General features: G+C 71.5%; 55 protein-coding genes (1 of these 55 cut by a window edge). 28 read left to right on the top strand and 27 right to left on the bottom strand.

The features are described from left to right. Positions 1-843: the 5' portion of an inorganic phosphate transporter gene (locus SY2F82_RS35320; protein WP_200423188.1), read on the bottom strand. It extends 453 nt beyond the left edge of the window; only the first 843 of its 1,296 coding nucleotides appear in the window; it begins with the start codon at positions 841-843; its stop codon lies off the left edge, out of view. Positions 844-1,248: 405 nt separating this feature from the next. Between SY2F82_RS35320 and SY2F82_RS35315 the strand changes: the two genes are divergently transcribed. The 3 genes from SY2F82_RS35315 to SY2F82_RS35305 all read left to right on the top strand — a co-directional run bounded on the left by SY2F82_RS35315 (position 1,249) and on the right by SY2F82_RS35305 (position 4,815). Then, positions 1,249-1,986 carry a class II aldolase/adducin family protein gene (locus tag SY2F82_RS35315; protein ID WP_200423187.1) on the top strand — a complete coding sequence of 246 codons (738 nt, stop codon included), beginning with the start codon at positions 1,249-1,251 and terminating at the stop codon, positions 1,984-1,986. A 100-nt stretch (positions 1,987-2,086) separates the two neighbouring features. Next, the gene (locus tag SY2F82_RS35310) at positions 2,087-3,214 is read left to right on the top strand and encodes an alpha/beta hydrolase (protein ID WP_200423186.1); all 1,128 of its coding nucleotides are present in this window, start codon (positions 2,087-2,089) and stop codon (positions 3,212-3,214) included. Between the two features lie 191 nt (positions 3,215-3,405). Beyond that, entirely contained in the window at positions 3,406-4,815 is a 1,410-nt protein-coding gene (locus SY2F82_RS35305) for a hypothetical protein (RefSeq protein ID WP_200423185.1), read from the top strand. A 19-nt stretch (positions 4,816-4,834) separates the two neighbouring features. Here SY2F82_RS35305 and SY2F82_RS35300 read toward each other — a convergent pair whose 3' ends face one another. After that, positions 4,835-5,248: a VOC family protein gene (locus tag SY2F82_RS35300; protein ID WP_200423184.1), complete on the bottom strand. Its 414-nt coding sequence runs from the start codon at positions 5,246-5,248 to the stop codon at positions 4,835-4,837. Between the two features lie 451 nt (positions 5,249-5,699). On the opposite strand from SY2F82_RS35300, the gene abc-f reads away from it, so the two are divergent. The 3 genes from abc-f to SY2F82_RS35285 all read left to right on the top strand — a co-directional run bounded on the left by abc-f (position 5,700) and on the right by SY2F82_RS35285 (position 8,810). Next, complete coding sequence (gene abc-f, locus SY2F82_RS35295) at positions 5,700-7,298, top strand: ribosomal protection-like ABC-F family protein (RefSeq protein WP_200423183.1); 1,599 nt, start codon at positions 5,700-5,702, stop codon at positions 7,296-7,298. A gap of 367 nt (positions 7,299-7,665) precedes the next feature. Next, positions 7,666-7,887, top strand: a complete 222-nt coding sequence (locus SY2F82_RS35290; RefSeq protein ID WP_030578326.1) for a helix-turn-helix domain-containing protein — start codon at positions 7,666-7,668, stop codon at positions 7,885-7,887. Positions 7,888-8,018: 131 nt separating this feature from the next. Then, complete coding sequence (locus SY2F82_RS35285; RefSeq protein WP_200423182.1) at positions 8,019-8,810, top strand: enoyl-CoA hydratase/isomerase family protein; 792 nt, start codon at positions 8,019-8,021, stop codon at positions 8,808-8,810. A 195-nt stretch (positions 8,811-9,005) separates the two neighbouring features. On the opposite strand, the gene SY2F82_RS35280 is transcribed toward SY2F82_RS35285, so the two are convergent. Genes SY2F82_RS35280 through SY2F82_RS35260 form a run of 5 tightly spaced genes read right to left on the bottom strand, consistent with a single transcriptional unit; the run spans position 9,006 to position 13,945 of the window. Next, entirely contained in the window at positions 9,006-9,761 is a 756-nt protein-coding gene (locus tag SY2F82_RS35280) for an SDR family oxidoreductase (RefSeq protein WP_200423181.1), read from the bottom strand. Positions 9,762-9,766: 5 nt separating this feature from the next. Then, entirely contained in the window at positions 9,767-11,551 is a 1,785-nt protein-coding gene (locus tag SY2F82_RS35275) for a glycoside hydrolase family 15 protein (protein WP_200423180.1), read from the bottom strand. Between the two features lie 32 nt (positions 11,552-11,583). Further along, entirely contained in the window at positions 11,584-11,916 is a 333-nt protein-coding gene (locus tag SY2F82_RS35270; protein ID WP_200423179.1) for a hypothetical protein, read from the bottom strand. Then, positions 11,913-12,500 (bottom strand): sigma-70 family RNA polymerase sigma factor, encoded by a 588-nt coding sequence (locus SY2F82_RS35265; protein WP_374707232.1) that lies wholly within the window; start codon positions 12,498-12,500, stop codon positions 11,913-11,915. Before SY2F82_RS35265 ends, SY2F82_RS35270 begins: the two co-directional genes overlap by 4 nt. After that, on the bottom strand, positions 12,497-13,945 hold the full coding sequence (locus SY2F82_RS35260; protein ID WP_200423178.1) for a sodium:solute symporter: 1,449 nt from the start codon (positions 13,943-13,945) through the stop codon (positions 12,497-12,499). The genes SY2F82_RS35265 and SY2F82_RS35260 overlap by 4 nt, the downstream gene beginning before the upstream one ends. A 228-nt stretch (positions 13,946-14,173) precedes the next feature. On the opposite strand from SY2F82_RS35260, the gene SY2F82_RS35255 reads away from it, so the two are divergent. Together SY2F82_RS35255 and SY2F82_RS35250 are read left to right on the top strand one after the other, a co-directional pair. Further along, positions 14,174-16,327, top strand: a complete 2,154-nt coding sequence (locus SY2F82_RS35255; RefSeq protein WP_200423177.1) for a carbon starvation CstA family protein — start codon at positions 14,174-14,176, stop codon at positions 16,325-16,327. Beyond that, positions 16,324-16,512, top strand: coding sequence for a YbdD/YjiX family protein (locus tag SY2F82_RS35250; RefSeq protein WP_103845197.1), 189 nt, complete (start codon positions 16,324-16,326; stop codon positions 16,510-16,512). The genes SY2F82_RS35255 and SY2F82_RS35250 overlap by 4 nt, the downstream gene beginning before the upstream one ends. 126 nt (positions 16,513-16,638) lie before the next feature. On the opposite strand, the gene SY2F82_RS35245 is transcribed toward SY2F82_RS35250, so the two are convergent. From SY2F82_RS35245 to SY2F82_RS35235, 3 genes are all read right to left on the bottom strand, one after another. Continuing rightward, positions 16,639-17,463, bottom strand: a complete 825-nt coding sequence (locus tag SY2F82_RS35245) for an SURF1 family protein (protein WP_200423176.1) — start codon at positions 17,461-17,463, stop codon at positions 16,639-16,641. Between the two features lie 47 nt (positions 17,464-17,510). Further along, entirely contained in the window at positions 17,511-17,744 is a 234-nt protein-coding gene (locus SY2F82_RS35240) for a hypothetical protein (RefSeq protein WP_200423175.1), read from the bottom strand. Positions 17,745-17,845: 101 nt separating this feature from the next. Then, a complete protein-coding gene (locus SY2F82_RS35235) occupies positions 17,846-18,823 on the bottom strand; it encodes a DEDDh family exonuclease (RefSeq protein WP_200423174.1) in 978 nt (325 codons plus the stop codon). A gap of 192 nt (positions 18,824-19,015) precedes the next feature. Between SY2F82_RS35235 and SY2F82_RS35230 the strand changes: the two genes are divergently transcribed. Continuing rightward, positions 19,016-19,726 carry a VIT family protein gene (locus SY2F82_RS35230; RefSeq protein WP_200423173.1) on the top strand — a complete coding sequence of 237 codons (711 nt, stop codon included), beginning with the start codon at positions 19,016-19,018 and terminating at the stop codon, positions 19,724-19,726. 39 nt (positions 19,727-19,765) lie between these two features. Here SY2F82_RS35230 and SY2F82_RS35225 read toward each other — a convergent pair whose 3' ends face one another. The 3 genes from SY2F82_RS35225 to SY2F82_RS35215 form a co-directional block, all read right to left on the bottom strand. Further along, complete coding sequence (locus SY2F82_RS35225; RefSeq protein ID WP_200423172.1) at positions 19,766-20,833, bottom strand: CopD family protein; 1,068 nt, start codon at positions 20,831-20,833, stop codon at positions 19,766-19,768. 140 nt (positions 20,834-20,973) lie between these two features. Next, positions 20,974-22,371 carry a CoA transferase gene (locus SY2F82_RS35220; RefSeq protein ID WP_200423171.1) on the bottom strand — a complete coding sequence of 466 codons (1,398 nt, stop codon included), beginning with the start codon at positions 22,369-22,371 and terminating at the stop codon, positions 20,974-20,976. A gap of 68 nt (positions 22,372-22,439) precedes the next feature. After that, on the bottom strand, positions 22,440-23,969 hold the full coding sequence (locus SY2F82_RS35215) for a S8 family serine peptidase (RefSeq protein ID WP_200423170.1): 1,530 nt from the start codon (positions 23,967-23,969) through the stop codon (positions 22,440-22,442). A 288-nt stretch (positions 23,970-24,257) separates the two neighbouring features. Between SY2F82_RS35215 and SY2F82_RS35210 the strand changes: the two genes are divergently transcribed. The 3 genes from SY2F82_RS35210 (at position 24,258) to moaA (ending at position 27,391) form a co-directional block, all read left to right on the top strand. Next, on the top strand, positions 24,258-24,614 hold the full coding sequence (locus tag SY2F82_RS35210) for a DUF485 domain-containing protein (RefSeq protein ID WP_200423169.1): 357 nt from the start codon (positions 24,258-24,260) through the stop codon (positions 24,612-24,614). Further along, positions 24,611-26,230 (top strand): cation acetate symporter, encoded by a 1,620-nt coding sequence (locus tag SY2F82_RS35205; RefSeq protein WP_200423168.1) that lies wholly within the window; start codon positions 24,611-24,613, stop codon positions 26,228-26,230. The genes SY2F82_RS35210 and SY2F82_RS35205 overlap by 4 nt, the downstream gene beginning before the upstream one ends. Positions 26,231-26,401: 171 nt before the next feature. Then, complete coding sequence (moaA, locus tag SY2F82_RS35200) at positions 26,402-27,391, top strand: GTP 3',8-cyclase MoaA (RefSeq protein ID WP_200423167.1); 990 nt, start codon at positions 26,402-26,404, stop codon at positions 27,389-27,391. 14 nt (positions 27,392-27,405) lie between these two features. On the opposite strand, the gene SY2F82_RS35195 is transcribed toward moaA, so the two are convergent. Both SY2F82_RS35195 and SY2F82_RS35190 read right to left on the bottom strand, forming a co-directional pair. Then, positions 27,406-27,624, bottom strand: coding sequence for a hypothetical protein (locus SY2F82_RS35195; RefSeq protein WP_200423166.1), 219 nt, complete (start codon positions 27,622-27,624; stop codon positions 27,406-27,408). Positions 27,625-27,837: 213 nt separating this feature from the next. Continuing rightward, positions 27,838-28,236, bottom strand: a complete 399-nt coding sequence (locus SY2F82_RS35190; protein WP_200423165.1) for a DUF3099 domain-containing protein — start codon at positions 28,234-28,236, stop codon at positions 27,838-27,840. 265 nt (positions 28,237-28,501) lie between these two features. On the opposite strand from SY2F82_RS35190, the gene SY2F82_RS35185 reads away from it, so the two are divergent. Next, positions 28,502-28,777: a GlsB/YeaQ/YmgE family stress response membrane protein gene (locus SY2F82_RS35185; RefSeq protein WP_200423164.1), complete on the top strand. Its 276-nt coding sequence runs from the start codon at positions 28,502-28,504 to the stop codon at positions 28,775-28,777. 67 nt (positions 28,778-28,844) lie between these two features. Here SY2F82_RS35185 and SY2F82_RS35180 read toward each other — a convergent pair whose 3' ends face one another. Together SY2F82_RS35180 and SY2F82_RS35175 are read right to left on the bottom strand one after the other, a co-directional pair. Beyond that, positions 28,845-30,239, bottom strand: coding sequence for a TldD/PmbA family protein (locus tag SY2F82_RS35180; RefSeq protein WP_200423163.1), 1,395 nt, complete (start codon positions 30,237-30,239; stop codon positions 28,845-28,847). An 82-nt stretch (positions 30,240-30,321) separates the two neighbouring features. Beyond that, on the bottom strand, positions 30,322-31,845 hold the full coding sequence (locus SY2F82_RS35175; RefSeq protein WP_200423162.1) for a TldD/PmbA family protein: 1,524 nt from the start codon (positions 31,843-31,845) through the stop codon (positions 30,322-30,324). A 259-nt stretch (positions 31,846-32,104) separates the two neighbouring features. Here SY2F82_RS35175 and fabG point away from each other — a divergent pair, with 259 nt between their 5' ends. The 3 genes from fabG to SY2F82_RS35160 all read left to right on the top strand — a co-directional run bounded on the left by fabG (position 32,105) and on the right by SY2F82_RS35160 (position 34,208). Then, positions 32,105-32,824, top strand: coding sequence for a 3-oxoacyl-[acyl-carrier-protein] reductase (fabG, locus tag SY2F82_RS35170; RefSeq protein ID WP_200423161.1), 720 nt, complete (start codon positions 32,105-32,107; stop codon positions 32,822-32,824). 5 nt (positions 32,825-32,829) lie between these two features. Beyond that, positions 32,830-33,597 carry an enoyl-ACP reductase FabI gene (gene fabI, locus SY2F82_RS35165; RefSeq protein WP_200423160.1) on the top strand — a complete coding sequence of 256 codons (768 nt, stop codon included), beginning with the start codon at positions 32,830-32,832 and terminating at the stop codon, positions 33,595-33,597. A 242-nt stretch (positions 33,598-33,839) separates the two neighbouring features. After that, a complete protein-coding gene (locus tag SY2F82_RS35160; protein ID WP_200423159.1) occupies positions 33,840-34,208 on the top strand; it encodes a hypothetical protein in 369 nt (122 codons plus the stop codon). Positions 34,209-34,215: 7 nt separating this feature from the next. Here the strand turns inward: SY2F82_RS35160 and SY2F82_RS35155 are convergent, their stop codons facing one another. Next, the gene (locus SY2F82_RS35155; protein ID WP_200423158.1) at positions 34,216-34,905 is read right to left on the bottom strand and encodes a FadR/GntR family transcriptional regulator; all 690 of its coding nucleotides are present in this window, start codon (positions 34,903-34,905) and stop codon (positions 34,216-34,218) included. 88 nt (positions 34,906-34,993) lie between these two features. On the opposite strand from SY2F82_RS35155, the gene SY2F82_RS35150 reads away from it, so the two are divergent. The 4 genes from SY2F82_RS35150 to SY2F82_RS35140 all read left to right on the top strand — a co-directional run bounded on the left by SY2F82_RS35150 (position 34,994) and on the right by SY2F82_RS35140 (position 37,562). Continuing rightward, positions 34,994-36,328, top strand: a complete 1,335-nt coding sequence (locus SY2F82_RS35150) for a CynX/NimT family MFS transporter (RefSeq protein ID WP_200423157.1) — start codon at positions 34,994-34,996, stop codon at positions 36,326-36,328. A gap of 54 nt (positions 36,329-36,382) precedes the next feature. After that, entirely contained in the window at positions 36,383-36,499 is a 117-nt protein-coding gene (locus SY2F82_RS39595) for an SGM_5486 family transporter-associated protein (protein ID WP_263229199.1), read from the top strand. Positions 36,500-36,685: 186 nt separating this feature from the next. Further along, complete coding sequence (locus SY2F82_RS35145) at positions 36,686-36,898, top strand: hypothetical protein (protein ID WP_200423156.1); 213 nt, start codon at positions 36,686-36,688, stop codon at positions 36,896-36,898. Positions 36,899-37,043: 145 nt separating this feature from the next. After that, positions 37,044-37,562: a histidine phosphatase family protein gene (locus tag SY2F82_RS35140; protein ID WP_200423155.1), complete on the top strand. Its 519-nt coding sequence runs from the start codon at positions 37,044-37,046 to the stop codon at positions 37,560-37,562. An 85-nt stretch (positions 37,563-37,647) separates the two neighbouring features. On the opposite strand, the gene serB is transcribed toward SY2F82_RS35140, so the two are convergent. Continuing rightward, positions 37,648-38,859 (bottom strand): phosphoserine phosphatase SerB, encoded by a 1,212-nt coding sequence (serB, locus tag SY2F82_RS35135; protein ID WP_200423154.1) that lies wholly within the window; start codon positions 38,857-38,859, stop codon positions 37,648-37,650. A 154-nt stretch (positions 38,860-39,013) separates the two neighbouring features. Beyond that, positions 39,014-40,891: a streptophobe family protein gene (locus SY2F82_RS35130; protein ID WP_200423320.1), complete on the bottom strand. Its 1,878-nt coding sequence runs from the start codon at positions 40,889-40,891 to the stop codon at positions 39,014-39,016. 239 nt (positions 40,892-41,130) lie between these two features. Between SY2F82_RS35130 and SY2F82_RS35125 the strand changes: the two genes are divergently transcribed. Then, complete coding sequence (locus SY2F82_RS35125; RefSeq protein ID WP_200423153.1) at positions 41,131-43,644, top strand: FHA domain-containing protein; 2,514 nt, start codon at positions 41,131-41,133, stop codon at positions 43,642-43,644. 107 nt (positions 43,645-43,751) lie between these two features. Here SY2F82_RS35125 and SY2F82_RS35120 read toward each other — a convergent pair whose 3' ends face one another. From SY2F82_RS35120 to SY2F82_RS35110, 3 genes are all read right to left on the bottom strand, one after another. Next, entirely contained in the window at positions 43,752-44,483 is a 732-nt protein-coding gene (locus SY2F82_RS35120; protein ID WP_200423152.1) for a transglycosylase SLT domain-containing protein, read from the bottom strand. Between the two features lie 298 nt (positions 44,484-44,781). Next, a complete protein-coding gene (locus SY2F82_RS35115; protein ID WP_200423151.1) occupies positions 44,782-45,918 on the bottom strand; it encodes an S-adenosylmethionine:tRNA ribosyltransferase-isomerase in 1,137 nt (378 codons plus the stop codon). Further along, positions 45,915-46,610 (bottom strand): SDR family oxidoreductase, encoded by a 696-nt coding sequence (locus SY2F82_RS35110; RefSeq protein WP_200423150.1) that lies wholly within the window; start codon positions 46,608-46,610, stop codon positions 45,915-45,917. Before SY2F82_RS35110 ends, SY2F82_RS35115 begins: the two co-directional genes overlap by 4 nt. Before the next feature lie 187 nt (positions 46,611-46,797). Here SY2F82_RS35110 and SY2F82_RS35105 point away from each other — a divergent pair, with 187 nt between their 5' ends. The 3 genes from SY2F82_RS35105 (at position 46,798) to SY2F82_RS35095 (ending at position 48,936) form a co-directional block, all read left to right on the top strand. Beyond that, positions 46,798-47,943: a GAF domain-containing sensor histidine kinase gene (locus tag SY2F82_RS35105; RefSeq protein ID WP_200423149.1), complete on the top strand. Its 1,146-nt coding sequence runs from the start codon at positions 46,798-46,800 to the stop codon at positions 47,941-47,943. Then, complete coding sequence (locus SY2F82_RS35100) at positions 47,936-48,577, top strand: response regulator transcription factor (RefSeq protein WP_200423148.1); 642 nt, start codon at positions 47,936-47,938, stop codon at positions 48,575-48,577. Before SY2F82_RS35105 ends, SY2F82_RS35100 begins: the two co-directional genes overlap by 8 nt. Before the next feature lie 116 nt (positions 48,578-48,693). After that, positions 48,694-48,936 carry a chaplin gene (locus SY2F82_RS35095; RefSeq protein ID WP_103844364.1) on the top strand — a complete coding sequence of 81 codons (243 nt, stop codon included), beginning with the start codon at positions 48,694-48,696 and terminating at the stop codon, positions 48,934-48,936. Between the two features lie 248 nt (positions 48,937-49,184). Here the strand turns inward: SY2F82_RS35095 and SY2F82_RS35090 are convergent, their stop codons facing one another. Continuing rightward, entirely contained in the window at positions 49,185-49,967 is a 783-nt protein-coding gene (locus SY2F82_RS35090; protein WP_200423147.1) for a hypothetical protein, read from the bottom strand. A gap of 151 nt (positions 49,968-50,118) precedes the next feature. Here SY2F82_RS35090 and SY2F82_RS35085 point away from each other — a divergent pair, with 151 nt between their 5' ends. From SY2F82_RS35085 to SY2F82_RS35075, 3 genes are all read left to right on the top strand, one after another. Continuing rightward, complete coding sequence (locus SY2F82_RS35085) at positions 50,119-50,916, top strand: ABC transporter ATP-binding protein (RefSeq protein ID WP_200423146.1); 798 nt, start codon at positions 50,119-50,121, stop codon at positions 50,914-50,916. Between the two features lie 83 nt (positions 50,917-50,999). After that, positions 51,000-51,428 carry an NfeD family protein gene (locus SY2F82_RS35080; RefSeq protein ID WP_103844361.1) on the top strand — a complete coding sequence of 143 codons (429 nt, stop codon included), beginning with the start codon at positions 51,000-51,002 and terminating at the stop codon, positions 51,426-51,428. A gap of 129 nt (positions 51,429-51,557) precedes the next feature. After that, complete coding sequence (locus SY2F82_RS35075) at positions 51,558-52,532, top strand: SPFH domain-containing protein (RefSeq protein WP_103844360.1); 975 nt, start codon at positions 51,558-51,560, stop codon at positions 52,530-52,532. 81 nt (positions 52,533-52,613) lie between these two features. On the opposite strand, the gene SY2F82_RS35070 is transcribed toward SY2F82_RS35075, so the two are convergent. The 3 genes from SY2F82_RS35070 to SY2F82_RS35060 form a co-directional block, all read right to left on the bottom strand. Continuing rightward, entirely contained in the window at positions 52,614-53,120 is a 507-nt protein-coding gene (locus SY2F82_RS35070; RefSeq protein ID WP_200423145.1) for an HNH endonuclease, read from the bottom strand. Positions 53,121-53,284: 164 nt separating this feature from the next. Next, positions 53,285-53,824: a YbhB/YbcL family Raf kinase inhibitor-like protein gene (locus SY2F82_RS35065; RefSeq protein ID WP_200423144.1), complete on the bottom strand. Its 540-nt coding sequence runs from the start codon at positions 53,822-53,824 to the stop codon at positions 53,285-53,287. Positions 53,825-53,869: 45 nt separating this feature from the next. Next, a complete protein-coding gene (locus SY2F82_RS35060; protein ID WP_200423143.1) occupies positions 53,870-54,652 on the bottom strand; it encodes a sporulation protein in 783 nt (260 codons plus the stop codon). Between the two features lie 181 nt (positions 54,653-54,833). Here SY2F82_RS35060 and SY2F82_RS35055 point away from each other — a divergent pair, with 181 nt between their 5' ends. Next, positions 54,834-55,475 carry a DNA-3-methyladenine glycosylase gene (locus SY2F82_RS35055; protein WP_200423142.1) on the top strand — a complete coding sequence of 214 codons (642 nt, stop codon included), beginning with the start codon at positions 54,834-54,836 and terminating at the stop codon, positions 55,473-55,475. Positions 55,476-55,939: the final 464 nt, after the last annotated feature.

The raw sequence follows: 55,939 nt of genomic DNA, 5'->3' as shown, positions 1-55,939 counted from the left end.
GACCTGGGTGGTGGAGAGCGAGAAGCCGAGGTGCGAGGAGGCGAGGATCGCGGTCGCCGCGCTGGTCTGGGCGGCGAAGCCCTGCTGCGGCGCCAGGTCCGTCAGGCCCTTGCCGAGGGTGCGGATGATGCGCCAGCCGCCCAGGTAGGTGCCGAGCGCTATGGCCAGACCGGCCGAGACGATGACCCAGGTGGGAGGGTTCGAGCCGGGGGCGATGACACCGCCGGTGACCAGGGCCAGCGTGATGATGCCCATCGTCTTCTGCGCGTCGTTCGTGCCGTGGGCCAGGGAGACCAGGCCCGCCGAGGCGATCGAGCCGGCCCGGTAGCCCTTCGCGGTCGCCTTCTCGTCGGCGCGGCTGCCGATCACGTACGACAGGCGGGTGGCGAGCATCGAGGCGAGACCCGCCACGAGCGGCGCGGCCACCGCGGGGATCAGGACCTTGGTGACGATCGTCGAGCCGTTCACCGCGGACCAGCCGGCCGAGGTGACGGCCGCACCGATCAGACCGCCGAAGAGGGCGTGGGAGGAGCTGGACGGCAGACCCAGGAGCCAGGTCAGCAGGTTCCACAGGATGGCGCCCACCAGGGCGGCGAAGATCACTTCGACGCGTATGCCCTGTTCGTTGATGATGCCGCCGGAGATCGTCTTGGCGACCTCGACAGAGAGGAAGGCGCCGAGGAGGTTCAGCGCGGCGGACATCGCCACCGCCGTCTTGGGCCTCAGGGCGCCGGTCGAGATGGTCGTCGCCATCGCGTTGGCTGTGTCGTGGAAACCGTTCGTGAAATCGAACACGAGAGCGGTGACGATCACGATTCCGAGGAGGAGCGTGATGTGTTCCATTTACCCAGGCTTCTGTGGGGAAGGTCAGTGGCTGTTGGACCGTAGGCAACCTGGGTGAACGGAAGATGAACTGAGGCGGGCCGCAGGGTGTACCGATCGGCGTATCGGCGTTCCGTTTGTGGTCGGCCGACGAGGGTCGCACCTCGAACGAAGCCGCAATTCAGGCTTCCGGAAGCTCTGGTGCGTCTCGGGGGGTTGAGCCGGGCTCTCCGCCGGCGCGTCGTGAACCGGTTGAGCCGCTCCCGGGACCGGCTCAAGAGATTTCGGTCACCCTCCAGGCTTCCGTTGTTGTGTACCGCCTCCGGAGGGAGGTGTATCCCTATACGTACTCTTCCGGATCCGTGGCTTCCAGCCTGCCGTGCGCCGGGCCACCCCCGCGCGGACCCCGCCTGGCAGGATCGCGGCATGGCCGATCAGCGACATGACGCAGGGGACGCCCGGGAGGCCGTACGGCACGGGCGGGGGCCGGCTGCGCCGGCCGCGGCGGCGGAGGAGGTGGCGCGGGCCTGGGATCGGCTCGTCGCGACGGCCCGCCGCACGGTCGCCGACGGACTGGTCGTCGGTACCTCCGGCAACGTCTCCGTACGCGTCGGCGACACCGTGCTGGTCACCCCCACCGGGGTGCCGTACGAGCGGCTGACGCCGGGCGACGTGGTCGGAGTCGACCTGGACGGACACCAGGTGCTCGGCACGCTGCGCCCGACCAGCGAGCTGCCCATGCACCTGGCCGTCTACCGCACGACGGACGCCCGGGCCGTCGTGCACACCCACGCCCCCTACGCCACGGCCGTCTCCACGCTCGTACAGGAGCTGCCGCTCATCCACTACATGGCCGCCGCGCTGGGAGGTGCGGTGCGGGTCGCCCCCTACGCGGCCTACGGCACCCCCGAGTTGGCCGAGAACATGCTCCGCGCCCTGACCGACCGGAGCGCCTGCCTGCTGCAGAACCACGGCACGGTCGCCCACGGTGCCTCACTGGACCAGGCCTACGACCGCACGGCCCAGCTGGAGTGGATGTGCCGCGTGTGGCTGACGGCCTCGTCCGTGCCGGGCCTCACCCCGCACCTGCTCAGCCGGGAGCAGGTGGCGGAGGTAGGGGAGCGGTTGCGGGGGTACGGGCAGCATCAGGGGCCGAGACCCTAGGGGACCGGCCGGCCGGGGCCGCCTTGCGGCGCGCCCCGTGGGTCACACCGCGCCCTTCCCCCCACTGGCCGGGGGCGGGCTCCACCGGGAGACTGGATGGATGCGCACTGTCAAAGCGGCGGCCGCAGCCGTCACCGTAGCCATCGCCGCGGGCGCCGCCGGCGTCGCCGCGGGCCGCTTCGCCAGCGACGCCGCGCTGAAGGCGCCGCCGGGGCGTCCGCTGCCCACGGAACCCCGCCTCACCGTGCACTCCCTGGCGGCCGGCCGGATCGCCCTCACCCGCGACCTGGCCTCCCGGCGTCCCGGCACCTACGGGCTGGCCGGTGACGGCTCGCACGCGGTCGTCGGCCCGGTCCTGGACTCCGCCCCGCACACCGTCGACACGGTCGTACGCCGTCTGGAACGCGTCACGCACGGCACGCTCGAGCCCGGTGACAAGGTCTGGCTCACCCCCGCCCTGTACACCGGCGATCCCCGCACCGCCCTCGGCCTCGACCACACCGACGTGGAGGTGCCCGGCGAACTCGGGACCCTGCCCGCCTGGTTCCTGCCGGGCGCCCGTGACACCTGGGTGATCACCGTGCACGGGCTGGGCACCACCCGCGAACACCCCATGAACGTCATGGGATTCCTGCAGCGCCACCACTTCCCGGTCCTCGACATCGCCTACCGCGGCGACCCGGGGGCGCCCCGCTCCCCGGACGGCCTGAACCACCTCGGCGAGACCGAGTGGCGCGACGTGGACGCCGCGATCCGCCACGCGGTGCGGTCCGGGGCCGAACGGATCGTGCTGCACGGCTGGTCCACCGGCGCCGCCATGGCGCTGCACGCCGCCGCCCACTCGGCGGTGCGCGAGCGGGTCTCCGGGCTCGTCCTGGACTCACCCGTCCTCAGCTGGGAGGCCACGCTGCGCGCCCTGGCCGCCGCCCGCCGCACCCCCGGAGCCCTGCTGCCGCTGGCCGTCCGCGCCGCGCAGGGCCGCACCGGTGTGCACGGCGACCGCACCCAGAAGGCTGCGGACCCGCAGCACCTCAACGTGCCGGTGCTGATCTTCCACGGGCCCGACGACACGATCGCCCCCTGGGGCCTTTCACGCCGTCTCGCCGAGCGGCGCGCGAACCTGGTCACCCTGCACACGGTGGAGAACGCCCCGCACGGCGCCATGTGGAACGCCGACCCCGAGGCCTACGAGGAGGCCATGCGGCGCTTCCTCACGCCACTGATGTGACGGTGTCGAAGCAACGGCCCGCGTCGGCGGGCACACGCCGCGGCGCCCTTTCGCACCCGCTTCCGCTTGGCCCACCCGACCAGCACTGTCCCCTTTCCCCGGCCCTCTGAGGCACCTCTCGCCGGCTCCCGGCGGCGTCCCTCAAGGCATTCCGTTTGGGTTTTCGGACCGTCAACCGGAAGACTGCACCTGTGACGTCCCGTACTCCGCGCGACTCCAGGCTCCGACTCGTCCGACCGCGGCCGCTGGCCGCCGCCCCCCGAGCGGTGACCCAGCGCCGCACGCGCCGCCCCGCACCCAGGCCGCCGGAGGGCACGCCGCCGCCCGCGGAACTCGCCAAAATGGCCCGCGCCCGCCTGGCCGGAGCGGCCCGTGTCGCCCACTGGGCCGACGCCACGCTCGGCCCCGGCCGCGAGGGCGCGTCCCCCGACGGCAAGGGCGCCCTGTCCGACGCCACCGCGGAACGGGCGGCCGCCGACCTCGGCCTGACCGTCGATCAGGTGCGCGCCGACTGGGACACCGCGCGTCTGGCCGGTCTCGTCGAGGTGCACGGCGACAGCGCCCGCCCCGGCTGGCGGCTGCGCGCCTGGGACCGGGACGACTCCGCCGTACTGCGCGGCTGGGTCGCCCTCTTCGACGCCTGGTCGCTCGCCTGCCCCGAGCCGGCGGACCGAGAGCACGCCGCCGTCGCCGAGGTCGTCTCGGCCATGCCCCAGGTGCTCTCCTTCCTCCAGCTGTCCGCCGGGCCCGTGCCCGTCGAGCAGCTCCTCGACCTGCTCCAGCAGCGGGTCACCGAACTGCGCACCGAGCGCTGCGAGGTCCCCTACGGACCCCGGCCCGAGCCTGTCGTGCCGCCGGTCCCCGACTCCGCCGACGAGTCCGAGCTGGCCCCCCTGCTCGCCTGGGCCCTCGACGCGCTCGCCTACGTCGGCGCCCTCACCTGTGCCGACGGGCAGGCCACCCTCACCCCGCTCGGCAGCTGGGCGGTCTGGGTCAAGCTGGAGCAGATCTGCGTCGCCGCGCAGAGCCCCGCCGGGAACATCGAGCAGAACGCCGAGGACATGCTCCGCGGCTGCGCCCGGCTCCGCCCGAACGCGGCGCGCGCCGAGTACCGCGCCTGGCTGGCCGCCCGCCCCGTCGGCAGCGCCGTCACCGAACTCCTCGGCGCCGCCCGCGGCGAGGACGCCCTGCTGCGCGGTCTGGCCTTCGAGGCGCTGCGTGTGGTCGGCGCGCCCGCCGAGCCCGAGGTGCGCCGCGCCGCCGAGGAGACCACACTGCGCCCCTACGCCCTGCTCTGGCTCGCCGAGCACGACGGCGCCGACCCGGAGGACGCCCACGAGGTGCTCACCCGGGAGGAGGCCACCTGGCTGTGGGTCGACACCGCCGCCGCCGTCGCCGACCACGGTGAGGCCCCGCTCCTGGTCCGCCACCTGGAGTCCGCCGTGCAGGCCACCGTGCCCGCGCTGCTCGACGAGGTGCGCGCGGTCGGACACCCCCGTACCGTCCAGGTCCTGGTCGCGCTCGCCGCCGCCCACCCGGACCCGGCGCTCGCCAGGGCCGTGCGCCGCGCCGCCTTCCAGGTCCACACCGGAGGCAGCTGACCCCCTCGAACAGCGGTCGTCAGGCGGCTGTCTCGGGGGCGTAGGTGCCGAAACTCCAGATGTTGCCCTCGGCGTCCCGGGCCATGTAGTCACGCGACCCGTAGTCCTGGTCCGTCGGGGGCATCAGGATCTCCGCGCCGTGCTCCACGGCCCGCTGGTGGTGTGCGTCGACGTCGTCCACCACGACGTACACCCCGCAGGGACCCGCCCCTCTCATCGCCTCGTCGAAGGGGCCGCCACGGCCCTTCGAACCCAGCATCACCACGCCGTTGCCCTGCACCAGCTCGGCGTGCAGCACCGAGCCGTCCTCGCCCTCGTACACCGACAGCTCCGTGAAACCGAAGGCCTCCGTGAGCTGCCTGATCGCCGCCTTCGCGTCCGCGTACAGCAGCGTCGGGCAGATGCTCGGACGCCTGCCGTCCATGCCCGCCATCGCCGTCACTCCCTCCGGTGTCCGGCCCGAATCCCGGCCCGTCGCTCAGTCTGGCACCGGCCACTGACAACGCTGCTGACGACGGGAGTTCGACGACAGGGCCTGGCGCCGGGAGTGCCAGCCTGGCACCGCCCCACGGCACGACGCCGGGTCATGGCCCGAACGGGGGACGCACCGGCCGCGTCGCGCCCCGGTGTGCCGCGCCCGCGCGTATCCTCCGCTGCCGCGTAGTGAACGTCACACCACCGCCGTCACGCTGCCGCGAGGGACGGACGGCACAGCGCGGGACGCCGCGCACGGAAAAAGCGCTTGCACCGCCCCGTTAGACTGGGGCCCATGGCCATTCTCCTCTCGCATTAGACGGCGGGAACGTCCTCAGCCGCCCATCCCGCCACCCTCCCCGAGCTCTCGACTGCGTTCGAGCAGGGGTCCCCAGCCCAGGAGTCTGTCCGTGATCTCCGCCTCCGGCATCGAGCTGCGCGCCGGTGCCCGCATCCTCATCGAGAACGCCACCTTCCGCGTCACCAAGGGCGACCGCATCGGCCTCGTCGGCCGCAACGGCGCCGGGAAGACCACCCTCACCAAGGTCCTCGCCGGCGAGGGCATCCCCGCCGCGGGCACCGTCACGCGCTCCGGCGAGGTCGGCTACCTCCCACAGGACCCGCGCACCGGCGACCTCGACGTCCTCGCCCGCGACCGCATCCTCTCCGCGCGCGGCCTCGACGTCCTGATCCGCAAGATGCGCGAGAACGAGCAGCGCATCGCCACCGGCAAGGGGTCCACCCGCGAGAAGGCCCTTCGGCAGTACGAGCGCCAGGAGACCGAGTTCCTCACCAAGGGCGGGTACTCCGCCGAGGCCGAGGCCGCCACCATCGCGGCCGCGCTCAACCTGCCCGACCGGGTGCTCGGCCAGCCCCTGCACACGCTCTCCGGCGGTCAGCGCCGCCGTATCGAGCTGGCCCGCATCCTGTTCTCCGACGCGGACACCCTGCTGCTCGACGAGCCGACCAACCACCTCGACGCGGACTCGATCATCTGGCTGCGCGACTACCTGAAGAGCTACCGCGGCGGCTTCATCGTCATCTCGCACGACGTCGACCTGGTCGAGACGGTCGTCAACAAGGTGTTCTACCTGGATGCCAACCGCGCCCAGATCGACGTCTACAACATGGGCTGGAAGCTCTACCAGCAGCAGCGCGAGGCCGACGAGAAGCGCCGCAAGCGTGAGCGCGCCAACGCCGAGAAGAAGGCCGCCGCGCTCAACGCCCAGGCCGACAAGATGCGGGCCAAGGCCACCAAGACGGTCGCCGCGCAGAACATGGCCCGCCGCGCCGAGAAGCTGCTGGCCGGCCTGGACGAGGTCCGCCAGCAGGACAAGGTGGCCAAGCTCCGCTTCCCCGAGCCGGCCCCCTGCGGCAGGACCCCGCTGATGGCCGAGGGGCTGTCGAAGTCGTACGGCTCCCTGGAGATCTTCACCGACGTCGACCTGGCCATCGACAAGGGCTCCCGGGTCGTCATCCTGGGCCTCAACGGCGCGGGCAAGACCACCCTGCTGCGCCTGCTCGCGGGCGTCGAGCAGCCCGACACCGGCAAGGTCGTCCCCGGTCACGGCCTCAAGCTCGGCTACTACGCGCAGGAGCACGAGACCCTCGACCCGGACCGCACGGTGCTGGAGAACATGCGCTCCGCCGCGCCCGACATGGACCTGGTCGAGGTCCGCAAGGTGCTGGGGTCGTTCCTGTTCTCCGGCGACGACGTGGACAAGCCCGCCGCCGTTCTGTCCGGTGGTGAGAAGACCCGTCTCGCCCTCGCCACGCTCGTGGTGTCGTCCGCGAACGTGCTGCTGCTCGACGAGCCGACCAACAACCTCGACCCGGCCAGCCGCGAGGAGATCCTCGGCGCGCTGCGCACCTACAAGGGCGCGGTCGTGCTCGTCACCCACGACGAGGGCGCGGTCGAGGCGCTCCAGCCGGAGCGGATCATCCTGCTGCCGGACGGGGTCGAGGACCTGTGGGGCGCGGACTACGCCGACCTCGTCACGCTCGCCTGACCGCCCCGCGCCGGGCGGTCAGGGGCGCTTGATCGAACGGCTGATCCACTGCGTATGGATCATTCGGCCGATCCGTGATCCATCATCTGTGTGAGATCTCCTCGTACCCGGGTGTGTCCTGCATCGATTCGACGGCCGAGCCGCTCCGTGAGGCGGGCTCGGCCGTCGCGCGTCGCTGACCTGGTGATTCCCCGATGAACCCGTTCGGGTGTACGGACACGACCGGGCGGAATCCCGGATTCCATTCGTGGGGATGCGCTCCTGTCGTCACAACCTTGTCGCACGGACCTTGCCGAATGGGTGGCCATCCCGCCCCGGAGGGGTGATCATGAGGAGACCAGAGCGCACTTCCCATGAGGAGGCACGGGTGGCCGAGACTCTGAAGAAGGGCAGCCGGGTGACCGGCGCCGCGCGCGACAAGCTCGCGGCAGACCTGAAGAAGAAGTACGACTCCGGTGCGAGCATCCGGGCGCTGGCCGAGGAGACCGGCCGCTCGTATGGCTTCGTCCACCGGATGCTCAGCGAGTCGGGCGTCACGCTGCGAGGGCGTGGCGGGGCGACGCGGGGCAAAAAGGCCCAGTCGGCCTGACGCCGGGCGGCCCATCGGCTTCGGTGGTGGCCACCCGGTCGGTCAGGCGACCGTCCGGGTGGTTACTGTGCAGTCACTTAGGATGCCGTGCCACGGCATCCGCTGCTGACCGCACCCATCGGAGGCGCCTCATGGCTTCGCTCGACCCGGTACTCGACAAGGACGGCGTGCGGCTCACCGTCGACGAGGCGATCGCCACGGTGACGCTGACCAACCCGGCCAAGCGCAACGCGCAGAGCCCCGCTCTGTGGCGGGCGCTGACGGAGGCCGGGCGGGCGCTGCCCGGTTCGGTCCGCGTGGTCGTGCTGCGTGCCGAGGGTCAGTCGTTCTCGGCCGGGCTGGACCGTCAGATGTTCACGCCCGAGGGGATCGAGGGCGAACCGACCTTCATCGACCTCGCGCGCAGCGGAGACGCGGAGCTGGACGCCACCATCGCCGGGTACCAGGAGGCGTTCACCTGGTGGCGGCAGAGCGACATCGTGTCCATCGCCGCTGTACAGGGCCATGCGATCGGAGCGGGGTTCCAGCTGGCCCTCGCTTGTGACCTGCGCGTCGTCGCCGACGACGTGCAGTTCGCCATGCGCGAGACCAGCCTGGGCCTGGTACCGGACCTCACCGGCACGCATCCGCTGGTGGGCCTGGTCGGCTATGCCCGCGCGCTGGAGATCTGCGCGACGGGCCGCTTCGTCGGGGCCGAGGAAGCAGTGACCACCGGACTCGCGAACATCGCCGTATCGCCCGACCAGCTCGACGAGACGGTACGGGACCTGGCGACCGCCCTGCTCGCGGCGCCCCGCGACGCCGTGATCGAGACCAAGGCGCTGCTGCGCGGCGCGCAGGAGCGGACCTACGAGGCCCAGCGCGCGGCGGAACGGGCCGCCCAGGCCCGGCGGCTGCGGGATCTGGCGGGCGTCGGCGAATAGACGTGCCCCGCACCAGGCCCGCGACGCGGGCCTGGTGGCTCGGTCCGCCCGGGTACGCCTGCGGCGCGTTCGGCATCGACCGGGGCGCCGTCGGTCGGCTGCGCGCGGGGTCCGGGGCCGCCGGCCCCAGGTCCGTGGGCGGTTGTGTGGCGTCCGGCGCCGGCGCCCGAGCGTCGTGGGTCGGCCGCGCGCTGCTCAGAAGCCGTGGAGCGCCCCGCCGTCCACCGGGACCATGATGCCGGTCAGGTACGACGCAGCCGGGGACAGCAGGAACGCGGCCGTGCGGCCGAACTCGTCCGGGGTGCCGTAGCGGCGCAGCGGGATGCGGGACTCGTTGGCCGCGCGGGCCGCCTCCGGGTCGGGGGACAGGGCGTCCAGCTCGCGCACCCGGTCGGTGTCGATGCGGGCCGGGAGCAGGCCGACGACCCGGATGCCGCGCGGGCCCAGCTCGTCCGCGATGGACTTGGCGAAGCCCGCGAGCCCGGGGCGCAGCCCGTTGGAGATGGTCAGCCCCGGGATCGGCTCGTACACGGAACCGGACAGCACGAACCCGATGACGCCGCCCTCGGTCAGCTCCGCGGCGGCCCCGCGGGCCAGCCGCACCGCACCCAGGAACACCGACTCGAACGCCGCGGTCCACTGCTCGTCCGTGTTGTCGGCGACCCCTCCGGCCGGCGGCCCGCCGACGCTGATGAGGATGCCGTCGAAGCCGCCGAAGTGCTCACGGGCCGTCGCGATCAGCCGGGCCGCCGCCTGCGGGTCGGAGTTGTCGGCGGACACGCCCACGGCGTTCGCGCCCAGCTCCGCCGCCGCCTCCTCGGCCCGCTTCCCGTCGCGGCCGGTGATCACCACCTTCGCCCCGTCTGCGACGAGTTCCCGCGCGGCCGCGTTGCCCAGTCCGCGGGTCGCCCCGGTGACGACGTACACCCGGTCCTTCAGTCCAAGATCCATGGCCCCTATCCTGCCTTCTCGCCCCCGTCCAGGGCGAGGGCGGTCCCCACCAGGCCGAGATGGCTGAACGCCTGCGGAAAGTTGCCGAGCTGCCGGCCGGTCACCGGGTCGTACTCCTCGGCGAGCAGACCGACGTCGTTGCACAGCCCGACCAGCCGTTCGAACAACTCCCGGGCCTCGTCCGTGCGGCCGGTGAGGTGCAGGGCGTCCGCGAGCCAGAAAGAGCACGCGAGGAACGCGCCCTCCCCGCCCGGCAGCGGATCCACATCCGTGTGCCACAGGTCGTACCTGAGCAGGAGACCGTCCAAGGACAGCTCCGCGCGCACCGCGTCGATCGTTCCGGTCACCCGCGGGTCGTCCGGCGGCAGGAAGCCGACGAGCGGGATCTGCAGCAGCGAGGCGTCGAGCGCCCGTGAGCCGTAGTACTGGGTGAACGTGTTCCGGTCGGGGTCGTAGCCCCGCTCGCACACATCCCGGTGCACCTCCGCCCGCATGGCCCGCCAGCCGTCGAGGTCGCCGTCGAGGTGCGGATGCTCCTCCAGGGTGCGCACGCCGCGGTCGGCGGCCACCCACGCCATCACCTTCGAGTACACGAAGTGGCGGCGCCGCCCGCGCACCTCCCACAGTCCCGCGTCCGGTTGCCGCCAGGCCGTCCGCAGGAACTCCAGCAGCGCGCACTGCACCCGCCACATGTGCGGCCTCACCGGCAGCCCCGCGCTGCGGGCCACCGACAGGGAGTCGATGACCTCGCCGTACACGTCCAGCTGGAACTGCTTCACCGCGTCGTTGCCGACCCGGACCGGCGCCGAGCCGTGGAAACCGGGCAGCCAGGGCAGCTCGTACTCGGGCAGCCGCCGCTCGCCCGAGATGCCGTACATGATCTGCAGGTCCGCCGGTTTGCCGGCGACCGCACGCAGCAGCCAGTCGCGCCAGGCCTCGGCCTCCTCGTGGTAGCCGGCCGCCAGCAGGGCCTGGAGGGTGAGCGTGGAGTCGCGCAGCCAGCTGTAGCGGTAGTCCCAGTTGCGTACGCCGCCCAGGGACTCCGGCAGGGAGGTCGTGGGGGCCGCGACGATACCGCCGGTGGGCGCGTAGGTGAGCGCCTTCAGGGTGATCAGGGAGCGGACCACCACCTCCCGGTGCGGGCCGCGGTAACGGCACCGCGCCGCCCACGCGCGCCAGTCCTCGACACTGCTGTCCAGCGCCTCGAACGGGTCGACGAGGGCGGGGCGGGGCTCGTGCGAGGGGTGCCAGGTGAGGACGAAGGCGACCTTGTCCCCCTTGCCGACGGTGAACTCGGAGTGGGTGGCGAAGTCCTTGCCCCAGGTGCGCACGGGGGGCTCACTGCGCAACCACACCGAGTCCGGTCCTGCCACGGCCACCCGGTGACCGTCGCTCCGCCGCATCCACGGCACGATCGAGCCGTAGTCGAAGCGCAGCCGGAGCTCGCCGTGCACGGTGACCCGGCCGGCCAGGCCCTCGATGACGCGTACGACGTCGGGGGCGCGGTCGCGCTGGGGCATGAAGTCGGTGACGCGGACCGTGCCGTCCGGGGTGTCCCATTCGGAGTCGAGGACGAGGGTGTCGGGGCGGTAGGCCCGGCGCGTGCACAGGCGGGCCCCCCTGGGCGCGATCCTCCAGTGGCCGTGCTCCTCGGTGCCGAGCAGCTTGGCGAAGCAGGCGGGCGAGTCGAAGCGGGGCAGGCACAGCCAGTCGATGGACCCGTCCCGGCCGACCAGGGCGGCGGTCTGTTCGTCGCCGATGAGTGCGTAGTCCTCGATCCGCGGATGCACGGGAAGCGGGTTCCCGATGGGCCGACGGGCAATCAGGGGGTGGGCCGGGGGAGTGACGCCGCGTGGTGTGTGGCGCTGCCCGAGCTCGTGGCGCCCGCGCCGGAGAAGATCACCCCCGGGTGCGACGGGGTCTGGTTGAGGACCCACAGGCCGATCAGCGTGGCCAGGGTGAAGACGACCGCGACCAGCACGGTGAGGACGAGCCGGCGCCGGCGCTCGCGGCGCAGCCACGTGCCGCGCGCCGTCCGGTAGGCGTCGGGGGCGGCGTGCACCCCGTCCGCCAGCGCGGCGAGGGCCTCGCGCAGCTCCCGCTCCGTACGCTCCGGGGTGGTGCCACGCGACGGAGTCGCATCTCGATGCGTCATCGCCGGGCCTCCATCGCCTGGGTCAGGGCGGCGATGCCGCGCGCCGTGTGGGTCTTGACCGATCCGCAGGAGATCCCCATCGCCGCGGCGATCTCCTGCTCCTTCAGTCCGAGCCAGTGCCGCAGCACGAGCGCCTCCCGCTGCCGGGCGGGCAGCTGCTGGAGGGCGCGGATCAGCACCCGCTGGTCGTCGTGGAGGAGCGCGGTGCTCTCGGCGGAGGCGACGACCTCCTCCGTGGGCTTCTCCTCGTGCTTGCGGGCCACTTGGAGGTGGCGTATGCGCATCCGCGTCAGATTGCAGACGGTGGAGCGCAGATACGCCTCCGCCGCCTCGGTGTCCTTCAGACGCCGCCACTTCCGGTAGATCTGGTAGTAGGCCTCGGCCACCACGTTCTCCGGGTCGTCGGCGCCCAGCAGCACCGCCAGGCGCAGCATCGAGGCGTAGTGCCGCTCGAACAGGCGCGCCACACCGGCCTCGCGCTCCAGCTCCGCCGGGTCGCTCACCGCGGGGGCGAGGGGCTCGGGCGGCCCGGCGGGCTGTGGCACGGGGGCCAGCGTGACGGGGGTGTGCTGTCTGCGTCTCACGGGTTGTTCGCTCCCGTCTCGGGGCGCCGCCTGACGGTCAGGCGCGACGGCAGGTCGGTCGTGTCGGCGCCGCGCGGGACGCCGAGGCGTTCGAGGGCCGCGGTCCCCACCACGGCGACGATCAGGTTGAGGAGCAGGGCGGCGAGCCCCGCGTAGATCTCCAGCGGCGGTCGGCCGGTGGCGAAGGGCACGATCGAGGAGAACCCCTCCCGCACCACCAGGAAGGTGCCGGCCACCATGCCCGCGCCCCACCCGGCGAGCAGGGCCCGGGGGTGCAGCCGTCCGGTGACCAGGCCCACGGCCACCGCGGGGAAGATCTGCAGGATCCACACGCCGCCCAGCAGTTGGAGGTTGACGGCGTCCTGGTCGCGCAGCCCGAACACGAACGCCACCGCGCCCACTTTGGCGGTGAGCGACACCGCCCGGGCGATGCGCACCTGCCGCTTGGGCGTGGCCGTCGGGTGCACGTACTCGACGTACACGTTGCGTACGAAACTCGTGGCGGCCGCGATCGACATCACCGAGGCGGGGACCAGTGCGCCCACCGTGATCGCGCCGAACACCAGCCCGGCCAGCGGCCCCGGCATCAGCCGGTCCACCAGCATCGGCACGGCCGCCTCGGCGCCGCCCGCCGGCGCCCGCACCCCGGCCGCGAGGGCCGCGATGCCGAGGAAACCGAAGAGCGCGAGCAGCCCCGTCCAGGCGGGCAGCGCCACCGCGGTCTTGCGCAGGGTGCGCGGGCCGTCGGCGGCGAAACCGGCGGTGAGCACGTGCGGGTACATCAGCAGGGCCAGCGCGGAGCCCAGGGCGAGGGTGGCGTAGGCGGGCTGCTGGGCGGGGGTGAGCAACAGCGCGGAGTGCGCCGTGTCCGTGCCGCCGAGGCGCCGGGCCGCGCCGTCGAACACCGGGCCGGGGCCGCCGAGCCGGTCGAGGACGAGCCAGGTGACGGCGGTGAGCGAGACGAACACGGCCACCGCCTTGAGTGCGGCGATCACGGTCGGCGCCCGCAGCCCGTGCCGGTAGGTCGCCACGGCGAGCCCCGCGAAGAGCGCCACCATCACCAGGTCGCCCGTGGCGCCCCGCGAAGACACGCCCCCGGCCGTCAGCACGGCCCGTATGCCGAGCAGTTGCAGCGCGAGGTACGGCATCGTCGCCAGGATCCCGGTCAGCGCCACCACCAGGGCCAGCGGCGGCGAGCCGTACCGGCCGCGCACGAAGTCGGCTGCGGTGATGTAGCCGTGCCGACGGGCCACGGTCCACAGGCGGCTCAGCAGGACGAAGGCGAGCGGAGAGACGATCACCGTGTACGGCACCGCGAAGAAGGCGGGCGCGCCGTTGCCGTACGCCAGTCCGGGCACGGCGGTGAGTCGGCGCGCGGTGACGGCGAGCAGGGACGCTCCGCCGATCACGGCGAGGAACGTCGCGGTCATGGCGCCGTCGGCCATGGGTCACCGTCCTTGGTGTGCCTGTGCCCTCGCAGGAGAGTTGCGCGGACGGCCGGTTCGGAGGACAGGGAACCGAGAGGAAATCTTCCGGACATTCGCTGTCAACCGTTTCCGGCGGGTGGGCAACTCTTGCACGAACCGACAGCGAGCGGGAGAGCCGCGCGTACCGCGCACGTCCTGTCACGAGTGTCACGAATTCTCACACCACCCTTGAGGTGAGGAGCCGCCATGCCCGCATCACCCCTGGCCGAATCCGGACTCCAGGCGCCCGAAAAATCACGTGTATCCCCCCGGGTGGTTCTCGTCTGGACCGCCGTCTCACTGCTCGGTGCTGTCGCCTGGGGCGTCATCGCGCTGGCCCGCGGGGAGAAGATCTCGGCGGTCTGGCTGGTGGTGGCCGCGCTCGGCTCGTACGCCATCGCCTACCGCTTCTACGCCCGCTTCATCGCCCGCCGCGTACTGCGACCGGACGACCGCCGGGCCACCCCCGCCGAACGGTTGGAGGACGGCGTCGACTTCCACCCGACGGACCGCCGGGTGCTGCTCGGCCACCACTTCGCCGCCATCGCCGGCGCCGGGCCGCTGGTCGGGCCGGTGCTCGCGGCACAGATGGGATACCTGCCCGGAACCCTGTGGATCGTGGCCGGGGTGATCTTCGCCGGGGCGGTGCAGGACATGGTCGTGCTGTTCCTGTCCATGCGGCGGGACGGAAAGTCGCTCGGGCAGATGGCCCGTGACGAGATCGGCCGGGCGGGCGGGGCCGCAGCCCTGATCGCGGTCTTCGCCATCATGATCATTCTGTTGGGTGTGCTGGCCCTGGTCGTGGTCAACGCGCTCGCCCACTCCCCGTGGGGCACCTTCTCCGTCGCCATGACCGTCCCCATCGCCCTGTTCATGGGCTTCTGGCTGCACCGCATCCGCCCCGGCCGGGTCGTGGAGACCAGCCTCGTCGGCGTCGTGCTGCTGCTCCTGGCGATCGCCGGCGGCAGCTGGGTCCAGAACTCCTCTCTCGCCGGTGCCTTCACCCTGAGCCCGACGACCCTGGTCTTCTGCCTGATCGGCTACGGCTTCGTCGCCTCGGTACTGCCGGTGTGGATGCTGCTCGCGCCGCGCGACTACCTGTCCACCTTCATGAAGATCGGCACCATCGCGCTGCTCGCGGTCGGCGTCGTGGTCGCCGCGCCGGTGCTGCACGCGGACGCGGTCAGCAGGTTCGCGAGCTCCGGCGCGGGCCCGGTCTTCGCCGGCTCCCTGTTCCCGTTCCTGTTCATCACCATCGCCTGCGGCGCGCTGTCCGGTTTCCATGCGCTGGTCGCTTCCGGGACCACCCCGAAGCTGATCCGGAAGGAGTCCCAGGTCCGCATGATCGGCTACGGCGCCATGCTGATGGAGTCGTTCGTCGCGATCATGGCCCTGATCGCCGCCGCGACGCTGGAGCCGGGCCTGTACTACGCGATGAACGCGCCCGCGGGCCTCCTCGGCGCGACCGCCGAGTCGGCCTCCCACGCCGTGGCGGGCCTGGGCTTCACCATCAGCCCCGACCAGCTGACCCAGGCCGCCAAGGCCGTCGAGGAGCAGACGCTGATCGCCCGCTCGGGCGGGGCGCCGACCCTCGCCGTCGGCATGTCGGAGATCTTCTCCGGGGTCCTGGGCGGTACCGCGATGAAGGCCTTCTGGTACCACTTCGCGATCATGTTCGAGGCGTTGTTCATCCTGACGACGGTCGACGCCGGTACCCGCGTGGGGCGCTTCATGCTCCAGGACATGCTCGGCAATGTGTGGAAGCCCGTCGGCCGGATCACCTGGAAGCCGGGCAGCTGGCTGTGCAGCGGTCTCGTCGTGGCCGCCTGGGGCTACTTCCTCCACACCGGCGCCACCGACCCGCTGGGCGGGATCAACCAGCTCTTCCCGCTCTTCGGCATCGCGAACCAGCTGCTCGCCGCCATCGCCCTCGCCGTCTGCACCACGGTCCTGATCAAGTCCGGGCGGCTGCGCTGGGCCTGGGTCACCGGGATCCCGCTGGCCTGGGTGGTCGCCGTCACCTTCACCGCGAGCTGGCAGAAGATCTTCTCCGGTGACCCGCGCGTCGGGTTCTTCGCCCAGCGGACCAAGTACGCCGACGCCCTCGACGCCGGCCAGGTCCTGCCGCCCGCCAAGAACGCCCACGACATGCACACCGTGGTCACCAACTCGACGGTCGACGGGGTGCTGATCGCGCTGTTCCTGCTGCTGGTCGCGGTCGTGATCGTCAACGCCGCGGTGGTGTGCGTGCGGGCCGTCCGCTCTCCCGGGGCACTGCCGACCACCGAGGCGCCGTACGTGGAGTCCCGCCTCGACGTGCCCGAGCAGGCCGCCGACGCACTGGTGGGAGCCCGGTCATGAACGCCCGGCAGTGGGCGGGAGCCGTGCGCTGGTACCTGCGCGAGCTGACCGGGGAGGCGGAGTACGACCGCTACTGCGAGCGGCACCGCCGCCACCACCCCCTCGCTCCGGTGCCCACCCGCCGCGAGTACGAGGTGCTGCGCACACTGCACCGGGAGACCCACCCGCAGGGCCGCTGCTGCTGACACCGGCCGACGGACCGCGGGGCGGGCGCGCCGTCCCGCCCTGACGCCGCGCGCCCGCCCCGCACGTTCTCCACCGGCGGGACCGCCTGGCCGACCGCCTGCGGACCCGAGCGGACCCGGCCGCGGTCAGACCGTGGCCGGTGCCGGCTCCTCGCTCGTCTCCTGCGCCGCCTTCGCCCGCTCCCGGGCCTCTCGGCGGACCAGGATCACCCAGCCGAGGGGGACACCCGCCGCGAACAGCCACCACTGGACCGCGTACGGCAGGTTGATGTCGCCGAGCCCGATCCAGCTGCTGTCCTCCTTGGGCGACGGGATCAGCTCGGGGCTGCCGCCCTTCGGGGCGGGGGAGACCAGTTCGACGTAGCCGCCGAGCATCTCCTTGGCGGAGGTGTCGCCCGCGTCGCGCAGCAGAGCGCCGACCTGCTCGCTGTTGATCAGCATGATCTGGCGGTCGGGCAACCCCTTGAGGTTCTTGATGCCGCTCGCGGCCGTCGTCTCGTCCTGCATCAACCGGCCGGTGACCGTGATCTCGCCCCGGGCGGGTGCCGGGATGTCCGGGAAGGCGGTCTGCGAGGCGGGGGAGTCGATCCAGCCCCGGTTGACGAGGAGCGTCCTGCCGTCGTTCAGCACGAAAGGAGTCACCACGTGGTAGCCGACGTCACCATTGGCGTTCGTACGACGGCGCACCACCAGTTCGTGCGCCGTGTCGAAGTGGCCCTTGGCGGTCACCCGGCGGTAGAGGTCCTCGTGCCGGACGGTCCCGCCCACCGAGGTGAGCGACTCGGCGGGCACGGGCGGAGCCGCCAGCGATTCGTTGATCAGCTTGTTCAGCGCCTGCCTGTGGTCGTGACGGTGCAGCTGCCAGAAACCCAGCCTGATCATCGTGGGGATGAGCAGGAGAGCCACGAGGGTGAGGATCACCCACTGCCGGGACAACAGGAAGCGGTACACCCCACGACGGTACATCTCGGACCGTGCCGCGCCCGCACGGGGGTGCCTCAGACCCGGTCGACGATCCCCACCCGCCCCTCCGCGCGGGCGCAGTGCGCGCCGCAGTACCAGTGGCCGTCGACGTCGACGCCCTGGCCGATGATCTGGACGCGACAGTGTTCGCAGATGGGCGCCATACGGTGGATGGCGCAGGCGAAACAGTCGAAGACGTGCACCGCGCCCTGCGCGTGCACCTCGAACGTCATGCCGTAGTCGTTTCCGCAGACCTCGCAACGTGCCATGCGCCACAGCGTGAGCCGTCGCCGCTGCGCGGGCGAGCGGGCGCCGGGCGAGTCGCGTGGCAATCACCCGTCCGTACGGGTCACTCCGCCGACGGCACGGGTCACTCCGGCGACGCGGGTTCCACGTCCCGCAGCAGTTGCCCGAACGCGGCCTCGTCGATCACCGGTGTCCCGTACTGCCGCGCCTTCACCGTCTTGGACGTGCCCGAGTCCGGGTCGTTGGTGACGAGCAGGCTGGTGAGCCGGGACAGGCTCGTCGCCACGTGCAGCCCCGCCTCGACGGCACGGTCCTCCAGCAGTTCCCGGTCGACCGAGGTGTCCCCGGAGAACGCCACCCGCATGCCCTGCTTGAGTCGCTTGCCTTCCTCGTACCGCCCCGGGTTGGGGTAGGGGCAGGAGGGGCGCCTGCGGGAGGGGCGCCAACTGCTCGGGCGGTAGCCCCCGGAGGACTGGCGGGGCACCGTGGGGGCGGCGGACCACTCCGTCAGCGGGCGGCATTCCAGCAGCGGCAGCCGTACGCCGTTCCGGGCGGCGGCGTGCAGACTCGGCCGGAACGCCTCGGCCAGCACCCGAGCGTCGTCCAGCGCGTGGTGCGCCCGCTGCTGGACCACCCCGAAGTGCGCGGCCAGCGTCTCCAGCTTGTGGTTGGCCAGCGGCAGGCGCAGTTCCTTCGACAGCGCGATGGTGCACAGCCGCTGACGGACCGGCGCCTCGCGTTCCGCGCGCGCGTACTCCCGGGCGATCATCTGCCAGTCGAAGACCGCGTTGTGCGCGACGAGCACGCGGCCGTCGAGCCGGGCCGCGAACTCCTCGGCGATGTCCTGGAACAGGGGCGCCCCTTCGAGGGCCTCGCTCGTCAGACCGTGGATCCACACCGGGCCCGGGTCGCGCTCCGGATTGACCATCGTGTACCAGTGGTCCTCGACCTCACCGCGCGCGTCCAGCCGGTAGACGGCGGCCGAGATGATCCGGTCGTCCCGGGCCAGGCCGGTGGTCTCCACGTCGACGACCGCGTACCCCTCCGGATACGCGGCCGGCCAGGCGGCCGGGGACGCTGCGGTCGTACGGTCTTCGAGCATGGTCACTGAGGATACGGGCCGCGACTGACAGCCCCACGCCCCCACCCACTGCACGCGGTCCTCCTGCGCCGGGCGCACAACCCTCGGGCGTACCGGCAGCAGTTGACGGCACCGAAGCTGAGAACCCGTCAGAGGAGCTGGTGGCGGGCGCGCCCGGGTGCCGTCCACCTCATGAGGTGCCATCCTCCCCGTGTGATGGAACCCACGCACGACGAGGCACACGGCGGCGCCCTCGGCGCGCGGCTGAACTGGCTGCGCGCGGCGGTGCTCGGCGCCAACGACGGCATCGTGTCCACGGCGGGCCTGGTGGTCGGCGTCGCCGGGGCGACGACGGACCGCGGCACGCTGTTGACGGCCGGCCTCGCCGGGCTGCTGGCCGGCTCCATGTCGATGGCGGCGGGCGAGTACGTGTCCGTGTCGACCCAACGGGACTCGGAACAGGCGGCGCTGGCCATGGAGAGGCGGGAACTGAAGGAGCAACCGGAGGCCGAGCTCGCCGAACTGGCGGAGATACTGGAGCAGCGCGGCCTGTCCCCGGAGGTGGCCCGCGAGGCCGCGGTGCAGTTGACGGCACGCGACGCCCTGCGCGCCCACGCGCGCGTGGAACTCGGCATCGACCCCGACGAGCTGACGAACCCCTGGCACGCGGCGTGGGCGAGCTTCCTCGCGTTCACGGTGGGGGCACTGCTCCCCCTGCTGGCGATCGTGCTCCCACCGGCCGGCGTCCGCCTCCCGATCACGGTGGCGTCCGTCCTGGCGGCCCTCGTCGTCACCGGCTGGTCCAGCGCCCGCCTCGGCGCGGCGAAACCGGGCCGAGCCGTGGGGCGGAACGTGGTGGGCGGGGCGCTGGCTATGGGGGTCACCTATGCGGCGGGGGCGTTGCTGGGGGCGGCGGGTGTGTGACCGCGGGTGGTTCTGGGCACGCTCGCCGCGGCCGTCCGGTCATGACCAGCGGATCGGCACCGGCAGCGCCGTCAGCAGGCCCGACACCGCGACGACCAGGCCCAGCGCCACCACCTCCGCGCGGGCGGGGGCGCAGGCACCGAGCGGGTCGGCGGCGCGCCGCAGCCGCAGCCGGGCGACCAGGGCGAGCACGGCGACGACGGCCACGAGCAGCGCCTTGGCGAGCAGGGTCCGGCCGTAGGCGGTCGTGGTGAGCTGGTCGAGGATCGTGTCCGGCGGCATACGGCGCAGCGAACTCCACACCCCTGTCGCGGTGATCGCCGCCAGGAGGACGGCCGCCACGCGCGCGTAGAGCCCGAGCAGCGCGGTGCCGGCCCCGGGAGACGTACGCCAGCGCCGCAGCAGCCGCAGCGTGTGCAGCAGACCGCCCGCCCACAGTGCCGCGCAGGTGAGGTGAACGAGCGTCAGACCCGTGCCGGTCAGCGGGGAGTGCTCCGTGGTGGGGTGGGCGCGCAGTGCCTCGGCGACGGCCACCGCGGCCAGCGGGAACACCTGGAGGGACGGCCGGCGCGACAGGGCGCACAGCCCGGCCACGAGGAACGCGTCGACCTCCAGCAGGGCCAGTGCGCCGTCCCGGGTGCGGTACAGCCCGCCGACGTCGATCTGGGCCAGCCGGTCGGGGACCAGATTGCCGGTGGCGACGACCGAGGCGAGCCCCAGCGCCGCGACGAAACCCGCGCCCGCCGCGCACGGCGCCCAGCTGCGCGGCGACTCGGCCAGGGGCGCGCCCGGCACCCGGCGGGCCAGACGGGTGACGAGGAGCTCGCCGCCGGATACGCACAGGGCCGCGAACAGCGCCGTACGCAGCAGTCCGATACCGCCTACGCCGGGTGCGGCCGCCTCACCCGTGCCGTGCAGCGCGGCCGAGGGGCCGAGCAGCGGTATCAGGGCGGCGGCCGTCACGAGGGCGAGCACGGCGACGGCCCGGCGAACCGGGGGACGGACGACGGGGGCGGCGACCGCGACCGGGGCGGCGACCGCGACGGGCCTGGACGCCGTGTCGGCGTCCGTCCCGTCGGATTCGGCGCCTGGTCGTGTCGAGCTCACGTCACGATCTTCGCCAGTCGCCACAGAACCGGGCAACGGACGTCATTCAAGTGAGGGACCGGCATTCCGCCCAGGGACACGATTCCGGCCACCCGATGCCTCGGTCCCCGAGGGCGTGCCCTGCCCCACCGCCCGATGCCTCAGCCCCCGAGCGGCGCCTCGTCCCACCGCGCGGGATCCTCTCCCCACCGCCCGGGCGGGCGCGCCCAGTCGACCGGGCCGCCCGCGAAACGGACCGGTGGCAGGGCGTAGCGCAGCCGGCCCAGCGCGCTGTCGCTCTCCGCGAGCCAGGAGGCCGGGCCGTCGTACGCCGCCTGCGCCGACCCCGTGTCCCGGGCGGTGCCGTCCGTCAGCCAGGCCGCCGTGCGAGCCAGCGCCAGTCGTACGGCCCGGGTCCCGCCCTCCTCGGTCTGCTCGGTCAGGGACCTCAGGACCGCCCCGGCCAGCAGATACCCCGTGCCGTGATCGAGGGCCTGCGCGGGCAGCGCGCCCGGCCGCTCGGCCGAACCCTCGGTCGCCGCTATACCGGTTGCGACCTGGACCAGGCTGTCGAAGCCCCGCCGTTCGCCCCACGGCCCGTACGCGCCCCACGCCGACAACTGCGCCACGACCAGGCCGGGCCGGCGCTCGGCCAGTTGCTCGGCGGAGAGCCCCAACCGGTCGAGCGCGCCGGGCCGGTAGCCCGTGACGACCACGTCCGCCTCCGCCAGCAGTTCCTCGAAGGTCCGCCGGTCCCCGGCCGCCCGCAGGTCGAGCACCGCGGACCGCTTGCCGATGTCCATGTCGGCGTGCTGGTCGAGCAGTTCCGGCAGGTGCGGAGCGTCGATCCGCAGGACGTCCGCGCCGAGCAGCGCCAGGGTCCGGGTGGCCACCGGGCCCGCGATGACCCGGGTGAGGTCCAGGACGCGGAGGCCCGCGGCGGGCAGCAGCGGCTCGCCGTCGAGCGGCACGACCGGGCGTACGGGCGCCTCGTCGAGACGTTCACGGCCCACCAGCGGGTGTGCGGCGATCGCCCGCCCCTGTTCGTGCGCCGCCCACTCCCCGGGCGTGCGCAGCGCGACCGCGAGCCCCCCGGCCGCGTACACACTCTCCTCCACCTCGACGGAGGACCGCTCGGCGAGTACGGCGGCCACGGTCTCCGCGGACGCGTCCGCGGCCAGCCCCAGGGTGCCCAGCAGCCGCTTGCGGTGGTGCGGATAGTTGGCGTGCGTGCGCACCCAGCCGTCCGCCGTGCGCCAGAACCGCGAGAGCGGCGCGAAGTTGACCGGTTCACGGCCGTCGACCAGCAGATGCCGCTCGCTGTGGAAGGCGGTGGCCACGGCTCCGTCGTCGACCCGCACCTCGGGCACGGCCGGCAGCCCGGCCCGCCGGGCGCCCCACTCGGCGGCGGCCAGCGCGCACACCCCGACGCAGGCCCGCGCCACCTCCCGTACGGGAAGCCGCGAGGGCAGCGCGCCCTCCCGTACGACGGTCGAGATCCTCGGCAGCAGCGCGGGATCCCCGCCGAGTGCCGCCCATGCCACGTTCGTATCGGTCATGAGGGCACTATGCAGGGTGTACCGGATCAACAGGGGGAAGGGGCCGGGCAGGACCCGGCCCCTTCACGTCACTTCACCGCGCGCAGGGCGTTGACGACGCCGAAGCCGTAGAACCCGTTCACGCGCTTGCCGCCCACGCAGGTCGCGTCGACGACCCCGTCGCCGTCGCCGTCGTAGGGCGCGGTCGGGCAGCCCGGGTTGTCCGCCTGCGCCTTGAGGAGCGCCTGGAGCTGGGCCGGGGTCGCCCACGGGTGCGCGGACTTCAGCAGTGCGGCCACGCCCGCGACGTGCGGCGACGCCATCGACGTGCCCTGCAGGAAGCCGTACTGGTCGTTCGGCATCGTGGAGAGGATGCGCCCGTTCTTCGACGGCGTGTCCGGGATCTGGTACTTGTCTCCACCCGGGCCCGCCACGTCGATCACGCCGTCGCCGTAACTGGAGTAGTACGACTTGGCGTTGGTGACACCCGTGGCGCTGACCGTGACGACGCCCGGCAGCTGGGTCGGCACGTCGAAGCACTCGTGCGGGTCGACCGTGCGGGTCGCCGCGGTCGAGTCGTCGGGGCTGGAATCGTCGACCAGGGCGTGGGAGTCGAGGTCGTCGTTGGAGTTGCCCGCCGAGGCGACGTTGAGGGTGCCCTTGCGCTGGGCGTACAGCTGGGCCCGGTTGACCGCGTCGACGATGGCCCGCTGGTCCGGGTCGTCCATGCAGTTGTACAGCCACGGGTCCACGTAGTAGCTGTTGTTCGTGATCTCGACGCCGTGGTCGGCGGCGAACACGAACGCGCAGACGACGCTCTCGGGGTAGAAGAGCTCGTTGACCGGGTCGGCCACCTTGATGGCGGAGACCTTGACGTTCGGGGCGACACCGGCGACGCCGATGCCGTTGCGGGCCGCCGCGATCTCGCCGGCGACATGGGTGCCGTGGTAGTGCTCGGGCTTCGCCGGCCGCCAGGCGCCGTACGTGGTGTCCGCCTTGCCGCCGACGCAGTTCGCGGACTGCGCCGCGGAGAAGTTGGGAGCGAGGTCCGGATGCGTGTCGTCGACACCGGTGTCGATGACGGCGACCGTGACGTTGCGGCTGCCCGGGTTGATCTTTGCGGCCTTGTCGGCGCCTATCGCCCGCAGGTCCCACTGGTCGGCCTCGAGGGGCTCGCTGCCGTCCGCGGTCGCCGAGGACTTCGTGATCTTCGCCGCCTCCGCCTTCGTCAGGTACTGCGCGGCGCCCTCGTCCGTCGTGCCGGCGGCCGTCAGCGGGGCGGTCCGGGTGGCGCCCGCGGACTGCACTCCGCGGACGGCGCGGAGGGTGCGGGCGAAGTCCGGATTGGCGGAGTGCGCGACGATGACGCCGATCTTGTCGTAGGTCACCACGATCGTGCCGCCGGCCGCGGCTATCGCCTGCCGCACCGTCGACAGCGTGTGACGGTCCGTCCGGGTGTTGACGACGTAGGCGAGTTCCTGTCCCTCGGCGGCCTGCGCGCCGGCGGCGGTGCGCGGGGCGGCCGACGCGGCACCCGGCAGGAAGCCCAGCGAGGCGGTGAGCGACAGCACGACCGGTACGGCGAGGGCGAGGCGGCGTCTCGAACGGCGATGAACCATGGGATCTCCACATCATCCGGGAAAACGTGAACCTGCCGGACACGGATGACGTGACCGGCAGGTACATGACGAGTGGTGCAGGGTGAAGCTATCCGCCGCCCCGGCCGGGCAGCAACAAGTTCAAGCGAAAGAAAAAAAGCGAGTTGAACCGGCCCCCGCGCGGCGCCGTGACCCAGGGCAGGGAGCCCGAGCACGGCCGAGGGCCCCTGTCGGATCACATTCCGGAGCGCTACGGTCGCAACCGGTTACGTGATTGCCGTCACCCCACCCGCAACGCGAGGAGACACCGTGGCCACCGACGCACCTCCCCCCTCGAGGACAGAACACGTCCTGCCGTCCGCCGAGGAGTTCGGCGCGGTGCAGCAGAGCGCCGAATTCGCCGAACTGCGCCGCTCCCACCGCTCGTTCGCCTTCCCGCTGACTGTCGCGTTCATCGCCTGGTACCTGGCCTACGTCCTGCTGTCGAACTACGCAGGCGATTTCATGGGCACCAAGCTCTTCGGCAACGTCAACGTCGCCCTGGTGCTCGGCCTAGCCCAGTTCCTCACCACGTTCCTGATCGCCTGGTGGTACGCGCGGCACGCCGCCGCCAAGCTCGACCCCAAGGCCGAGGCCATCAAGTCCCGGATGGAGGGCCGCGCATGAGCCCCGCACTCGTCCTGGCCGCCGGTGAGGCGAGCAAGCACCGGCCGCTGATCATCACCCTGTTCGCGGTGTTCGTCGCCGCGACCCTCGTCATCACCGTCTGGGCGGGCCGTCAGACCAGGAACGCCGCCGACTTCTACGCGGGCGGACGGCAGTTCACCGCCTTCCAGAACGGCCTCGCCGTGTCCGGCGACTACATGTCCGCCGCGTCCTTCCTCGGCATCGCGGGCGCCATCGCCCTCTTCGGCTACGACGGCTTCCTGTACTCCATCGGCTTCCTGGTCGCCTGGCTGGTCGCCCTGCTCCTGGTCGCCGAACCACTGCGCAACTCCGGCCGCTACACCATGGGCGACGTCCTGGCCTACCGCATGCGCCAGCGCCCGGTGCGCACAGCCGCCGGCACCTCCACGATCGTCGTGTCGATCTTCTACCTGCTGGCACAGATGGCGGGCGCGGGCGTCCTCGTCTCACTGCTGCTTGGTATCACCAGCGACGGCGGCAAGATCGGCATCGTCGCCCTGGTCGGCCTGCTGATGATCGTGTACGTCACCATCGGCGGCATGAAGGGCACCACCTGGGTGCAGATGGTCAAGGCCGTGCTGCTGATCGCGGGCGCTCTGCTGCTGACCTTCCTGGTGCTGCTGAAGTTCCACTTCAACATCTCCGACCTGCTCGGCAAGGCCGCCGAGAACAGCGGCAAGGGTTCCGCCTTCCTGGAGCCCGGCCTGAAGTACGGCGCCACCGGCACCACCAAGCTGGACTTCCTCTCGCTCGGCATCGCCCTGGTCCTCGGCACCGCCGGCCTGCCGCACATCCTGATCCGCTTCTACACCGTGCCCACCGCCAAGGCCGCCCGGAAGTCCGTGAACTGGGCGATCGGCCTCATCGGCGCCTTCTACCTGATGACGCTCGCCCTCGGCTTCGGTGCCGCCGCCCTGATCAAACCGGACGAGATCATCGCCTCCAACAAGGCGGGCAACACCGCCGCACCCCTGCTCGCCCTGCACCTGGGCGGGGTGGACTCCAGCTGGGGCGCGATCCTGCTGGCCACCATCTCCGCGGTCGCCTTCGCCACCATCCTCGCGGTCGTGGCCGGACTGACCCTGGCCTCCTCCTCGTCGTTCGCGCACGACATCTACGCCAACGTCATCAAGAAGGGCACCGCCACCGAGAAGCAGGAGGTGGGCGCGGCCCGATGGGCGACGGTCGGCATCGGTGCCGTGTCCATCGTCCTCGGCGCCCTGGCCCGTGACCTGAACGTGGCCGGCCTGGTCGCCCTGGCCTTCGCGGTCGCCGCCTCCGCCAACCTGCCGACGATCCTCTACAGCCTGTTCTGGAAGCGGTTCACCACCTCCGGCGCCCTGTGGTCGATCTACGGCGGCCTGGTCACCGCCGTCGGCCTGGTGCTGTTCTCGCCGGTGGTCTCGGGCAAGCCGACGTCGATGTTCCCCAAAGTCGACTTTTACTGGTTCCCGCTGGACAACCCGGGCATCATCTCCATCCCGGTCGGCTTCCTGCTGGGCTGGCTCGGCACCCTGCTGTCGAAGGAGGAGCCCGACGCCGGCAAGTACGCCGAGCTGGAGGTGCGGTCACTGACCGGTGCCGGGGCGCACTGAGATCCGCTACTCGCCGACGGCCGCGTCGTCAGGATCGTAGGGTCCTACGACGCGGCCGCGTCGTCCCTCGTGGGAACGCGCCGCTGTCGTTGTCGGTGGCGTCACGTAGGCTCGCAGGTGATGGTGCGGGTGACGGAGAATGGGTGATCCGCGACGAGGGAGGGGGCCCACGTGCTCATCGACACCTACGGCCGGGTGGCCACCGACCTCAGGGTCTCGCTGACCGACCGGTGCAATCTGCGCTGCACGTACTGCATGCCCGAGGAGGGCCTGCAGTGGCTGGCCAAGCCCGACCTGCTCACGGACGACGAGATCGTCCGGCTGATCGACATCGCGGTCACCTCACTGGGCATCGAGGAGGTCCGCTTCACCGGCGGCGAGCCGCTGCTGCGCCCCGGTCTGGTCGGCATCGTGGAGCGGGTCGCGGCCCTTCGGCCCCGCCCCCAGATGTCCCTCACCACCAACGGCATCGGCCTCGGACGCACCGCGGCGGCCCTGAAGGCGGTGGGCCTGGACCGGGTGAACGTCTCGCTGGACACCCTGCGCCCGGACGTCTTCAAGACCCTCACCCGCAGGGACCGCCACAAGGACGTCCTCCACGGCCTGACGGCCGCCCGGGAGGCCGGCCTGACCCCGGTCAAGGTCAACGCGGTCCTCATGCCGGGGCTGAACGCCGACGAGGCCCCGGACCTGCTCGCCTGGGCGGTGGAGCACGACTACGAGCTGCGCTTCATCGAGCAGATGCCCCTGGACGCCCAGCACGGCTGGAAGCGCGAGGGCATGGTCACCGCCGGGGACATCCTCGCCTCGCTGCGGACCCGTTTCGAGCTGACCCCGGAGCGCGCCGAGGAGCGCGGCTCCGCCCCGGCCGAACGCTGGCTGGTCGACGGCGGTCCGCACCGCGTCGGCGTCATCGCCTCCGTCACCCGCCCGTTCTGCGCGGCCTGCGACCGCACCCGCCTGACGGCCGACGGACAGATACGCACCTGCCTGTTCGCCACCGAGGAGACCGACCTGCGCGGCGCGCTCCGCTCCGGCGCCCCGGACGAGGAGATCGCCCGCATCTGGCGGCTCGCGATGTGGGGCAAGAAGGCGGGCGCCGGCCTGGACGACCCGTCGTTCGTCCAGCCGGACCGGCCGATGTCGGCGATCGGGGGTTAGGGACTGCTGGGGCTTCAGGCGCCTTCGGGCGCTTCCCAGTCCTCCAGCTTGACGACGTCCTTCAGGAACCCCCGCACACCGAGGAACTGCGACAGATGCTCCCGGTGCTCCTCGCACGCCAGCCACGTCTTGCGGCGCTCCGGCGTGTGGATCTTCGGGTTGTTCCACGCCAGCACCCACACGGCGTCGGCGCGGCAGCCCTTGGCGGAGCAGATCGGGGTTTCGTCAGTCACAGCTTCGTCTCACAGCCACGGCAAACAAGGCGACGCCGAGCAGCCACGGGGGGAGCTGCCCGGCGTCGGTCTGTCGCTCCGACGGGGGATGCGGAGCGCGTACGAAGTATGTCATGGGTAACCCAGTACCTGGCACCGGAACAACATGATTGATCTGAGCTTTTCCTGAGCTTGGTGCAGGGTGCGATTCCGCTTGCCCGGCATCCGTCGTCGTCAGGTCCGCTCCCGTGGTTCGCTCGGGACTCCCGCCGCGGGCTCCGCCGTGGCGTCGTCCTGACCGGATTCCTTCGAGGCGTCCGCCGCCGGCGGCGCGATCATCGGACGCACCGGGACGTTGATGAACGTCGACGGCAGTGACGGCGCGTTCTCACGCCCGGCGTTCGCGATGACCACGGCGATGTAGGGCAGCACGGCGCCGAGCACCAGCGCGATGATCGCGACGGGCCGCTCCACGTTCCACAGGGTGGCCGCGAGGATCACCGACACCGTGCGGATGCTCATCGACACGACATAACGGCGCTGCCGGCCACGCACGTCCGCCTCGAGCCCCTGCCGGGCGCCCGTGATCCGGAACACCTGGGCGTTGCTGCCACCGCCGCTCCGCTTCCGCATCACACTGCACCACCCGCCTGTCCCGGACTCTCCCCGGCCCGTACCTGCCCCGTAGCCGGTCAGGACCGAGCCCGAACACTGACCACGTTACGCCGCGCCCCGGCCGCCATCGAGACCGGGGCGCCTCCTGCCTGCGTGAACGCGCAGCGCACCCCGCGTACGGGTGATCCCGGCATGCGCCGTACGGCGGGCGGTCCGAGACTGGGCGTACTGCTCACGTCTCACGTCGAGCCGTACAACCGTGCGAGGAGCCGAGGAGGCAGCCATGGGCTGGTTGTGGGCGATCATCGTCGGATTCGTGCTGGGCCTGCTGGCCAAGCTCATCCTGCCGGGCAAGCAGCACAGTCCCCTGTGGCTGACCACCCTGCTGGGCACGATCGGCGGCCTCGTCGGGAACGCCGTCGCCCGCGCCATCGGCATCGCCGCCACCCCGGGCATCGACTGGGGCCGCCACGGCCTCCAGCTCGCCGCGGCGGTCCTCCTCGTCTTCATCGGCGAGATGGCGTACATGACACGCAGGGGCAGCAGACAGCGGGCATGACGGAACGGCGAAGGGGCGGGCCCACGACGGGACCGCCCCTCCCTCCTGCCCTGCGGGCCGGAGGGGGTCACACGCCCTGGCTGACCGAGCTCATGTTGAAGTCCGGCACCCGAAGCGGCGGCATCGCGGCCCGGGTGAACCAGTCGCTCCACTCGCGTGGCAGGGTCTTCTCCGTGCGGCCGGCCTCGGTGGCCCGGCCCAGCAGGCCGACCGGGGACTCGTTGAACCGGAAGTTGTTGACCTCGCCGACGACCTCGCCGTTCTCGACCAGGTAGACGCCGTCCCGGGTCAGGCCGGTGAGCAGCAGGGTCGCCGGATCGACCTCACGGATGTACCACAGGCAGGTCAGCAGCAGCCCGCGCTCGGTGTCGGAGACCATCTCCTCCAGGGAGCGGTCGGAGCCCCCGTCCAGGATCAGGTTCCCGATCGCGGGCGCGAGCGGCAGACCGGTCAGGGCCGCCGTGTGCCGGGTGGTCGTCAGATGCTTCAGCTCGCCGTCGCCGATCCACTCGGTGGCCTGCACCGGCAGCCCGTTGTCGAACACCGACATGTCGTCGCCTGAGGCGTGCGCGACCACGAAGGGCGGTGTCTCCAGCCCGGGCTCGTTCGGATCGCTGCGCAGGGTCAGCGGCAGCTCGGAGAGCTTCTCGCCGATGCGGGTGCCGCCGCCGGGCTTGCTGAAGACCGTACGGCCCTCGGCCGCGTCCCGGGCCGACGCCGACCACAGCTGGTAGATCAGCAGGTCCGCGACCGCCGTCGGGGGCAGCAGCGTCTCGTAGCGGCCCGCGGGCAGCTCGATCCTGCGCTCCGCCCACGCCAGACGCCGGGCCAGCTCCGCGTCCAGCGCCGCCGGGTCGACGTCCTTGAAGTCGCGGGTCGAACGCCCCGCCCATGCCGAACGGGTACGGTCCGGGGACTTCGCGTTCAGCTCCAGCGTGCCGTTGGGCTGGTCGTGGCGCAGGCGCAGCCCGGTGGACGTACCCAGGTACGTCGACACGAGTTCGTGGTTGGCGAAGCCGTACAGCTCGCGCCCGCCCGCACGGGCTCGGGCGAACGACTCGCCGAGTGCCGGCGCGAAGTCCGTGAAGACGGCGGAGGAGGTCTCGGCGGGCGCGTCCGTGAAGTCCGGCGACTCGGCGACGCCCGTGACCAGCGGCTGTGCATCCTCGGCCGGCCCGGCGCCGCGCGCGGCGGCCTCCGCGGCCCGGACCAGCGGCTCCAGCTCGTCCGCGGTGACCGCCGAGCGGGAGACGACACCTGAGGCCGTGCCCTCCTTGCCGTCGACGGTCGCGACGACGGTGAGGGTGCGCCCGCGCGTGACACCGTTGGTGGTCAGCGCGTTGCCCGCCCACCGCAGATTGGCGGTGGAGTGCTCGTCGGCGATGACGACACACCCGTCCGCGCGGGACAGCTCGAGAGCACGCTCGACGATCTCGTGCGGCTTGTTCGTACGGGCGCTCATCGACCGGCCTCCTGCGTGGTGTTGAGACTGTGCTGTCCCGGGGGGCGACCCCCGGACCCCCGGCCGATTCCGCAGCTGACGCTCATCGACCGGCCTCCTGCGTGGTGTTGAGGATGTTGACGCCCCTGAAGAGGGCCGAGGGGCAGCCGTGCGAGACGGACGCGACCTGGCCCGGCTGGGCCTTGCCGCAGTTGAAGGCGCCGCCGAGGACGTACGTCTGGGGGCCGCCGACGGCCGCCATGGAGCCCCAGAAGTCCGTCGTCGTGGCCTGGTACGCGACATCCCGCAGCTGACCGGTGATCCGCCCGTTCTCGATCCTGAAGAACCGCTGCCCGGTGAACTGGAAGTTGTAGCGCTGCATGTCGATGGACCAGGAGCGGTCCCCGACGACGTAGATGCCCCGGTCCACGCCCCCGATGAGATCCTCCGTCGACAGCCCGGCCGGGTCCGGCTGCAACGACACGTTGGCCATGCGCTGCACCGGCACGTGCGCGGGGGAGTCGGCGTACGCGCACCCGTTGGACCGCTCGAAGCCGGTGAGCCTCGCGATGCGCCGGTCCAGCTGGTAGCCGACCAGCGTCCCGTCCTTGACCAGGTCCCAGGACTGGGCCGCCACGCCCTCGTCGTCGTACCCGATCGTCGCGAGCCCGTGCTCGGCGGTGCGGTCGCCGGTGACGTTCATCAGCTCCGAGCCGTACCTGAGCTTGCCGAGCTGGTCGAAGGTGGCGAAGGAGGTGCCGGCGTACGCGGCCTCGTAGCCGAGGGCCCGGTCCAGTTCGGTGGCGTGCCCGATGGACTCGTGGATGGTCAGCCACAGGTTGGACGGGTCGACGACCAGGTCGTACACCCCGGCCTCGACGCTCGGCGCGCGCATCTTCTCGGCGAGCAGCCCCGGGATCTGTTCCAGCTCCGCGTCCCAGTCCCAGCCGGTGCCCGTCAGGTACTCCCACCCGCGCCCGACCGGCGGCGCGAGGGTGCGCATGGAGTCGAACTCACCGGTGGACTCGTCCACCGACACGGCGGTCAGCTGCGGATGCAGCCGCACCCGCTGCTGGGTCGTCACGGTCCCGGCGGTGTCGGCATAGAACTTGTTCTCGTGCACGGTGAGCAGGGAGGCGTCCACGTGGTTGACGCCGTCGGCCGCGAGCAGCCGCCCGCTCCACTCGGCGAGCAGACCCGTCTTCTCCTCGTCGGGCACGGTGAAGGGATCGATCTCGTACGACGAGACCCACGTCTTGTCGGAGTGCACCGGCTCGTCCGCGAGCTCCACCCGCTCATCCGACCCCGCCGCCTTGATCACCTGCGCCGACAGCTTGGCCATCGCCACCGCCTGCGACGCGACCTTGGCGGCGGCGTCCTGGGTCAGATCGACACCCGAGGCGAACCCCCAGGTCCCACCGTGCACGACCCGCACCGCGTACCCCAGGTCGGTGGTGTCCGAGGACCCGGCGGGCTTGCCGTCCCTGAGCCGCCAGGCGGCACTGCGCACCCGCTCGAGCCGGAAGTCGGCGTGCTCGGCCCCGAGCGACCGCGCGCGTGCCAGCGCGGCGTCGGCCAGGGCCCGCAGCGGCAGTGCCGTGAAGGCTTCGTCGATGGAATGAGGCACGGAGGTCTCCCTGCTGTCGTGGCCTGTCGGGTCCGATCATGTCGTGCGGGCGGGGGCGGGGACCACACCTTTGCGTCCGGCGACCGGACCCACCCGCCCGCGACCGTTCCCACGGCGGACGCTTCTGTAGGGACCCGACAGTGAGTCCCCTACGCCACTGTCGGTGCCCGATTGTCCGCGCGGCCGGGCGGACCGATAGGTTTTCGACGTAGGCGCCTGTCCTGCAGGGGTTCCAGACCGCTAACGAAAGGGTGATCCGTTGAGCCGCTCGGTTCTCGTCACTGGAGGCAACCGGGGCATCGGCCTCGCCATCGCCCGAGCGTTCGCCGACGCCGGCGACAAGGTCGCGATCACGTACCGCTCGGGTGAGCCGCCGGCCGCCCTGAAGGAATTGGGCTGCCTCGCGGTCAAGTGCGACATCACCGACACCGAGCAGGTGGAGCAGGCCTACAAGGAGATCGAGGCCCAGCACGGCCCGGTCGAGATCCTCGTCGCCAACGCCGGCGTCACCAAGGACCAGCTCCTGATGCGCATGTCCGAGGAGGACTTCACCTCGGTCATCGACACCAACCTCACCGGCACCTTCCGCGTCGTCAAGCGCGCCAACCGCGGCATGCTGCGCGCCAAGAAGGGCCGCGTGGTGCTGATCTCCTCGGTCGTCGGACTGCTCGGCTCGGCGGGGCAGGCCAACTACGCCGCCTCCAAGGCCGCCCTGGTCGGCTTCGCGCGCTCCCTCGCCCGTGAACTCGGCTCGCGCAACATCACCTTCAACGTCGTCGCGCCCGGCTTCGTCGACACCGACATGACCAAGGTGCTGACCGACGAGCAGCGCCAGAACATCGTGTCGCAGGTGCCGCTCGGCCGGTACGCGCAGCCCGAGGAGATCGCCGCGACGGTGCGGTTCCTCGCCTCCGACGACGCCTCGTACATCACTGGAGCCGTCATCCCCGTTGACGGCGGACTGGGAATGGGTCACTGATCACCATGAGCGGAATTCTCGAGGGCAAGCGCGTCCTGATCACCGGTGTGCTGACGGAGGCCTCCATCGCCTTCCACACCGCCAAGCTCGCCCAGGAGCAGGGCGCCGAGATCATCCTGACCGCGTTCCCGCGGCCCACGCTGACCGAGCGCGTCGCCAAGAAGCTCCCGAAGCCCACCAAGGTCGTCGAGCTCGACGTGACCAATGACGAGCACCTCGGCCGCCTCGCCGACATCGTCGGCGAGGAGCTCGGCGGCCTCGACGGCGTCGTGCACTCCATCGGCTTCGCGCCCCAGGACGCGCTCGGCGGCAACTTCCTCAACACGCCGTTCGAGTCGGTGGCCACCGCCATGCACGTCTCGGCGTTCTCCCTGAAGTCGCTCACCATGGCCTGCCTGCCGCTGATGCAGAACGGCGGCTCGGTCGTCGGTCTCACCTTCGACGCCCAGTACGCCTGGCCGCAGTACGACTGGATGGGCCCGGCCAAGGCGGCCCTGGAGGCCACCAACCGCTACATGGCGCGCGACCTCGGCAAGCAGAACATCCGCTGCAACCTCATCTCCGCGGGCCCGCTCGGCTCCATGGCCGCCAAGTCCATCCCGGGCTTCGGTGAGCTGGCCTCCGTGTGGGACAGCCGCTCGCCCCTGGAGTGGGACCTCAAGGACCCCGAGCCGGCCGGCCGCGGCATCGTCGCCCTGCTGAGCGACTGGTTCCCGAAGACCACCGGCGAGATCATCCACGTGGACGGCGGACTGCACGCCATCGGCGCCTGAGCAGGCCCGCGTGTACGCCGTAGGGCGCGAGAAAGTGTCCTCGCGGCCCGCGTAGGCGATCGCGCAATCGCCTACGCGCCCGCATCGCCCGGTCGCACGAGGCCGACGCCCCGTTTCCCGCTGCGCGCGGGGAGCGGGGCGTCGCCCGTTCGGAGTACCTGACCGGGCGTGCCGGGCCGTCCGGGACACACGCTGGGAGCAACGCACCGCCCCGCACGCCGCACGGCCGAGGAGGTTCCCTTGTGCGCTTGGCCCACCGCTTCGCCCCGGCCTTCCTCTCGCTCGCCCTGGTGACGGTCCTGCCGTACGACGCCATGCCGCCGCACGGGAAGCACACCGCGTCGCACGCGCGCGAGGACGCCGGAAAGTCCGCCGACCCGGCGCCCTTCGGCTCCGAGTGCCGGGTCCTTGTCACCGGCGCGCATGTCGTCGCGTACTGCCACAACCCCTATCCGGACACCGATCACGTGAGCCTGCACATCGAGTGCGCCCAGTGGTGGGACATCGACACCGACACCGCCCCGGCCGAGGCGGGTCCCGCGATGACGGTACGGCTGACCGGGCGGTGCTGGGAGGCGGTGCGCTCGGCGTGGGTCACCCACCAGAGATGAGTGGGCCTCAGCGGCCGACGGACTCCGGGCGCCCCGGACCGCACATCCGCGGATAGCTCGCCGCCGCCGCGCCCGCCGCGTCGGCGTCGCCCGCGCGGATGGCGTCCACCAGCGCCGCGTGGTCCATGTACGCCTCCGGGGTGAGCTCCTCGCCGACGTCGCCGCGCAGCCAGTCCCGCAGCACCTCGCCCAGGTCCGCGTACATCGCGGTCATCACGTCGTTGTGCGACGCGGCCACCACGGCCAGGTGGAAGGTCGCGTCGGCGGTCACGAACACCTCCGCGTCCCCGGACTCCCACGCCTCCGCACGGCGTACGAGGAGGGTGTCCAGCTGTTTGAGGTCCCGCTCGGTGCGCCGCTCGGCCGCCAGCCGGGCGGCGCTGGACTCCAGGGTGCGGCGCAGCTCGGCGATGTGGTCCGGGTCGGCGCCGGCGAAGCGGCGGTGCATCACGCCCGCCAGCTCGCTGGTCGCCACCACGTAGGTGCCGGAGCCCTGGCGGATGTCCAGCAGGCCGTTGTGCGCGAGCGCGCGGACGGCCTCGCGGACCGTGTTGCGGGCGACCCCCAGCTGCTCGACCAGTTCCGGCTCGGTGGGGATGCGCGAGCCCACCGGCCATTCACCCGAGGTGATCTGGTTTCGCAGCTCGGCGATGACCTGCTCGGACAGCGCGGATCGGCGGGGGTGGCTCAGCGGCATGACCGTCCTTCGTACGGGCCCGGGAGCGAGACCGGCTGATCGGGAGCGTAACGCAGCCCCCTGTCACCCATAATCATCCTATGATTCTATGATAGTTCGCATGGCACCTGAAGAGACCGGAACGACGACGTCCGCACCGATACGCGTTTCCCGGGGGAAACGGGTCGACGCCGGGGTCTCCGCCACGCGCGCGTGGCGGACGCGTCTGCTGGTCGTCGGCATCGCCCTCAGCGCCCTCAACCTGCGGCCCGCCATCACCAGCCTCGGCGCCCTCCTGGAAGAGGTGCGCGACGGGCTCGGCATGAGCGGCAGCGTCGCGGGCCTGCTCACCTCCGTGCCGCCGCTCTGCTTCGCCGTCTTCGGCGTCATGGCGCCACGACTCGCCCGCCGCTTCGGGCCGGGCGCCGTGGTGTGCGCCGGAATGGCCGCGATCACCGCCGGCCTGCTGATCCGCCCCTACGCCGGGAACACCGCCGGCTTCCTGGCCGCGAGCGCGCTCGCCCTGATGGGCATCGCGGTCAGCAACGTCCTGATGCCCGTGATCGTCAAACGCTGGTTCCCCGACCGGGTGGGCTCGATGACGGGCCTGTACTCCATGGCGCTCGCTCTGGGCACCTCCGTCGCGGCAGCGCTCACCGTGCCCACGACCGACGCGCTGGGCGGACGGTGGCAGACCGGGCTTGCCGTGTGGGCTGTGCCGGCGGCGGCGGCCGTCCTGCCGTGGATTCCGTTCGTCCGCGCGCGCGGTGCCGGTTCCGCGGACCGCGACACCGCCTCCGCGGACAGCGGCACCGCCCCCGACAGCGACACCGCCTCCGCGCGCGTGGAGCCCGACGGGCTGCGGATCACCCGTAGCCGTACCGCTTGGGCGCTGGCCGTCTTCTTCGGGCTCCAGGCCACCGCGGCCTACATCACGATGGGCTGGATGGCGCAGATCTTCCGCGACGCCGGGGTGCCCGCCGGCACGGCCGGTGTGCTGCTGGCCGTCACCATGGTCATGGGCGTGCCCCTCGCCTTCGTCATCCCGCGGCTGGCCGCCCGGCTGCCGCACCAGGGCCCGATCGTGATCGCGCTCGGTGTCTGCGGTCTGGCCGGATACGCGGGCCTGTACTGGGCCCCGGAGGGCGGGGCCTGGGCATGGGCGGTGCTGCTCGGCGTCTCCAACTGCGCCTTCCCGCTCGCGCTCACCATGGTGGGCATGCGGGCCCGCACCGGCGCGGGCGTGGCCAAGCTGTCGGCGTTCGCGCAGAGCACCGGGTATCTCCTGTCGATCCCGGGGCCGCTGCTCGTCGGCGTCCTCTACCAGCACAGCGGCGGCTGGGGCCGGCCGCTCGCGCTCATGGCCGGGCTCATGATCCCGCAGGTCGCGGTGGGCGTCCTGGCAGGCCGCGACCGGATCGTGGAGGACGAGGCGACGCACTGAGCGACGGGCCGCCCCGGCGCGGCCCGGGTGGGGGAGGGGTGCGAAACTGGGCGTATGCCCGTGCTCGAACCGAATCCCCGGAACGGCCAGAAGAAGATGCTGCTCGTCTTCGGCGCGTTCTTCGCCATCTTCGCGATCATCGCCGTCATTGCCACGATCGCCTCACCGTGACGATCGCCTCACCGTTCCCGCACCGGTGACGGCCCATGGTGGTGCTGGCCCCACCATCCCCTAGGGGGCCAGTGTCAGGGTCAAGTGGGTGGATCACCGGATGGGTCGAGGGCCGCCGCGTCCGTACCTTCGAGATGTGGCCGCGAGTGCGGCCCATGGACCACTCGAGGACCCACGGAGGCAGCCATGCCGGCCCGTACGCACACCCGGCCACGCCCGGCGACCACGGGCGGCGTCGACATCCGGCTTCCCTGGTGGGCCCTCGCCCTGCCCACGCTCGCCTTCATCGCCCTGCTGGCGCTGATACTCAACCCGGCGGACGCGAGCGCCGGCGGCGACCCCGCCCTCAGCCACCTCCTCGAGCGCGTCCAGCACGCGGTGACGCACCACGCGCAGTGACCCGGCCTGACCGGGTCGTGACACCGCCCGGGTGCACGCGGTGGACTTCCCGCGGACTCGGCGGTGAGGAGGCCGGTGAGCAGGCAGATCGCGGCGCTGCCAACTCCCTGCGCCCGTTGGCCTGTTTCATGCGAAGCTGGGACTCATGAGCTCCGCAGAACCCCGCAGGATTGTCCTCTTCCGGCATGCGAAGGCCGACTGGCCGCAGGTTCCCGACCACGAGCGTCCGCTCGCCGACCGGGGCCGCCAGGACGCGGCCGCCGCCGGACTCAAGCTGGCCGAGACCGGCGTCCCCTTCGACCTGGCCCTGTGCTCCACCGCCGTCCGCACCCGCGAGACCTGGAAGCTCGCCGTCCAGGAGCTGCCGCATCGGCCGAAAACCGTCTATGAGGAGCGGCTCTACGAGGCCTCGCCCGGCGAGCTGATCGCCGTGCTCAACGAAACCGCCGACGACGTGCGGAACGTGGTCCTGATCGGTCACAACCCCGGCATCCAGGGCCTCGCCGACGTCCTGTCCGGTGCGACCGAGGGCGATGCCCGCGAGCGGATTAGCCGACGCGGCTTCCCGGCCGCCGCCTTCGCCGTGCTCTCCTTCGACGGCTCCTGGAAGGCGCTGGAACCGGGCACGGCCACCCTGCTCGACTACTGGGCACCCAGCGAGTAAGAGCTACGAAGAGCTCCGACCCCGCGACATCGCGAGCGGGGCCCGGCACCGCACGGTGCCGGGCCCCGCTCGCGATCCGATGCCGTCAGAGACCGTCGTCGTGCGCGTCCGCCGCCTCGACCTCTTCCCGGGTGACACCGAGCAGGTACAGGACGGTGTCCAGGAAGGGGAAGTTCACCGCGGTGTGCGCGGCCTCGCGGACGACGGGCTTGGCGTTGAAGGCGACCCCCAGACCCGCCGCGTTCAGCATGTCGAGGTCGTTGGCCCCGTCACCGATCGCCACGGTCTGCGCCAGCGGCACCCCCGCCTCCGCGGCGAACCGGCGCAGCAGCCGCGCCTTGCCCGCACGGTCCACGATCTCCCCGACGACCTTGCCGGTCAGCTTCCCGTCGACGATCTCCAGGGTGTTGGCCTGCGCGAAATCGAGCCCGAGCCGCTCCTTGAGATCGTCCGTGACCTGGGTGAAGCCGCCCGAGACGACGCCCACTTGGAAGCCGAGTCGTTTCAGCGTACGGATCAGGGTGCGCGCGCCCGGAGTGAGCCGGACCTCGGCGCGCACCTTGTCCACCACCGACGCGTCGAGCCCCTTCAGCAGCGCCACGCGCGCGTGCAGCGACTGCTCGAAGTCCAGCTCGCCTCGCATGGCGGCCGCCGTCACCTCGGCGACCTCCGCCTCGCAGCCGGCGTGCGCGGCGAACAGTTCGATGACCTCGTCCTGGATGAGCGTGGAGTCCACGTCCATCACGACCAGCCGCTGAGCCCTCCGGTGCAGCCCGGCCGCGACGACGGCGACGTCGACGCCGAGTGCCGCGGCATCGGTCACCAGGGCGGTGCGCAGCGGCTCGGTCTCCACGCCGGACACGGCGAACTCGACCGCGGTCACCGGGTACTTGGCGAGCCGGAAGATACGGTCGATGTTGCCGCCGGCGGCCGCGATGCGGGCGGCGATCGCGGCCGTGGCGTGGGCGGTGAGCGGATGGCCGAGGACGGTGACGAGGGAGCGGCCGAGGCCGCGCGGACGGTTGTCGCCGATGCCGGAGATGATCTCCGCCTGCATCTTCATCGACTCCGCCCAGGTGTGGACGGTGGCCCGCAGATCACCCTCGAGCCCGGACGGGGGCACGGTCACCAGGGCGCAGAGCACCATCCGGCCCCGGGTGACGACCTGCTCGATGTCGACCACGTCGACGTGGAAGGCGGCCAGGGTGTCGAACAGGCCCGCGGTCATGCCGGGCCGGTCCTTGCCGAAGATCTTGACAAGGAGAGTGGGGGCGTCGGAGGTCTGCACAGCGCTCATGGTGCTTCCACCGTATCCGGCGCCCCGTGAGCACCGCCTGCCTGGTCCGCCCAGCGGACGGGGAACACTGGGTTGCGCACAGATGGCGTACGTGTTACCCGGTCTCGAAAGCGCAGGCCACGGGCACGGTCCGCCGATGTGGGCCTCCGCCTCGTCACCGCCGCCCGCGGGGCCGGTCGGGCGGCGGTGGCGGAGGCGGGGGAGGCGGCGGGGGCGGCCACCGGTCGGAGGACGCCGATGTCCTGCGGGCCGGCCGTCGCGGCGGCTCGATCGGCTGGACCACGGTGGGCGCGCCATACACATCGGTGGCAGGGGACGGCGCTGCTTCCGAGGGCGGGCCGTCGGGCGCTGCACCTTCGACGGGGGCGCTCGCGCCCTGCGTGCCGTCAGGCGGCGCGCCCCGAGGCGGCGTGGCCCCGGTCGGGGCACCACCACGCCGTCCGCCGCCCCGCGGGGCGCTGCCCGGCCGTGCGTCCTCCGGCTCGCGCGGTCCTTCCGGCAGCCGTAGGTAGGGGTTCGTGTCCGGGTTCGGCGGACGGTACGGCCTGCCCGGGGTGTAGGGACCCGATGACTGCGCGACCGGCGCGTACCGCGGGGGCTCCGGCAGCCCCGCGTCGCCCCGTGCCAGCGGCGCCGCCCGGCTCCCCGCCGCCCCCGTCCCGTACGCCAGCAGTGCCCCGGCGGCTCCCGCTCCCGCGCCCCACACCGCACCGAGCAGCAGTGCCATGCCCAGCTGCCCGTGCAACTCGATCGCCGCGCCGAACGCGTCGAGACCGAGCACCGACAGCGAGGCGTCCACCGACACCCCCGCCAGCCGGACCAGCAGCGGTAGTGCCGCCGCCGTCACGATCCCCAGCCGCAGCGCGCAGTGCACTGCGAAGCCGAGCGGACCCGCATCCGGTACGACCGCACCGGACGTACCGGGGCCAGGCGCCGCATCCCGGGCTCGTACGAGTGGCGTACGCGCCGCCGTCAGCACGCCCGCGAAGAGCATCATGAGTGCCGCGGCGACGGCCAGCAGCCACACCCTGCCGTCCAGCTCGGCCAGGCGCCCCAACGTGACGCGCTGGTCCGTCCCCACGCTCAGCAGCCGGTCCAGCGGGTCGGGCAGCAGGTTCACCAGTCCGCCGCCGGCCCTGCCGTCCCACGGCACGAACAGTCCGACCGGCACACCCAGCCACACACCGTTGGGCGCGCCGAGCAGTGCGGCCCCGACGATCCGCGCCGGATGGTCGTCGCCCATCGCCGCGTACGCCGCGGCCCCGAGCCCGGCGACCACCGCGACCAGCAACACCGTCACCAGTGCGGACGCGGCCGGACGCACCACCCGGTGCACCGCCTCCCAGCCGTGTGGCAGCGGTGCGCGCCGGGACGCGAGCAGCGCGATCACCAGGACACCGGCCGCCCATACGGCGCCCCCCAGCAGCGTGGGCACCGTGTCGACGGTGAAGCCGACCGCGGCCCGAGCCTGGATCAGGTCGCCGACCCGGTCCGGCAGCAGCCCCCCGACGTCCCCCAGGCCGGGGATGTCGAGGCCGCCGCCCCCGCCCGGCAGGCCGTCGAGCCCGAGCGCGCCCCCGTCGATGGTGATGACGTCATGGCCGGCCCATGCCAGCCCGCCCAGCATCACGACGAACAGCACGACCACCGCGCCTGCGCGCGCGAGGAGTTCGGACAGGCCGACGACAACTCCCGCCGTGCGTAAGGACCGCAGGAAGAACCAGCACAGCAGGAGCGCACCCACCAGGCTCACACCGAGTGGCGTGATATCGATGGCGGTGATCGCGTCCGCGCCTTTCAGCCCGAACGCCGACACGTTCCCGGACGGCGTCACCGTCCCGTTGGCCCCAAGGGCCACCACCGCCGCGGTCATCGGCCCGAGCGAGCCCGCCGCGTCCGCACGGAGCAGATGCAGACCGAGCGCCGCCGTCCCCGCCATCCCGATCAACGCCCAGCTCACGGAGGCGATCGCGGACAGCAGGACGTCCGCCCACGGCAGCCTCCCACCGTCCCGCACGGCCTCGATGCCCATGGTCAGCCCCCGATCCACGCCGAGGCAATCCACCGCGGATGTCCCTGCTCGCGTGGATTACCACTCTCCGACCGGGTTTCCGCCCCGTCAACGGCGCGCGTACCAGTGCGTCTACGCCCCCTGCGCCAGGCCCGAGTTTCGGTCAGAGGGCCGCGCCTGAAATAGTTCCCCACGATGTTCGACATCCCTAGACTCCCCGTGATGGGGGCAATTCGGGGGACAACTCACTGGGGCATGGAGTGCCTGAACTCGTACTGGAATTGAACGGACGCAGCTGGACGCTCGACGCGTCCAGGACGTACACCCTGGGACGTGATCCGCAGGGGGACATCGTGCTCACGGACGCCAGGGTCTCCTGGCGCCACGCCACGATCAGCTTCAACGGCCGCGGTTGGGTCATCGAGGACCACGGCAGCACCAACGGCACGTTCGTGCAGGGGCAGCGGATCCACCAGGTGGAGATCGGCCCCGGTTCGGCCGTGCACCTGGGCAACGCCACCGACGGACCGCGCCTGGCCCTGTCCGGGGCCCCGGCCGCCGTCGCCGCACCGCAGGGCCAGCCCCAGCAGCAGCCGTACGCGGCCCAGGCCGCCGGCCCCGGCTGGGCCCAGCAGGCCCCGCAACCGCAGGCGCCCCAGCCCGCCTGGCAGCAGCCGCAGCAGGCGGCTGTGCAGATCCCGCAGCAGCAGAACCCCGGTGGTGGCGCGGGGGCGCCGCCGGTCTACGGCGACCGCAGCCCGACCACGTTCCACCAGCTCGCCCTCGGCCGGGTGATGCGCATCGGCCGTGCGCTCGAGAACGACCTGGTCGTCTCCGACCTCCAGGTCTCCCGCCACCACGCCGAGTTCCACGCCACACCCGACGGCCGCTTCGAGATCCGTGACCTGGGCTCGCACAACGGCACGTTCGTCAACGGCATGCCGATCGGCAAGGGCGGCTCGGCGCTGATCGGCCCGAACGACATCGTCGGCGTCGGCCACTCGACGTTCCGTCTGGTCGGCGACCGGCTCGAGGAGTTCGTCGACACCGGTGAGATCTCCTTCTCCGCCCGCCACCTCACGGTCACGGTCGACGGTGGCAAGCAGATCCTCAAGGACGTCTCCTTCGGCGTCCCGGAGAAGTCGCTCATCGCGGTCATCGGCCCCTCGGGCTCCGGCAAGTCCACGCTGCTGAAGGCGCTCACCGGCTACCGCCCCGCCAACCAGGGCGACGTGCTCTACGACAACCGGAACCTGTACAAGCAGTTCGCCGAGCTGCGCCAGCGCATCGGCCTGGTCCCGCAGGACGACATCCTGCACAAGGAGCTGAGCGTCAAGAAGGCCCTCAAGTACGCGGCCAAGCTGCGCTTCCCGGCCGACACCACGGCCGCCGAGCGCCAGGACCGCATCGACGAGGTGCTGCGCGAACTGAAGCTGGACGTCCACAAGGACAAGAAGGTCACCTCCCTGTCCGGCGGTCAGCGCAAGCGCGTCTCGGTGGCCCTCGAACTGCTCACCAAGCCGTCGCTGATCTTCCTGGACGAGCCGACCTCCGGTCTCGATCCGGGCATGGACCGGGACGTCATGCAGCTGCTGCGCGGCCTCGCCGACGACGGCCGCACCGTCCTCGTCGTCACCCACTCGGTGGCCGAACTGGCGCTGTGCGACAAGCTGCTCGTGATGGCACCGGGCGGCTCCGTCGCCTATTTCGGCCCGCCGGAGGAGGCACTGAACTTCTTCGGCTACGAAACCTGGGCCGATGTCTTCTCCGCCTTCGAGAACTACCGGGACTACGACTGGGCGGGCCGTTGGAAGGGCTCGGAGCACTACCGGTTGTACGCCGCGGACATCGACGCCGTCGCCCCGCAGTCGGTGCACATGCCGCCGCCGCAGGCGATCAAGCCGGCCAAGCCGCAGGGCTGGCTGTCCCAGTTCGGCACCCTGATCCGGCGGTACGTCGCGGTCATCGCCTCCGACAAGGGCTTCCTGGCGCTGACGGTGATCCTCCCGGCGGTGCTCGGCGCGGTGAGCCTGCTCATCGACCACAACAGGGGCCTGCTGGTCAACCCGGTCAATCCCAGGACCGGCATCCACGTCCCGAACGGCACCGCCACCACGGTCCTGCTGATACTCGCCGTCGGTGCGTGCTTCGCGGGCGCCGCCAACTCCGTCCGTGAGCTGATCAAGGAACGGGTCATCTACGAGCGGGAACGCGCCACCGGCCTGTCCCGTTCCGCGTACCTGATGTCGAAGGTGTTCGTGCTCGGCGTCATCACCGTGCTGCAGGGCCTCATGGTCGGCCTGATCGGCTTCTCCAGCCGGGAGATCCCCGCGCAGGGCGTCGTCCTCGGCAACGCCACCCTGTTCGAGCTGTGCCTGCCGGTCATGGCACTGGGCTTCAGCTCGATGATGTTCGGTCTGGTCATCTCCGCCCTGGTGAAGACCGCGGAGAAGACCATGCCGCTGCTGGTCATGTTCGCGATCATCCAGGTCGTCTTCACCGGCTGCCTCTTCACCCTGCACGGCACGCTCGGCGTCAACGAGTTCTCGTACCTGATGCCGTCCCGCTGGGCCGTCGCCGCCGCCGGTGCGACGCTGGACTTCAACAACATCGCGCCGAACACGGACGACCCGACGAGCACGGACCCGCTGTGGAACCACACCGCCGGGGCCTGGACCCTCGACATGATCGCCCTCATCGTCCTGGGCGTGGTCTGCGGCTTCCTGGTGGCCCGCTTCCTGCGCCGTCACGAGCCGGAGGTCATGCGCAAGTAACCGGTCCGTACAACCGGTACGACGCGGAAGGGCGGCACCCTGCGAGGGTGCCGCCCTTTGGCTCCATGTGACCGCACGCGAGTCGTGCGACCGAGGTCCGCGCTGCCTCAGTACGCGCTGTTGACGTTGTCCATCGAGCCGTATCGGTGCGCCGCGTAGTTGGCGGCGGCGGTGATGTTGGCGACCGGGTCGTAGATGTTCCACGAGGTGCCGGGCACGTGGTACGCGCGGAAGGTCGGGTCGATGACCTGGAGCAGTCCCTTGGAGGGGATGCCGTTGCGGGCGTTGATGTCCCAGTTGTTGATCGCCGACGGGTTGCCGGACGACTCCCGCATGATGTTGCGGTACAGACCGTTGTACGAACCCGGAATCCCGTTCTTCCTCATGATGTCGAGGGACTGGCGGATCCAGCCGTCCACGTTGTTGGCGTAAGTCTTCGCGGCGACCGGCTGCGCCGCGGGACGCTGCGCGGAGCGGTTCGCGGCCTGCTGCTGCGCCGGGCGCTGCTTGGCAGCCTGCTGGGCCTTCTGGGCCTGGGCCTTCTGCTGGGCCTGCTTCTTGACGGCGTCCTGGGCGGCCTTCTGCTTCGCGGCGATGGCCTCGGCCTTCAGGCCCGCGGCGGCCATCTGGTCGGTGACGGCGACCTTGAGGGTCTTGACCGGCTGGTTGCCGACCGACACCGGGGCCGACGCGACGGTCGCTTCGTGCGCGGGAGTCTGCGCCTCGCTCGGCACGGCGGTGAACGCGAGGGCCGCGGCACCGAGAGTGGCCGTACCGGCGATGGCGAGCTTATGGGTCTGGGTGAGCGCACGAGTGCGACCGAGAATGTTCTTGGGCATTACTGATTGACCTCTTCGAATTGCGCGGAGGTCGCTCTGGCGCCGGCGGAAGAACAGGTGTTTCCAGCACAAGCGCCGCGGGTACGAGACCGCGGCGCCGAGCGACGGAAGCAATTCTTAGCGGCCGCAAAATCGCTGGGCAAAGGTGTGACGTACTACCCCGGATAGTGGCCCGAGGAACGGCAAAACGGGACAGATCACCCTTCCACCCCGCTCACAAGCTCCTTCTCGGTCTCCTAATCTCCTTCGTACGTGACGTACCTCCTATGCGCGGCCTCACATTCCACTCGCATCGGTCTTACTGGGAGTTGCTGGAGCAATGCAGTGTGTGAGGGGGTTTCGGCGGCAGGATGAGATGGGTGTCACCGAATTCGTGCCAGAGATACCGCCCGGCCAGCGCCTGCTCGTATCCGCGCTCGATCGCCTCCCGCCCCGCGACCGCCTCCAGCATCAGCAGGTGGGAGGCCTCCGGCTCGTGCAGACCGGTCAGCAGCCCGTCCACCACCCGCACCCCCCGTTCGGGCGTCACCAGGAGATCGGTCCAGCCCTCCCGCGCCCGTACGACACCGCCGGGGCCCACCGCCGACTCCACGGCCCGCACGGCCGTCGTACCGACCGCGATCACCCGGCCGCCCACCCGTCTCCCACCACCGCCCTTCCAACCAAGCGCTTCGCGCCTTGCCTGATTCGCCTTGACGGCGTTGATCAGCCACGCCGACGTCTCCGGCACCGCGAAACGCTCCGGATACGGCGGCTCGTGCGCCTCCGCCGACGCCACCCCGGTGTGCAGGGTGACCGGAGCGAACCGCACGCCCCGGCTCACCAGCTCTGCCACCATCCGCGCGGTGAAGGGCCGCGCCGCGCTCGGCATCTCCGCGCTGCCCGCGCCATCCGGGGACGGCAGCGCGAACACCGTCTGGTACGCGGAGAGCGGTTGGTCCCTGTCCGTATAGGAGTAACGAATGGGCCGCCCGTGCCGGCCCAGCAGCCCGGACACGTCCGCATCCGACGCACGGGCCCACCACAGACGGCCGCTCCGCCCCGACAGGGGCTCCTCCAGAACCAGCCGTATGCCGTCCGGGAGACACACCTGTGTTCCCGCGGGCCCTCCCGCACGCGCGCGCGTGGTGCCCTCGCCGTCCGGATCCCGCAGCTCGACGGCCCACCGTCCGTCGTCCCCGTGCGTCGAGAAGTGCACCACCACGCGCGCGTGCCCGATCAGCCCGTCCACCGCGGCCGCCAGCGTCGGCGAGGTGTTCACGACGAGCAGGTCCCCGGCCCGCAGCAGCCGCGGCAGCTCGGTGAACGCGTGGTGCATGACCTCGGTGCCGCGCGAGACCAGCAGCCGCACCGAGTCCCGGTCCCGGCCCGGACCCCGCTGCTCGGCCGGAACACGCGCCGACAGCTCCTGAGGAATCCTCAGCGCCGTGCTCACCGTGCCTCCAGCAGGGACGGCGCAGCGTAGCGACCGCTCGCCGGACGCTCGTCCAGCAGCCGCAGGAACGCGGGCACCACGCTCTCCGGCGCCGGCCGCGCACCGGCGTCGTCCGGTACGGCCGCCGCGTACAGGTCCGTCGCCATGTCCCCGGGATCGACCGCCCACACCCGCAGCCCCGGCTCCTCCGCGCCGAGCACCGCCGCCAGATGGTCCAGCGCCGCCTTGGACGCCCCGTACCCGCCCCACGTCTCGTACGCCTCGGCCGCCGCGTCCGAGCTGACCGCGATCACCGTGCCCGCGGCCGACGCCCGCAGCAGCGGCAGCGCCTCCTGCACCAGGCCCAGCGCGGCGACCACGTTCACCTCCAGCGCCCGCCGCAGCCCGTCCAGGGTCAACGCCTCCAGCCGTACGAGCGGCTCGGCGCCGAGCGCGCTCGCGTTGTGCACCAGCAGATCGAGGCCGCCCAGCTTCCGGGCCGCCGCCACCAGTTCCGCGCGGTGCGCGGCGTCCGCGACGTCCCCCGGCAGGGCCTCCACGCGGGTCCCGAGCCCGGCCAGCGTCTCCGCCGTCTCCACCAGGACGGGCGCGGCCCTGGCGTCCAGCACCAGATCCCAGCCGCGCCGCGCCAGCGCCGCGCCCAGCGCCCGCCCCAGCCCCTTCGAAGCCCCTGTGATGATCGCAACCGGCATGATGACCGTCCCCTGGTTCCGTGACCGCCGGTGCTCGGCGGTGGCCTCACCGTAGGAACGGCATCCGTCCGGCCGCCTCGGACGCGGGCCGCAGAGAACCAGGGCCCTTGGCCCTAGGGCCGGCGGACCAGGCAGGGCCGCCACTCGTCGGATACGCACTGTCACACCTCACCGGTACGGTGAGGTCATGAGCCATGGACCCCGGTCGGGCCTGTACGCGGTCAGCACCGCGCTGCTGGCCATGAGCAGGCACCTCGAGGTGCGCGACGTCCTGAAGACGATCGTCGCCTCGGCCCGCGAGCTGCTCGACGCGGAGTACGCGGCGCTCGGCGTCCCGGACGACCACGGCGGCTTCGCCCAGTTCGTCGTGGACGGCGTCTCCGACGAGCAGTGGAAGGCCATCGGCCCGCTGCCACGCCAGCACGGCATCCTCGCCGCGATGCTGCACGAGGCGAGGCCCGAGCGGCTCGCCGACGTCCGCGAGGACCCCCGCTTCGAGGGCTGGCCGAGCGCCCACCCCGAGATGTCCGACTTCCTGGGCCTGCCCATCCGCGACGGCGACGAGATCATCGGCGCGCTGTTCCTCGCGAACAAGAAGTGCCCGAAACCGGAGGGTGGCTGCGGCTTCACCGAGGACGACGAGGAACTGCTGTCGATCCTCGCGCAGCACGCCGCGATCGCCCTCACCAACGCCCGGCTGTACGAGCGCAGCCGCGAGCTGACCATCGCCGAGGAGCGCTCACGGCTGGCGCACGAACTGCACGACGCGGTCAGCCAGAAGCTCTTCTCCCTGCGCCTGACCGCCCAGGCGGCGGCCGCCCTGGTCGACCGCGACCCCGGACGGGCCAAGGGCGAGCTGCAGCAGGTGGCGGCGCTCGCCGCGGAGGCCGCCGACGAACTGCGCGCCGCCGTCGTCGAGTTGCGCCCGGCGGCCCTCGACGAGGACGGCCTGATCGCCACCCTGCGCACCCAGGTCCAGGTTCTGGACCGGGCCCACACCGCACGCGTGACCTTCTCCACCCGTGGCGTACGGGCGCTGCCGGCCGCCCAGGAGGAGGCGCTGCTGCGTGTCGCCCAGGAGGCCCTGCACAACGCGCTGCGGCACTCGGGGGCCGAGCGGGTCGACGTCACCCTGGAGAAGCGCGGCCCGGGCGCCGTGCTGCGCGTCATGGACGACGGCAGTGGATTCGACCCCCGGGCGATACGCCGGGCGGGGCGCCACCTCGGCCTGGTCTCCATGCGCGACCGGGCGAGCGGGGTCGGCGGCGCGCTGACCGTGGAATCGGAGCCCGGGAAGGGCACCACGATCGAGATGGAGGTCCCTGGTGGCTGACGCAATCAAGGTGCTGCTCGTCGACGACCACCAGGTGGTCCGCCGCGGACTGCGCACCTTCCTGGAGGTGCAGGACGACATCGAGGTCGTGGGAGAGGCCTCCGACGGCGCCGAGGGGGTCGCCCGAGCCCAGGAACTGCAACCGGACGTGGTTCTCATGGACGTCAAGATGCCGGGGATGGACGGCATCGAGGCGCTGCGCAAGCTCCGCGAACTCGACAACCCCGCGCGCGTGCTGATCGTCACCAGCTTCACCGAGCAGCGCACGGTGGTGCCCGCACTGCGCGCGGGCGCCGCCGGGTACGTGTACAAGGACGTGGACCCCGACGCGCTCGCCGGAGCCATCCGCTCGGTGAACGCGGGCCACATCCTCCTCCAGTCGGAGGTCGCGGGAGCACTGCTGTCCCAGGAGGAGGCTGGCGCGGGCCAGGGCAGAGCGGGATCACTCACCGAGCGGGAACGGGAGGTGCTGGCCCTGATCGCGGACGGCCGGTCCAACCGCGAGATCGCCCGCGCCCTGGTGCTGTCCGAGAAGACGGTCAAGACCCACGTCTCGAACATCCTGATGAAGCTGGACCTGGCCGACCGTACGCAGGCGGCGCTGTGGGCGGTACGACACGGCGTTAACGGCTGAGCCGATCTTCATACCGTCGGGTGTATGTCACCTGGGTGGCGCATCCTCAGTGGATCTCGGCCGTTCTCCAAGGCGTGCTGCGGACCTGCCGCAGTGATCGCAAGGAGGACTCGGAAGTGAAGAACCTGAAGAAGGCCGCAGCCGTGACGATGGTGGCCGGCGGTCTGCTCGCCGCCGGCACGGGCATGGCCTCCGCCCACTCGGCGCACGCCGACGGCAAGGCGGTGGGCTCCCCGGGCGTCATCTCCGGCAACGTCATCCAGGCCCCGGTCCACGTCCCGGTGAACGTGGTCGGCAACACGGTCAACGTGATCGGCGCCCTGAACCCGGCCTTCGGCAACCTGGGCCTCAACCACTGAGCCCTGAGGCCGACATCTGCCTCCCCGGCCTCCCGGACACCACGTCCGGGAGGCCGATGTATCCTCTGCCCGTAGCCGAGGCCAGGCGATTTCAGCGCGGCGGGCGTTCCTCACCGCACCTTTTGGCCGAGGCCGGGCGATGTCAGCCCGTCCGGCATTTGAGGACGAGGCCGTTCAGGCCGACGGGGGTCTGTGGGCGCAGCCCCCAGGGACGGCCACCCCGCCCCCGGGCAGCGACAACCCGGCGGTCACCCCCGCTCCCGCTGCTCCACAACGGAGTTGTACGCCGCGACCTGCGCCCGCCGAGCCGTCCGCTCCACCGGCCGCAGCGCCTGCGCGCGCGCAGCCATCTCCGAGGCGCTCACCGCACCGCCGTGCCCGTTCTCGTGCGCCAGCGACAGCAGCAAAGCCACCCGCTGGGCCATCTCCAGCACCCGCACCGCCCGCGGCGGATACCCCGGCGCCAGCACCTCCCGCCCCGCCTCGGCCCGCGCCCGGTACGCGTCGATCGCCGCCTCCGCCACCGGCCCCGACCCCGCCACGTCCAGCCGCGACAACACCCCCGTCGCCTCGCGCAGCGCCTCCGCCAGCTCCCGCTCGGCCTCCCCGAGCGACGGCACATCGGCGGGCGGCGCCTCCCGCACGGGCAGACACTGCCAGACGACCTCCACATGCAGATCGCCCTCCGGCCCCGCGTCGGCCACCGAGGGCACCAACCCGAAGGCGGCCCCGTAGCAGACCACCGCCTCCTCGGCGTCCAACGCCCGCGCATTGAACTCCGGCGGCCCGCTCAACCCCAGCGGATGCCCCGGCGCGGGCAGCGCCACCCGCAGCCCGGTCACCCCGAGCGTGCGCAGCCGCCCCAGCGCGAGCGTGAGACCGACGGGCGCCGACTCACCCGGCAGCCCCTCCACCCGGTGCACCGCATCCTCACCGACGATGGCGGACGCGGCGTCGTCCGGCGAAACAAGTCCGGCCAAAAGGGCATTTCCCCATGCGGCCAGCCGTCCTGAGCGTGGTTCCGAGAGCATGCCCCCACCCTAAGGAGCCGACCTATGGAATGGGCCGGGCGACCGGTGGCGTAGATTTCTTGGGGGCTGCGCCCACCGGCGTGGCGGACCGCGCCCACAGGCGTACGCGAGAGCCGACACAGGCCACACTGCAAGGGGAGACAACGCGCTCATGAGCGATGTTCTGGAGCTTCAGGACGTATCCGTGGTCCGCGAGGGCCGGGCTCTGGTGGACCAGGTCTCCTGGTCGGTCAAGGAGGGCGAGCGCTGGGTCATCCTCGGCCCCAACGGCGCCGGCAAGACCACCCTCCTGAACGTCGCCTCCAGCTACCTCTACCCCAGCAAGGGCACCGCCACCATCCTCGGCGAGACCCTCGGCAGGCCCGGCACCGACGTCTTCGAACTGCGCCCCCGCATCGGCATGGCCGGCATCGCCATGGCCGACAAGCTCCCCAAGCGCCAGACCGTCCTGCAGACCGTGCTGACCGCCGCGTACGGCATGACCGCCGGCTGGCAGGAGGAGTACGAGGACGTCGACGAGCAGCGCGCCCGCGCCTTCCTCGACCGACTCGGCATGAGCGACTACCTCGACCGCAAGTTCGGCACCCTCTCCGAGGGCGAGCGCAAGCGCACCCTCATCGCCCGTGCCCTGATGTCCGACCCCGAGCTGCTGCTCCTGGACGAGCCCGCCGCCGGCCTCGACCTCGGCGGCCGCGAGGACCTCGTACGCCGCCTCGGCCGCCTCGCCCGCGACCCGATCGCCCCCTCCATGATCATGGTCACGCACCACGTCGAGGAGATCGCCCCCGGCTTCACCCACGTCCTGATGATCCGCCAGGGCAAGGTGCTCGCCGCCGGCCCGCTGGAGCTCGAGCTGACCTCGCGCAACCTCTCCCTCTGCTTCGGCCTCCCGCTCGTCGTCGAGCAGGTCGGCGAGCGCTGGACGGCCCAGGGCCTGCCCCTGTCCTGACCCGCGCAAACCTCGGTAAGAAGCCGCCTACGCCGCACTCTGCGCCCTGTCCGCGGTCGTGTCGGCGGTCCTACCATGACCGTGTGGACATCGACGCGTGGGTGTGGTGGCTGATCGGCGCGGCAGCGCTCGGCATCGGACTCGTGATCACCGCGATGCCGGAGCTCGGGATGCTCGCGGTGGGCGCCATCGCGGCGGCCGTGATCGATGGGCTCGGCGGCGACGCGGTCTTCCAGGTCGCCGTGTTCGCCGTCGTCTCGGTCGCGCTCATCGCCGTGGTCCGGCCCATCGCGGCCCGGCACAGCGCCCAGCGACCCCAACTCGCCACCGGCATCGAGGCCTTGAAGGGCAGGCAGGCCGTCGTCCTCGAGCGCGTCGACGCGAGCGGCGGCCGCATCAAGCTCGCCGGTGAGGTCTGGTCGGCCCGACCCCTCAACAGCGAACTCGCCTACGACGTGGGCCAGGAAGTCGACGTCGTGGACATCGACGGAGCCACGGCGATCATCATGTGACCTCGAAGGACGCAACTGCGCCGAACAGCCCACGAGGTACGCGACGGTCTGTCACACTCGACCAGCAAGATCTTCAACAACCGTAAGATCCCACAGGCGCCGAGGCGGAGAAGGAAGCAGGGAATCACGATGGGACCGGTCGTCATCGTCCTGATCATTCTGGTGGTGTTGGTCTTCATCGCCCTGATCAAGACGATCCAGGTCATCCCCCAGGCGAGCGCGGCCATCGTCGAGCGCTTCGGCCGCTACACACGGACACTGAACGCGGGCCTGAACATCGTGGTCCCGTTCATCGACTCCATCCGCAACCGCATCGACCTGCGCGAACAGGTCGTACCGTTCCCACCGCAGCCGGTGATCACCCAGGACAACCTGGTGGTCAACATCGACACCGTCATCTACTACCAGGTGACCGACGCCCGGGCCGCCACCTACGAGGTAGCCAGCTACATCCAGGCCATCGAGCAGCTCACCGTCACCACCCTGCGCAACATCATCGGCGGCATGGACCTCGAGCGCACCCTGACCTCCCGCGAGGAGATCAACGCGGCCCTGCGCGGCGTCCTCGACGAGGCCACCGGCAAGTGGGGCATCCGCGTCAACCGCGTCGAGCTGAAGGCGATCGAGCCCCCGACCTCCATCCAGGACTCGATGGAGAAGCAGATGCGCGCCGACCGTGACAAGCGCGCCGCGATCCTCACCGCCGAAGGTACGCGCCAGGCCGCCATCCTCACCGCGGAGGGCGAGAAGCAGTCCGCGATCCTCAAGGCCGAGGGTGAGGCCAAGGCCGCCGCGCTGCGCGCCGAGGGCGAGGCCCAGGCCGTTCGTACGGTCTTCGAGGCGATCCACGCCGGTGACCCGGACCAGAAGCTGCTGTCCTACCAGTACCTGCAGATGCTCCCGAAGATCGCCGAAGGCGACGCCAACAAGCTCTGGATCGTCCCCAGCGAGATCGGCGACGCTCTCAAGGGCCTGTCCGGCGCCATGGGCAACTTCGGCCCTCTGGCGGGCGGTTCGGGTGGCAGCGGCGGCTCCTCCGGCTCGTCCTCCACCAACAACGGCGGCACGAACACGGAACGCCGCGAGAAGCCGTCCATCGACTGACACGGCACCGCCACGCCCTTCACACGAGCTGGGGCCCGCCTTCCCGGGAAGGCGGGCCCCAGCTCACGTCTTACGTACGGACTACGCCGCGCTCTGCGACAGCCACTCCGGCAGCGCCCTGAAGTCGTCCTGCCCGAGGGCCAGCAGCATCGCGTCGGCCGGCGTCGGCTCGAACGGCTGCCGCAGCAGCGTCATCCCTGCCTCCTCCGGAGTCCGGTTCGCCTTGCGGTGGTTGTCCTCGGCACACGCGGCGACCGTGTTCAGCCAGGTGTCGCCACCACCCTGCGACCGCGGCAGCACGTGGTCCACGGTCGTCGCCCGCCTCCCGCAGTAGGCACACCTGTGCCGGTCCCGCACCAGGACACCCCGCCTCGACCACGGGGCTTGTCTTCGGAACGGCACCCGTACGTATCTGCAGAGCCTGATGACCCGGGGCGCCGGTATGTCCACATCGGCGCCCCGCATACGGAGTTCGGGGTGGGCCTGCTCGACGACGGCCTTGGCCTGCAGCACCAGAACGACGGCTCGGTTCAGCGTCACCGTCGACAGCGGCTCGAAGCTCGCGTTCAGCACCAGCGTGTCACGCATCCAGCCCACCTCCTGTGTGCACCTGCCCACCCCGCGGCGGGCTGGATCAACTCTGGCCGGGCACGCCGAGATGGACAACGCAATAAAAAATGCCCGCCTCTGATCACTTCCAAGACCAGAGGCGGGCAAACGTTCAATGAACGTCAGTTTTACGGGGGCCTGGGTCAGCCCTCGGCCGGATTCTCGTACTCACCGATGAGCTGCGCGCGCGCCAGCGTGTGGAACCGCAGGTTGAAACCGACCACGGCAGGAGAGGCGTCCGAGTCCGGACCGAGCTTCTCCCGGTCCACGGCGTACACCGTGAACACATACCGGTGCGGCCCGTCCCCGGGCGGCGGCGCGGCACCGCCGAAGTCCTTCGTCCCGTAGTCGTTGCGCGCGTGCACCGCGCCCTCGGGCAGCCCTTCGAACTTCCCGCCGCCCGCACCCGCCGGCAGCTCGGTGACCGAGGCCGGGATGTCGAACAGGACCCAGTGCCAGAACCCGCTCCCCGTCGGGGCGTCGGGGTCGTAACAGGTCACGGCGAAGCTCTTGGTCTCCGGCGGGAAGCCCTCCCAGCGCAACTGGGGCGAGGTGTTCCCGGCCGAGTGGACCTGAGCGTCCTTGAGCCTGGCACCCGGCTCGACGTCCTCGCTCGTCACCGTGAACGACGGCACGGGCGGATGGAAGTCATGCGGCAGCGGCGGCCTCTTCTGCTCGGTCACCTCGGTACCTCCAAGTCAGTGGATCAACCGATTCCAGTTCCGAGCCTAGAACCAGCTGCGCTTGCTGCCGACCTCCGACAGCCACTGATGGAGGTACGCGGCCCAGTCGGTGCCCTGGAAGTCGTTCAGGCCGACCTTGAAGGCACGGTACGAGTCGCTGCCCTCACTGAACAGCCCCGGCTTCTTGTCCATCTCCAGGATGACGTCCATCTCGTACGCGTCGGCGACGAAGCTCAACTCGACCTGGTTAAGACCGCGGTACTGAGACGGCGGGAAGAACTCGATCTCCTGGTAGAACGGCAGCGTCTGCCGTGTACCCCGGATGTGCCCGCGCTCCATGTCCGCGGTCTTGAAGCGGAAGCCCAGCTGGATGAACGCGTCCAGGATCGCCTTCTGCGCGGGCAGCGGATGCACGTTGATCGGGTCCAGGTCGGTCGAGTCCACGGCCCGCGCGATCTCCAGCTCGGTCGTCACCCCGATGTGCATCCCGCGCAGTGCCTGCCCGTCGATCATGGTGACGGGGGTCTCCCAGGGAATCTCCAGCCCGAACGGCACGGCGTGCACCGCGCCCGCCTGGAGCTCGAAGGCACCGCCGAGCCGGACCTTCGTGAACTCGATGTTCTGCCGGTACTCCTCGTCGCCGCTCTCGACCTCGACCTTGGCCTGCAGACCGACGTTCAGGCCCTCGATCGCCTGGTTGACGGACCCGCCCTGGATCCGCACCTCGCCCTGGACGACACCGCCCGGCACGACATTGACCTCGGTCAGCACCGTCTCGACCGACGCGCCGCCGGCTCCCAGGCTCGCGAGCAGCCGCTTGAACCCCATGAAATCTTCCCTCCCAGGCAACGTCTTGACCCGTAGCCCCGTATATCCGTCCGATCCGTGGATCCGTAGACACGCGATACGGCCAGAAGCCGGTTCCGCGCCCTACTCTCCCAACCCTTCCAAGGACGAGGACACTCGGCCACCCTTGGGCACACACCCATCTGGACTACGCTCGTACGCCATGATCGCGACCCCCGACCGTACGCCCCTCCCCAGGGAGTTCTTCGACCGGCCTGTACTCGAGGTCGCGCCCGACCTCCTGGGGCGCATCCTCGTCCGCACAACACCGGACGGTCCGATCGCGCTGCGCCTGACGGAGGTGGAGGCGTACGACGGCCCGAACGACCCCGGCTCCCACGCCTATCGCGGCCGCACACCCCGCAACGACGTGATGTTCGGTCCCCCCGGCCATGTGTACGTCTACTTCACCTACGGCATGTGGCACTGCATGAACCTGGTGTGCGGTCCGGTCGGCAGGGCGAGTGCCGTGCTGCTCCGCGCCGGCGAGATCATCGAGGGCGCCGAGCTGGCTCGGAAGCGTCGACTCTCGGCCCGGAATGACAAAGAACTAGCCAAAGGTCCCGCCCGCCTGGCCACGGCCCTGGGCGTGGACCGCGCCCTCGACGGCACGGACGCCTGCACCACGGGCGAGACCCCACTGCGCATCCTGACAGGCACGTCGGTCCCCCCTGACCAGGTACGAAGCGGCCCGCGCACCGGCGTAGCCGGCGACGGAGCCGTCCATCCGTGGCGTTTCTGGGTCGCCAACGATCCGACGGTGAGCCCCTATCGGGCGCACACGCCCCGACGGCGCCGAAGTTGACGCGTCCCTGGAGGATGCGTAATGTGTCCCGAGCCGCTGGAACGGTTACGGCGTTCAGCCAGCAGCCGAGGCGGCCAACCCACTACATGCGACTCCCTCTCAGAGGGCGGATTTCGGCGTGCCCGCATGCCTGGAATTCGAACTCGGAGACTCGATTATGAGCTACGACGGGAATCGGCTAACGTAGTGAATGTCGAAAGGCCGGGGCCGAAAAGCCCGGACTCAAGACAATCCCGCCGACCGGGAATCGGATCGAGAAAAGATCTGATAGAGTCGGAAACACCGAAGGGAAGCGCCCGGAGGAAAGCCGAGAGAGTGAGTCTCTCCGGTGAGTACAAAGGAAGCGTCCGTTCCTTGAGAACTCAACAGCGTGCCAAAAGTCAACGCCAGATATGTTGATACCCCGTCCGTCGGATGATTCCGATGGTCGAGGTTCCTTTGAAATAACACAGCGAGGACGCTGT

Origin of the sequence: Streptomyces sp. Y2F8-2 (assembly GCF_014905555.1) — a bacterium.
Taxonomy (GTDB): Bacteria; Actinomycetota; Actinomycetes; order Streptomycetales; family Streptomycetaceae; genus Streptomyces; species Streptomyces cynarae.
This window is presented reverse-complemented; position numbering and strand designations above follow the sequence as displayed.

Coding starts and splice junctions, on each gene's coding strand:
- SY2F82_RS35300 (WP_200423184.1), bottom strand. CDS start 5,248: ATGGCGGGCATGGACGGCAGGCGTCCGAGCATCTGCCCGACGCTGCTG.
- SY2F82_RS35140 (WP_200423155.1), top strand. CDS start 37,044: ATGAGCTCCGCAGAACCCCGCAGGATTGTCCTCTTCCGGCATGCGAAG.
- SY2F82_RS35150 (WP_200423157.1), top strand. CDS start 34,994: ATGATAGTTCGCATGGCACCTGAAGAGACCGGAACGACGACGTCCGCA.
- SY2F82_RS35105 (WP_200423149.1), top strand. CDS start 46,798: ATGAGCCATGGACCCCGGTCGGGCCTGTACGCGGTCAGCACCGCGCTG.
- SY2F82_RS35055 (WP_200423142.1), top strand. CDS start 54,834: ATGATCGCGACCCCCGACCGTACGCCCCTCCCCAGGGAGTTCTTCGAC.
- SY2F82_RS35185 (WP_200423164.1), top strand. CDS start 28,502: ATGGGCTGGTTGTGGGCGATCATCGTCGGATTCGTGCTGGGCCTGCTG.
- SY2F82_RS35260 (WP_200423178.1), bottom strand. CDS start 13,945: ATGGCCGACGGCGCCATGACCGCGACGTTCCTCGCCGTGATCGGCGGA.
- SY2F82_RS35145 (WP_200423156.1), top strand. CDS start 36,686: ATGCCGGCCCGTACGCACACCCGGCCACGCCCGGCGACCACGGGCGGC.
- SY2F82_RS35130 (WP_200423320.1), bottom strand. CDS start 40,891: ATGGGCATCGAGGCCGTGCGGGACGGTGGGAGGCTGCCGTGGGCGGAC.
- SY2F82_RS35280 (WP_200423181.1), bottom strand. CDS start 9,761: ATGGATCTTGGACTGAAGGACCGGGTGTACGTCGTCACCGGGGCGACC.
- SY2F82_RS35310 (WP_200423186.1), top strand. CDS start 2,087: ATGCGCACTGTCAAAGCGGCGGCCGCAGCCGTCACCGTAGCCATCGCC.
- SY2F82_RS35060 (WP_200423143.1), bottom strand. CDS start 54,652: ATGGGGTTCAAGCGGCTGCTCGCGAGCCTGGGAGCCGGCGGCGCGTCG.
- SY2F82_RS35315 (WP_200423187.1), top strand. CDS start 1,249: ATGGCCGATCAGCGACATGACGCAGGGGACGCCCGGGAGGCCGTACGG.
- SY2F82_RS35255 (WP_200423177.1), top strand. CDS start 14,174: ATGCCCGCATCACCCCTGGCCGAATCCGGACTCCAGGCGCCCGAAAAA.
- SY2F82_RS35215 (WP_200423170.1), bottom strand. CDS start 23,969: ATGGTTCATCGCCGTTCGAGACGCCGCCTCGCCCTCGCCGTACCGGTC.
- fabI (WP_200423160.1), top strand. CDS start 32,830: ATGAGCGGAATTCTCGAGGGCAAGCGCGTCCTGATCACCGGTGTGCTG.
- SY2F82_RS35085 (WP_200423146.1), top strand. CDS start 50,119: ATGAGCGATGTTCTGGAGCTTCAGGACGTATCCGTGGTCCGCGAGGGC.
- SY2F82_RS35235 (WP_200423174.1), bottom strand. CDS start 18,823: ATGCTCGAAGACCGTACGACCGCAGCGTCCCCGGCCGCCTGGCCGGCC.
- SY2F82_RS35270 (WP_200423179.1), bottom strand. CDS start 11,916: ATGACGCATCGAGATGCGACTCCGTCGCGTGGCACCACCCCGGAGCGT.
- SY2F82_RS39595 (WP_263229199.1), top strand. CDS start 36,383: ATGCCCGTGCTCGAACCGAATCCCCGGAACGGCCAGAAGAAGATGCTG.
- SY2F82_RS35070 (WP_200423145.1), bottom strand. CDS start 53,120: ATGCGTGACACGCTGGTGCTGAACGCGAGCTTCGAGCCGCTGTCGACG.
- SY2F82_RS35285 (WP_200423182.1), top strand. CDS start 8,019: ATGGCTTCGCTCGACCCGGTACTCGACAAGGACGGCGTGCGGCTCACC.
- SY2F82_RS35110 (WP_200423150.1), bottom strand. CDS start 46,610: ATGCCGGTTGCGATCATCACAGGGGCTTCGAAGGGGCTGGGGCGGGCG.
- SY2F82_RS35220 (WP_200423171.1), bottom strand. CDS start 22,371: ATGACCGATACGAACGTGGCATGGGCGGCACTCGGCGGGGATCCCGCG.
- SY2F82_RS35120 (WP_200423152.1), bottom strand. CDS start 44,483: ATGCCCAAGAACATTCTCGGTCGCACTCGTGCGCTCACCCAGACCCAT.
- SY2F82_RS35205 (WP_200423168.1), top strand. CDS start 24,611: ATGAGCCCCGCACTCGTCCTGGCCGCCGGTGAGGCGAGCAAGCACCGG.
- serB (WP_200423154.1), bottom strand. CDS start 38,859: ATGAGCGCTGTGCAGACCTCCGACGCCCCCACTCTCCTTGTCAAGATC.
- SY2F82_RS35075 (WP_103844360.1), top strand. CDS start 51,558: ATGGGACCGGTCGTCATCGTCCTGATCATTCTGGTGGTGTTGGTCTTC.
- SY2F82_RS35240 (WP_200423175.1), bottom strand. CDS start 17,744: ATGGCACGTTGCGAGGTCTGCGGAAACGACTACGGCATGACGTTCGAG.
- SY2F82_RS35250 (WP_103845197.1), top strand. CDS start 16,324: ATGAACGCCCGGCAGTGGGCGGGAGCCGTGCGCTGGTACCTGCGCGAG.
- SY2F82_RS35090 (WP_200423147.1), bottom strand. CDS start 49,967: ATGCTCTCGGAACCACGCTCAGGACGGCTGGCCGCATGGGGAAATGCC.
- SY2F82_RS35190 (WP_200423165.1), bottom strand. CDS start 28,236: ATGCGGAAGCGGAGCGGCGGTGGCAGCAACGCCCAGGTGTTCCGGATC.
- SY2F82_RS35155 (WP_200423158.1), bottom strand. CDS start 34,905: ATGCCGCTGAGCCACCCCCGCCGATCCGCGCTGTCCGAGCAGGTCATC.
- SY2F82_RS35180 (WP_200423163.1), bottom strand. CDS start 30,239: ATGAGCGCCCGTACGAACAAGCCGCACGAGATCGTCGAGCGTGCTCTC.